The 57,671-nt window shown below is 35.4% G+C and carries 55 protein-coding genes and 3 tRNA genes (2 of these 58 cut by a window edge); 37 read left to right on the top strand and 21 right to left on the bottom strand.

Features of this window, described 5'->3' with window-relative positions:
- The 3 genes from H3U97_RS08730 to groL all read left to right on the top strand — a co-directional run.
- Nucleotides 1-53, top strand: partial view of an FxsA family protein gene (locus H3U97_RS08730; RefSeq protein ID WP_198198723.1) — the 3' portion only. Its footprint begins 385 nt before the window's first position; 53 of the gene's 438 nt are visible here — the last part of the coding sequence; its start codon lies off the left edge, out of view; the stop codon is at nucleotides 51-53.
- Nucleotides 54-198: 145 nt separating this feature from the next.
- Nucleotides 199-492, top strand: a complete 294-nt coding sequence (locus H3U97_RS08725) for a co-chaperone GroES (RefSeq protein WP_065602873.1) — start codon at nucleotides 199-201, stop codon at nucleotides 490-492.
- A gap of 47 nt (nucleotides 493-539) precedes the next feature.
- The gene (groL, locus tag H3U97_RS08720; RefSeq protein ID WP_198198722.1) at nucleotides 540-2,186 is read left to right on the top strand and encodes a chaperonin GroEL; all 1,647 of its coding nucleotides are present in this window, start codon (nucleotides 540-542) and stop codon (nucleotides 2,184-2,186) included.
- An 87-nt stretch (nucleotides 2,187-2,273) separates the two neighbouring features.
- Here the strand turns inward: groL and H3U97_RS08715 are convergent, their stop codons facing one another.
- From H3U97_RS08715 to H3U97_RS08705, 3 genes are read right to left on the bottom strand one after another with little or no spacing between them, the layout of a single operon-like run.
- Nucleotides 2,274-2,852, bottom strand: a complete 579-nt coding sequence (locus tag H3U97_RS08715) for a manganese efflux pump MntP family protein (RefSeq protein WP_198198721.1) — start codon at nucleotides 2,850-2,852, stop codon at nucleotides 2,274-2,276.
- A gap of 51 nt (nucleotides 2,853-2,903) precedes the next feature.
- Nucleotides 2,904-3,518 carry a hypothetical protein gene (locus tag H3U97_RS08710; RefSeq protein WP_198198720.1) on the bottom strand — a complete coding sequence of 205 codons (615 nt, stop codon included), beginning with the start codon at nucleotides 3,516-3,518 and terminating at the stop codon, nucleotides 2,904-2,906.
- Between the two features lie 19 nt (nucleotides 3,519-3,537).
- Nucleotides 3,538-4,728: a bifunctional tRNA (adenosine(37)-C2)-methyltransferase TrmG/ribosomal RNA large subunit methyltransferase RlmN gene (locus H3U97_RS08705; protein WP_065579081.1), complete on the bottom strand. Its 1,191-nt coding sequence runs from the start codon at nucleotides 4,726-4,728 to the stop codon at nucleotides 3,538-3,540.
- A 103-nt stretch (nucleotides 4,729-4,831) separates the two neighbouring features.
- Between H3U97_RS08705 and H3U97_RS08700 the strand changes: the two genes are divergently transcribed.
- Nucleotides 4,832-5,581: a M15 family metallopeptidase gene (locus tag H3U97_RS08700; RefSeq protein WP_065613636.1), complete on the top strand. Its 750-nt coding sequence runs from the start codon at nucleotides 4,832-4,834 to the stop codon at nucleotides 5,579-5,581.
- Here H3U97_RS08700 and H3U97_RS08695 read toward each other — a convergent pair.
- Nucleotides 5,578-6,882, bottom strand: coding sequence for an ATP-binding protein (locus H3U97_RS08695; RefSeq protein ID WP_198198719.1), 1,305 nt, complete (start codon nucleotides 6,880-6,882; stop codon nucleotides 5,578-5,580). The two genes, H3U97_RS08700 and H3U97_RS08695, sit on opposite strands and share 4 nt — an antisense overlap.
- 18 nt (nucleotides 6,883-6,900) lie before the next feature.
- Nucleotides 6,901-7,581 carry a response regulator transcription factor gene (locus H3U97_RS08690; protein ID WP_034901087.1) on the bottom strand — a complete coding sequence of 227 codons (681 nt, stop codon included), beginning with the start codon at nucleotides 7,579-7,581 and terminating at the stop codon, nucleotides 6,901-6,903.
- 381 nt (nucleotides 7,582-7,962) lie between these two features.
- Here H3U97_RS08690 and H3U97_RS08685 point away from each other — a divergent pair, with 381 nt between their 5' ends.
- The 13 genes from H3U97_RS08685 (at nucleotide 7,963) to asd (ending at nucleotide 19,684) form a co-directional block, all read left to right on the top strand.
- Nucleotides 7,963-9,258 carry a serine dehydratase subunit alpha family protein gene (locus H3U97_RS08685; protein WP_086361465.1) on the top strand — a complete coding sequence of 432 codons (1,296 nt, stop codon included), beginning with the start codon at nucleotides 7,963-7,965 and terminating at the stop codon, nucleotides 9,256-9,258.
- Nucleotides 9,259-9,382: 124 nt separating this feature from the next.
- Nucleotides 9,383-9,458 (top strand) — tRNA-His (locus H3U97_RS08680).
- A gap of 31 nt (nucleotides 9,459-9,489) precedes the next feature.
- A tRNA-Pro gene (locus H3U97_RS08675) sits at nucleotides 9,490-9,566 on the top strand.
- 474 nt (nucleotides 9,567-10,040) lie between these two features.
- A complete protein-coding gene (locus H3U97_RS08670; RefSeq protein ID WP_198198718.1) occupies nucleotides 10,041-10,763 on the top strand; it encodes a GntR family transcriptional regulator in 723 nt (240 codons plus the stop codon).
- Nucleotides 10,760-11,443 (top strand): GntR family transcriptional regulator, encoded by a 684-nt coding sequence (locus H3U97_RS08665; RefSeq protein ID WP_065613640.1) that lies wholly within the window; start codon nucleotides 10,760-10,762, stop codon nucleotides 11,441-11,443. Before H3U97_RS08670 ends, H3U97_RS08665 begins: the two co-directional genes overlap by 4 nt.
- A 14-nt stretch (nucleotides 11,444-11,457) precedes the next feature.
- Nucleotides 11,458-11,925: a PTS sugar transporter subunit IIB gene (locus tag H3U97_RS08660; protein WP_065613642.1), complete on the top strand. Its 468-nt coding sequence runs from the start codon at nucleotides 11,458-11,460 to the stop codon at nucleotides 11,923-11,925.
- A gap of 17 nt (nucleotides 11,926-11,942) precedes the next feature.
- Nucleotides 11,943-12,776: a PTS sugar transporter subunit IIC gene (locus H3U97_RS08655; RefSeq protein ID WP_086361466.1), complete on the top strand. Its 834-nt coding sequence runs from the start codon at nucleotides 11,943-11,945 to the stop codon at nucleotides 12,774-12,776.
- Nucleotides 12,757-13,578, top strand: coding sequence for a PTS system mannose/fructose/sorbose family transporter subunit IID (locus H3U97_RS08650; protein WP_034903235.1), 822 nt, complete (start codon nucleotides 12,757-12,759; stop codon nucleotides 13,576-13,578). Before H3U97_RS08655 ends, H3U97_RS08650 begins: the two co-directional genes overlap by 20 nt.
- Nucleotides 13,579-13,594: 16 nt before the next feature.
- Nucleotides 13,595-14,674: an SIS domain-containing protein gene (locus H3U97_RS08645; protein WP_065579088.1), complete on the top strand. Its 1,080-nt coding sequence runs from the start codon at nucleotides 13,595-13,597 to the stop codon at nucleotides 14,672-14,674.
- A gap of 2 nt (nucleotides 14,675-14,676) precedes the next feature.
- Nucleotides 14,677-15,675, top strand: coding sequence for an SIS domain-containing protein (locus H3U97_RS08640; RefSeq protein ID WP_086361467.1), 999 nt, complete (start codon nucleotides 14,677-14,679; stop codon nucleotides 15,673-15,675).
- Between the two features lie 17 nt (nucleotides 15,676-15,692).
- Entirely contained in the window at nucleotides 15,693-16,124 is a 432-nt protein-coding gene (locus H3U97_RS08635; protein ID WP_065579090.1) for a PTS sugar transporter subunit IIA, read from the top strand.
- Between the two features lie 215 nt (nucleotides 16,125-16,339).
- Nucleotides 16,340-18,403 (top strand): prolyl oligopeptidase family serine peptidase, encoded by a 2,064-nt coding sequence (locus tag H3U97_RS08630; RefSeq protein ID WP_198198717.1) that lies wholly within the window; start codon nucleotides 16,340-16,342, stop codon nucleotides 18,401-18,403.
- 177 nt (nucleotides 18,404-18,580) lie between these two features.
- Nucleotides 18,581-19,684, top strand: a complete 1,104-nt coding sequence (asd, locus tag H3U97_RS08625; protein ID WP_065652024.1) for an aspartate-semialdehyde dehydrogenase — start codon at nucleotides 18,581-18,583, stop codon at nucleotides 19,682-19,684.
- 56 nt (nucleotides 19,685-19,740) lie between these two features.
- Here the strand turns inward: asd and H3U97_RS08620 are convergent, their stop codons facing one another.
- From H3U97_RS08620 to nagB, 3 genes are read right to left on the bottom strand one after another with little or no spacing between them, the layout of a single operon-like run.
- Nucleotides 19,741-20,964 (bottom strand): ROK family protein, encoded by a 1,224-nt coding sequence (locus tag H3U97_RS08620; RefSeq protein WP_086353963.1) that lies wholly within the window; start codon nucleotides 20,962-20,964, stop codon nucleotides 19,741-19,743.
- A 36-nt stretch (nucleotides 20,965-21,000) separates the two neighbouring features.
- Entirely contained in the window at nucleotides 21,001-22,143 is a 1,143-nt protein-coding gene (gene nagA, locus H3U97_RS08615) for an N-acetylglucosamine-6-phosphate deacetylase (protein ID WP_198198716.1), read from the bottom strand.
- An 11-nt stretch (nucleotides 22,144-22,154) separates the two neighbouring features.
- Nucleotides 22,155-22,961, bottom strand: coding sequence for a glucosamine-6-phosphate deaminase (gene nagB, locus H3U97_RS08610; protein ID WP_065579093.1), 807 nt, complete (start codon nucleotides 22,959-22,961; stop codon nucleotides 22,155-22,157).
- A 246-nt stretch (nucleotides 22,962-23,207) separates the two neighbouring features.
- Here nagB and nagE point away from each other — a divergent pair, with 246 nt between their 5' ends.
- Complete coding sequence (gene nagE / locus H3U97_RS08605) at nucleotides 23,208-24,713, top strand: N-acetylglucosamine-specific PTS transporter subunit IIBC (protein WP_086321074.1); 1,506 nt, start codon at nucleotides 23,208-23,210, stop codon at nucleotides 24,711-24,713.
- Nucleotides 24,714-24,885: 172 nt separating this feature from the next.
- Here the strand turns inward: nagE and tusC are convergent, their stop codons facing one another.
- Genes tusC through fkpA form a run of 3 tightly spaced genes read right to left on the bottom strand, consistent with a single transcriptional unit; the run spans nucleotide 24,886 to nucleotide 26,545 of the window.
- Nucleotides 24,886-25,239 carry a sulfurtransferase complex subunit TusC gene (tusC, locus tag H3U97_RS08600; protein WP_065613665.1) on the bottom strand — a complete coding sequence of 118 codons (354 nt, stop codon included), beginning with the start codon at nucleotides 25,237-25,239 and terminating at the stop codon, nucleotides 24,886-24,888.
- Between the two features lie 15 nt (nucleotides 25,240-25,254).
- Nucleotides 25,255-25,620: a sulfurtransferase complex subunit TusD gene (gene tusD, locus H3U97_RS08595; protein WP_065613667.1), complete on the bottom strand. Its 366-nt coding sequence runs from the start codon at nucleotides 25,618-25,620 to the stop codon at nucleotides 25,255-25,257.
- A gap of 4 nt (nucleotides 25,621-25,624) precedes the next feature.
- Nucleotides 25,625-26,545 (bottom strand): FKBP-type peptidyl-prolyl cis-trans isomerase, encoded by a 921-nt coding sequence (gene fkpA, locus H3U97_RS08590; RefSeq protein ID WP_065579097.1) that lies wholly within the window; start codon nucleotides 26,543-26,545, stop codon nucleotides 25,625-25,627.
- A gap of 231 nt (nucleotides 26,546-26,776) precedes the next feature.
- Here fkpA and fabZ point away from each other — a divergent pair, with 231 nt between their 5' ends.
- The 4 genes from fabZ to rnhB are packed head-to-tail and all read left to right on the top strand — an operon-like array spanning nucleotide 26,777 to nucleotide 29,782.
- Nucleotides 26,777-27,223: a 3-hydroxyacyl-ACP dehydratase FabZ gene (fabZ, locus tag H3U97_RS08585; protein WP_034903732.1), complete on the top strand. Its 447-nt coding sequence runs from the start codon at nucleotides 26,777-26,779 to the stop codon at nucleotides 27,221-27,223.
- A gap of 41 nt (nucleotides 27,224-27,264) precedes the next feature.
- Nucleotides 27,265-28,044, top strand: coding sequence for an acyl-ACP--UDP-N-acetylglucosamine O-acyltransferase (lpxA, locus tag H3U97_RS08580; protein WP_034903735.1), 780 nt, complete (start codon nucleotides 27,265-27,267; stop codon nucleotides 28,042-28,044).
- Nucleotides 28,044-29,198: a lipid-A-disaccharide synthase gene (gene lpxB / locus H3U97_RS08575; protein WP_198198715.1), complete on the top strand. Its 1,155-nt coding sequence runs from the start codon at nucleotides 28,044-28,046 to the stop codon at nucleotides 29,196-29,198. The genes lpxA and lpxB overlap by 1 nt, the downstream gene beginning before the upstream one ends.
- Complete coding sequence (gene rnhB, locus H3U97_RS08570) at nucleotides 29,189-29,782, top strand: ribonuclease HII (protein WP_034903148.1); 594 nt, start codon at nucleotides 29,189-29,191, stop codon at nucleotides 29,780-29,782. Before lpxB ends, rnhB begins: the two co-directional genes overlap by 10 nt.
- Here rnhB and H3U97_RS08565 read toward each other — a convergent pair.
- Together H3U97_RS08565 and H3U97_RS08560 are read right to left on the bottom strand one after the other, a co-directional pair.
- The gene (locus tag H3U97_RS08565) at nucleotides 29,779-30,378 is read right to left on the bottom strand and encodes a YiiX family permuted papain-like enzyme (RefSeq protein WP_370527384.1); all 600 of its coding nucleotides are present in this window, start codon (nucleotides 30,376-30,378) and stop codon (nucleotides 29,779-29,781) included. The genes rnhB and H3U97_RS08565 overlap by 4 nt on opposite strands.
- A gap of 95 nt (nucleotides 30,379-30,473) precedes the next feature.
- Entirely contained in the window at nucleotides 30,474-31,763 is a 1,290-nt protein-coding gene (locus tag H3U97_RS08560) for an NAD(P)/FAD-dependent oxidoreductase (RefSeq protein WP_065652034.1), read from the bottom strand.
- A 335-nt stretch (nucleotides 31,764-32,098) separates the two neighbouring features.
- On the opposite strand from H3U97_RS08560, the gene H3U97_RS08555 reads away from it, so the two are divergent.
- The 5 genes from H3U97_RS08555 to rraA all read left to right on the top strand — a co-directional run bounded on the left by H3U97_RS08555 (nucleotide 32,099) and on the right by rraA (nucleotide 36,950).
- Nucleotides 32,099-33,070 (top strand): HlyD family secretion protein, encoded by a 972-nt coding sequence (locus tag H3U97_RS08555; RefSeq protein ID WP_198198714.1) that lies wholly within the window; start codon nucleotides 32,099-32,101, stop codon nucleotides 33,068-33,070.
- Nucleotides 33,052-34,191, top strand: a complete 1,140-nt coding sequence (locus H3U97_RS08550; RefSeq protein WP_198198713.1) for an ABC transporter permease — start codon at nucleotides 33,052-33,054, stop codon at nucleotides 34,189-34,191. The genes H3U97_RS08555 and H3U97_RS08550 overlap by 19 nt, the downstream gene beginning before the upstream one ends.
- A gap of 14 nt (nucleotides 34,192-34,205) precedes the next feature.
- Complete coding sequence (locus tag H3U97_RS08545) at nucleotides 34,206-35,393, top strand: ABC transporter permease (RefSeq protein ID WP_065652037.1); 1,188 nt, start codon at nucleotides 34,206-34,208, stop codon at nucleotides 35,391-35,393.
- 71 nt (nucleotides 35,394-35,464) lie between these two features.
- On the top strand, nucleotides 35,465-36,367 hold the full coding sequence (locus H3U97_RS08540) for a 1,4-dihydroxy-2-naphthoate polyprenyltransferase (protein ID WP_065652038.1): 903 nt from the start codon (nucleotides 35,465-35,467) through the stop codon (nucleotides 36,365-36,367).
- 91 nt (nucleotides 36,368-36,458) lie between these two features.
- Nucleotides 36,459-36,950, top strand: a complete 492-nt coding sequence (gene rraA, locus H3U97_RS08535) for a ribonuclease E activity regulator RraA (protein WP_065579104.1) — start codon at nucleotides 36,459-36,461, stop codon at nucleotides 36,948-36,950.
- A 100-nt stretch (nucleotides 36,951-37,050) separates the two neighbouring features.
- On the opposite strand, the gene dprA is transcribed toward rraA, so the two are convergent.
- The gene (gene dprA, locus H3U97_RS08530) at nucleotides 37,051-38,151 is read right to left on the bottom strand and encodes a DNA-processing protein DprA (RefSeq protein ID WP_198198712.1); all 1,101 of its coding nucleotides are present in this window, start codon (nucleotides 38,149-38,151) and stop codon (nucleotides 37,051-37,053) included.
- A gap of 158 nt (nucleotides 38,152-38,309) precedes the next feature.
- Here dprA and def point away from each other — a divergent pair, with 158 nt between their 5' ends.
- The gene (gene def, locus H3U97_RS08525) at nucleotides 38,310-38,822 is read left to right on the top strand and encodes a peptide deformylase (protein WP_034903137.1); all 513 of its coding nucleotides are present in this window, start codon (nucleotides 38,310-38,312) and stop codon (nucleotides 38,820-38,822) included.
- 45 nt (nucleotides 38,823-38,867) lie between these two features.
- Here def and grpE read toward each other — a convergent pair whose 3' ends face one another.
- Nucleotides 38,868-39,452, bottom strand: a complete 585-nt coding sequence (gene grpE, locus H3U97_RS08520) for a nucleotide exchange factor GrpE (RefSeq protein ID WP_065579106.1) — start codon at nucleotides 39,450-39,452, stop codon at nucleotides 38,868-38,870.
- Nucleotides 39,453-39,606: 154 nt separating this feature from the next.
- On the opposite strand from grpE, the gene nadK reads away from it, so the two are divergent.
- Nucleotides 39,607-40,485, top strand: coding sequence for an NAD(+) kinase (nadK, locus tag H3U97_RS08515; protein WP_065652042.1), 879 nt, complete (start codon nucleotides 39,607-39,609; stop codon nucleotides 40,483-40,485).
- A gap of 64 nt (nucleotides 40,486-40,549) precedes the next feature.
- Here nadK and H3U97_RS08510 read toward each other — a convergent pair whose 3' ends face one another.
- Both H3U97_RS08510 and argF read right to left on the bottom strand, forming a co-directional pair.
- Entirely contained in the window at nucleotides 40,550-41,047 is a 498-nt protein-coding gene (locus H3U97_RS08510; protein ID WP_086361481.1) for a phosphatidylglycerophosphatase A, read from the bottom strand.
- Nucleotides 41,048-41,140: 93 nt separating this feature from the next.
- Nucleotides 41,141-42,148 (bottom strand): ornithine carbamoyltransferase, encoded by a 1,008-nt coding sequence (gene argF, locus H3U97_RS08505; RefSeq protein ID WP_198198711.1) that lies wholly within the window; start codon nucleotides 42,146-42,148, stop codon nucleotides 41,141-41,143.
- 269 nt (nucleotides 42,149-42,417) lie between these two features.
- On the opposite strand from argF, the gene carA reads away from it, so the two are divergent.
- Entirely contained in the window at nucleotides 42,418-43,578 is a 1,161-nt protein-coding gene (gene carA, locus H3U97_RS08500; protein WP_198198710.1) for a glutamine-hydrolyzing carbamoyl-phosphate synthase small subunit, read from the top strand.
- A 1-nt stretch (nucleotide 43,579) separates the two neighbouring features.
- Complete coding sequence (gene carB, locus H3U97_RS08495) at nucleotides 43,580-46,795, top strand: carbamoyl-phosphate synthase large subunit (RefSeq protein WP_198198709.1); 3,216 nt, start codon at nucleotides 43,580-43,582, stop codon at nucleotides 46,793-46,795.
- 63 nt (nucleotides 46,796-46,858) lie between these two features.
- Here the strand turns inward: carB and H3U97_RS08490 are convergent, their stop codons facing one another.
- Nucleotides 46,859-47,278 (bottom strand): GFA family protein, encoded by a 420-nt coding sequence (locus tag H3U97_RS08490; RefSeq protein ID WP_025316813.1) that lies wholly within the window; start codon nucleotides 47,276-47,278, stop codon nucleotides 46,859-46,861.
- Between the two features lie 219 nt (nucleotides 47,279-47,497).
- Between H3U97_RS08490 and H3U97_RS08485 the strand changes: the two genes are divergently transcribed.
- Nucleotides 47,498-47,574 (top strand) — tRNA-Met (locus tag H3U97_RS08485).
- A 43-nt stretch (nucleotides 47,575-47,617) separates the two neighbouring features.
- On the opposite strand, the gene metF is transcribed toward H3U97_RS08485, so the two are convergent.
- The 3 genes from metF to H3U97_RS08470 all read right to left on the bottom strand — a co-directional run bounded on the left by metF (nucleotide 47,618) and on the right by H3U97_RS08470 (nucleotide 52,075).
- Nucleotides 47,618-48,493 (bottom strand): methylenetetrahydrofolate reductase [NAD(P)H], encoded by an 876-nt coding sequence (metF, locus tag H3U97_RS08480; protein ID WP_198198708.1) that lies wholly within the window; start codon nucleotides 48,491-48,493, stop codon nucleotides 47,618-47,620.
- Between the two features lie 109 nt (nucleotides 48,494-48,602).
- Nucleotides 48,603-50,876, bottom strand: a complete 2,274-nt coding sequence (gene metE, locus H3U97_RS08475; protein WP_198198707.1) for a 5-methyltetrahydropteroyltriglutamate--homocysteine S-methyltransferase — start codon at nucleotides 50,874-50,876, stop codon at nucleotides 48,603-48,605.
- 647 nt (nucleotides 50,877-51,523) lie between these two features.
- Nucleotides 51,524-52,075 (bottom strand): DUF1440 domain-containing protein, encoded by a 552-nt coding sequence (locus H3U97_RS08470; RefSeq protein WP_198198706.1) that lies wholly within the window; start codon nucleotides 52,073-52,075, stop codon nucleotides 51,524-51,526.
- A gap of 366 nt (nucleotides 52,076-52,441) precedes the next feature.
- Here H3U97_RS08470 and H3U97_RS08465 point away from each other — a divergent pair, with 366 nt between their 5' ends.
- From H3U97_RS08465 to slmA, 5 genes are all read left to right on the top strand, one after another.
- A complete protein-coding gene (locus tag H3U97_RS08465; RefSeq protein WP_065579116.1) occupies nucleotides 52,442-53,794 on the top strand; it encodes an Nramp family divalent metal transporter in 1,353 nt (450 codons plus the stop codon).
- Between the two features lie 294 nt (nucleotides 53,795-54,088).
- A complete protein-coding gene (gene recN / locus H3U97_RS08460) occupies nucleotides 54,089-55,750 on the top strand; it encodes a DNA repair protein RecN (RefSeq protein ID WP_065652050.1) in 1,662 nt (553 codons plus the stop codon).
- Between the two features lie 50 nt (nucleotides 55,751-55,800).
- On the top strand, nucleotides 55,801-57,030 hold the full coding sequence (gene coaBC / locus H3U97_RS08455) for a bifunctional phosphopantothenoylcysteine decarboxylase/phosphopantothenate--cysteine ligase CoaBC (RefSeq protein ID WP_370545683.1): 1,230 nt from the start codon (nucleotides 55,801-55,803) through the stop codon (nucleotides 57,028-57,030).
- Nucleotides 57,014-57,472, top strand: coding sequence for a dUTP diphosphatase (dut, locus tag H3U97_RS08450; RefSeq protein WP_065579119.1), 459 nt, complete (start codon nucleotides 57,014-57,016; stop codon nucleotides 57,470-57,472). The genes coaBC and dut overlap by 17 nt, the downstream gene beginning before the upstream one ends.
- 2 nt (nucleotides 57,473-57,474) lie before the next feature.
- Nucleotides 57,475-57,671 carry the beginning of a nucleoid occlusion factor SlmA gene (slmA, locus tag H3U97_RS08445; RefSeq protein WP_242650638.1) on the top strand. The gene runs 391 nt beyond the window's last position, so only the first 197 of its 588 coding nucleotides appear in the window; its start codon is at nucleotides 57,475-57,477; the stop codon falls past the right edge of the window.

Below are 57,671 nucleotides of genomic sequence, written 5' to 3'. Positions count from 1 at the left end.
CACAAATGAATGATGTTATTGAAGGGGAATTCAAACGAAAGAGTGATGAATAAATAACCAATTGGATTTTTTTTTATTTTATTCTCTTGAAGAATTTAAAATAATCCCCATGTATTGTCCACTATATAATACATATCATAATTTTATGATTTATTGTTAATAATTGTTTAAATAAAAATTAGTGCTAGGAGATAACTAATGAAAATTCGTCCATTGCATGATCGTGTGATCATTAAACGCAAAGAAGTAGAATCAAAATCAGCTGGCGGTATTGTTTTAACGGGTTCAGCTGCTGGTAAATCAACACGTGGTGAAGTTTTAGCTGTTGGTAATGGTCGCATTTTAGAAAATGGTCAAGTTCAGCCATTAGATGTTAAAGTTGGTGATATCGTAATTTTCAATGAAGGATATGGCGTTAAAACAGAAAAAATTGATAACGAAGAAGTGATTATCCTCTCAGAAACCGATATTTTAGCCATTGTTGAAGCATAACTGGCAAATAATTTAATTTATATACAGAATTTAGGAGAAATACGAAAATGGCAGCTAAAGATGTGAAATTTGGAAATGACGCTCGTACTAAAATGCTTAAAGGTGTTAATGTATTAGCTGATGCAGTTAAAGTAACTTTAGGTCCAAAAGGGCGTAATGTGGTATTAGATAAATCATTTGGTGCACCAACTATTACTAAAGATGGTGTATCAGTTGCTCGTGAAATCGAATTAGAAGATAAATTCGAAAACATGGGTGCACAAATGGTTAAAGAAGTCGCTTCAAAAGCAAATGATGCAGCTGGTGACGGTACAACGACAGCAACAGTACTTGCTCAAGCTATCGTTAATGAAGGTTTAAAAGCTATTGCTGCGGGCATGAATCCTATGGATTTAAAACGTGGTATTGATAAAGCGGTGGTTGCTGCAGTTGAAGAGCTTAAAAAATTATCTTCACCATGTGCTGACTCTAAAGCAATTGCACAAGTTGGTACTATTTCAGCAAACTCTGATGAAACTGTTGGTACTTTAATTGCTCAAGCAATGGAAAAAGTTGGTAAAGAAGGTGTTATCACTGTTGAAGATGGTACTGGTTTACAAGACGAATTAGATGTTGTTGAAGGTATGCAGTTTGACCGTGGTTATTTATCACCATATTTCATCAACAAACCAGAAACTGCGACTGTTGAATTAGATAGCCCGTATATTTTATTAGCAGATAAAAAAATCTCTAATATCCGTGAATTATTACCAGTATTAGAAGCCGTTGCTAAAGCAGGTAAATCTTTATTAATCATCGCTGAAGATGTTGAAGGCGAAGCATTAGCAACATTAGTTGTGAATACTATGCGTGGTATTGTTAAAGTTGCAGCGGTTAAAGCTCCTGGTTTTGGTGATCGTCGTAAAGCAATGTTACAAGATATCGCAATCTTAACTGCTGGTACTGTAATTTCGGAAGAAATTGGTTTAGAGCTTGAGAAAGCAACACTTGAAGATTTAGGTCAAGCTAAACGTGTGGTTATCAATAAAGATAACACAACTATCATCGACGGTGTTGGTGAAGAATCATTAATTAATGCGCGTGTTGAACAAATTCGTAAACAAATCGAAGAATCAACTTCTGATTACGATAAAGAAAAACTTCAAGAGCGTGTGGCTAAATTAGCTGGCGGTGTTGCAGTAATTAAAGTTGGTGCAGCAACTGAAGTTGAAATGAAAGAGAAAAAAGCACGTGTTGAAGATGCATTACATGCGACTCGTGCAGCAGTTGAAGAAGGTGTTGTTGCTGGTGGTGGTGTTGCGTTAGTTCGTGCTGCTTCTGCAATTTTAGACCTTAAAGGTGCAAACGAAGATCAAAACGTTGGTATTAAAGTTGCTCTTCGTGCAATGGAAGCGCCATTACGTCAAATCGTTACTAACTGCGGTGAAGAAGCTTCTGTTGTGGTTAATGCGGTTAAAGGCGGTAAAGGTAACTATGGTTACAATGCCTCAACTGAAGAATATGGTGATATGATTGCCATGGGTATTTTAGATCCAACTAAAGTAACACGTAGTGCATTACAATATGCTGCATCAGTAGCAGGTCTTATGATCACAACTGAATGTATGGTTACTGATTTACCTAAAGATGATAAAGCTGACTTAGGTGCTGCTGGTGGTATGGGCGGCATGGGAGGAATGGGCGGAATGATGTAATTCCCCTATTTAGCCAGTCAAAATAAAAAACCACTTCAATATGTGAGTGGTTTTTTTATATCTAAATTTGTTTAATAAAGAATAAAATTATATAGCGAGATGTTGGTACAATGTGATTGAACCGATGACAATAAGAACGATGCCACCGATAAATGATGCTTGTTTACCAATTAAACAACCAATTTTTTTACCTAGCAATAAGCCCAACGTAACCATGATACAGGTTGCAAGCCCAATCATGGTGGCGGCAATATAAATATTAACGCTGGCAAGTGCTAATCCGACACCAACAGCAAATGCATCAATACTTGTTGAAATCGCAGTAAGAACTAATATTAGAAATGATTTTTTTGATGAAGGAAATGGTTTTGCATCACAGTTGTCATCGTTATCTTGTTTAAAACTATGATAGATCATGTTTAGACCTAACAATAGCATAACGGTAAAAACAATCCAATGATCCCATCTTTCAATATATTGTAAGGCAATATAACCAATTAACCAGCCTAATATCGGCGTGATGGCTTCAACAAAACCAAATAAGATCCCCACTTTTAATGCGCCTAAAAACGGCGTTGATTTTAGTGATACGCCACGACAAATCGCTACCGCAAAGGCATCTGTAGACATGGCTAATGCTAGCAGTAAAATAGCCAAAAAACTCATGATATATACTCTTGCTTCCAATGATGTTAATTTTAATTTTTTATTTATAATTTATTTTTTTGATACTAAAAATAGATAGTTAGCTATCTTGTTGTCGCCTTTATTTTTATAAAGTTCGGCCGTTTTTGCTACATTACTTCGACGACTTGCATCATATGCAAAAAGTTGTTTAAACATTAGATCTGCAGTTTTTTTATCGCCGTTTTGGATAGCACAATAACCATATTGCTCGTAGGTATCTGCTTTCCAGCGGTGTCGATCTAGTTCTAAACTTTTGGCAAATTGTTGTTTCGCGTCTTGGTAACGATCTCTACCACATAAAAAGGAACCATAGTGCACACGATATAAACCATTACCTGGTTGCATTAATGTGATTCGTTTATAAATCATCTCAGCTTCATTATATTCACCAACATGTTGATCAAACATTGCCATTGCTAGCATGATTTGAGGATTATTGGGTGAATACTGAGCGGCCAATTTTAGATTATAATGTGCCGCTTTAACGTTATCTTCAGATTCATTGGCTTTGGCTAAATAACCTAAACCTAATCGCATTCTTGCTAATGCAGCGGTTTCTGGATCAAAATCCTCATGACCATTCATTTGGCAACCTGTTAGCATTAGCATGGCCAAACTGCTTAATGCTATTAATACGTTTTTCATGTACAACTCCTTGGTTATTTTAGGCGGTTTGTTGAACAAGATTTTGCTTTTTATAAAGCGTTCGTTTGGTACGATCTACAACTTCGCCTGCAAGTTGACCACAAGCTGCATCAATATCATCGCCACGTGTTTTCCGAACGATAACTGTAAATCCGTAACCCATTAATGTTTTCATAAACCGATCAATTCGGGTGTTTGAACAACGCGCATAAGGCGCACCTGGGAAAGGATTCCATGGAATTAAATTGATTTTACTTGGTACATTTTTCAGGAATTTAGCTAGTTCATGGGCATGTTCGACACTATCATTGATCTGGTTGAGTAATACATATTCGATGGTCACTTTACCATGATTAGCATTCGAGGTTGAAAGATAACGTAAAATTGAATCACGTAACATTGCCATATTATATTTTTGGTTAATTGGCATAATCTCACTACGAATTTCATCATTTGGTGCATGTAATGAAATAGCTAATGCTACATCAATCATGCCAGCTAATTTATCTAAAGCGGGTACGACACCAGAAGTAGAAAGAGTCACGCGTCTTTTGGATAAACCATAACCAAAATCATCTAGCATAATTTCCATTGCTGGTGCAACATTGGATAAATTAAGTAAAGGTTCACCCATTCCCATCATAACAACGTTAGTGATAGGTCGATCGGCTAATTTACCTGTTACGCCAATGGCATTTGATGCGCGCCAAACTTGGCCAATAATTTCAGATACGGTTAAATTACGGTTAAAACCTTGTTGCGCTGTTGAACAGAATTTACACTCCAAAGCACAGCCCACTTGTGATGAAACACACAAGGTCGCACGATCTCGTTCAGGAATATAAACCGATTCAATCATTTGATTATTGCCTACATCTAAAGCCCATTTTATAGTGCCATCGGATGAACGTTGCTCGATGGCAATTTTAGGCGCTTTAATTTCAGCTAATTTTTTTAATTGCTCACGTAATTTTTTGTTAATGTCGGTCATAAGATCGAAATCATCTATCCCAAAATGATAGATCCATTTCATCACTTGATCCGCTCTAAATGGTTTTTCTCCTAACGAAATAAAAAATTCTCTTAACTGTTGTCGGGTAAAGTTAAGTAAGTTTATTTTTTCGTTAGTTGGATTGGTGGTGTTTTGATTAGTTGTATTTGTCACGTCCAAACAATTATCAGACGATTTGTGTGTAGCTGATGTTAACATATGGCCTCGTTTTTACACATTATGGCTATTTCAATTTTTAGGGAAAGGATTATACTGGTTTTCACCCTGTCTGGCTAATATAATATTAATTAGAATCTAAATGATGAAAAAAATAATAACATTGAAAACAGTTACTCATTTTAGCTCAACTTTAACTTTACTCTTATGTTCAACGTTTGCTATGGCACAATCTATTCCATTAAATAAACTTACTGGGCAATTTGATGAAAAAAAAGATAGTAATTATATTGCTCTCGATTCAACAATATTACCAGTAAACAAAAAAGGTATGTATTTACAGAAGGAACCAACTGAGCAGTTGATTAAGGCTTATAATGATTTTAAAAAATCTTATCCTAATATTCCTTTTATTGTAGTGAGTGCTACACGTAATTACACCTATCAAAATGGTATTTGGCAACGTAAGTGGGATGCATTATTACCTAAGTTGAATAATCCACAAAAAATTGCCGAACAAATTTTAAAATTATCTTCAATGCCTGGTACATCAAGACATCATTGGGGAACAGATATTGATATTACTAGTGTATCGTCTGAATATTTTAAAAATGATAAACAGGGAATTATTTTGTATAAATGGCTTCGTGAAAACTTACCGAAATATGGTTTTTGCCAACCATTCAATGAGGGGCGAAAAGGGGGCTATTTGCCAGAAGAGTGGCATTGGTCATATAAACCAATCGCCAAACAATATATTGCTGAATATAAAGCAATACTTGACAGCAATCCACAGATGATTATGCAAAATCTGAATTTTACTGGTTACGATAAAATTACCTTAGAAAGTCTGGTAAAAGAATATGTATTAACCGTTAATCCGGATTGTTATTAATTTTTTCGCCAATAAGGTAGTTTGATTGTTACCACTAAACCACCACCATCACGATTATTAGCTTGAATAGTACCGTTATGCATAATAACGGTCTTTCTGGCGATGGCTAGACCTAGTCCATAGCCTTTACCTAACTGTGCTGACTGAATACGGACAAAGGGTTCAAAAATACTCGATAATTTGCTGGCATCGACACCCGGACCACGATCTTTAACTTCAATTTGTAAATATTTTCCTGCTTCTTTTAATGATACATCAACCGTTTGGCCTGCATTAGAAAAGCGGATAGCATTACGAATAATATTTTCAATCGCGCGTCGTATCTGTTCAGAATTACCTTTAACAATAGAGTGATTAATTGATGATAAGTTAAACTCTACTTCAATAGATTGGTGATTGGCTTCGTAGTTGGCATCATTAACCACTACACCAATTAACTCTTTTAAGTCAAAGTATTCATCGGTTCGATTATTCATTTCAGCCCGTGAATAATTGAGAATCTCACCAATTAATTGATCTAATCGTTCCGACTCTAACTCAATTCTAGCTAAAGCTGTATCGATATTTTGTTTATTTTGTTGGGCAAGACCGATTGCCAATTGTAAGCGGGCCAGAGGGGTTCTGAGTTCATGAGAAACATCATGAAGTAGCGCTTGTCGATCAGATATTAAGATGTTGAGTTGCTCAACCATCATGTCAAAATCTTTACCTAATTCACTCAGTTCATCACGACGAGGTTTTAACTTTTTAAATAACCTAACCGACAGATCGCCTTGCGAGACGCGGAAAAATCCTTGTCTTAGTAATTTCATTGGTCTAGTTAAGTTCCATGCTAAAAATAGACTGAATACTAAACCAACACAGATCCCCATTAACAAAATAGGGGTCGGCATATTAAATAAAGTTTTATTTTTGCTATTGCTGTGATCTGTTTTATCGTCTTTAAATGATACCGAATAGAGGGTGCCATCAGGTGCTACTGCCATCCTTTGATATACATAAGCGCTAGGTTCTAATTCATCTGTGATGATATTAACTTGATCATATTGCGGAGACACCAATTTTATTGACAATAAAACTCGCTCACGTTCGGGTAGATGGGCAATAAAATTGAGTGTTTCATCTTCACCGGCAACATGCAATAATTGAGCAATCATATCCACTTTAGTTGGCATATGATTTAAGAATCGTTGATTTCTATTTTCTATATAATAAGAGAAAGCAATCCAAGTTAATTGGAAGGTAAGATAAAAAATTATCCAAAATATAACCAATATTTTCCAAAATAATCGACGATTCATAGCAAACCTATGGTTTGATTAACGGATACGATAGCCAACCGCTCTTATTGTTTCAATGGTCACATCATTTTGTGCTACTTGATGTAGTTTTTGGCGAATATTGCTGATATGAACATCGACGCTGCGATCATATAATTCTCGAGCACGACCTAGACCTATTTCAGACAATTCTTCTTTAGTTACTACCCGCTCACTATGTTTAACCAGTAAAACTAACAAGTTAAATTCAGTAGAGGTGAGATCTATTGGTTGACCATTCCAAGTACAAAGTCGTTGTGGAAGATCTAAAGTTAAGCCATTAAAATGATATTTTTTCTCATCGACTAATTCGACTGAACGTTCGTCAAATCGACGTAATACCGCTCTTAATCTCGCTAATAACTCACGAGGATAACATGGTTTTGGAATGTAATCATCAGCACCTAATTCTAACCCTAATACGCGATCAATATTATCGCCTTTGGCAGTTAGCATAATAACTGGCATATTACATTGTTGACGAATGCTTTTTAGGACATCAATGCCATTAATATCAGGTAACATAACATCTAAAATTGCTGCACGATATTTACCTGACAGCGCTTCATCAATACCATCCTTACCTAAATAAACACTTTTAATATTAAAACCTTCATTGGTTAAATATTCGCTAAGCATTTGTGATAATTCTACATCATCATCAATTAATAAAATATTTATCATATCTCGCCATTATTATTTAATTTTTGATAGTTACATTATTGCAATAATAAAAAAAAAGTCAGGTGGTTTTACTAAAATATTACATATTTTGAACTATTCCTGATTAATTTATTTACTATGCAGTTAAGTATAGATGTTTCAGATTTAGTATATTTTTGTCGTATATATTTTAAACAAAAAATGGTTGAATAAAAATCTGTTTATAGTGGTTTAACGTATTAATAAAATCAGTATAAAACTGATAAATTATGTTCACTTACTCTTTAATATGTGAGCTTAACATTTAGTTTTCAAGTTAAATAGAATAAAATAATCACTTAATTTTGTGGCTAAATGTTTCACTTTCTAACACTAATGTTAGTAATATGGAGATAAAAAATGGAACAACAAGTAATGTGGCAACAATTAATCAAATTGGTGAAACATGAAGTCTTGCCCGCACTTGGTTGCACTGAACCTATCTCACTTGCTTTAGCTGCTGCTACGGCAACTCAATATATTGATAAAAAAGAAATTAGCCACATTGATGCTTATGTCTCGCCCAATCTTATGAAAAACGGCATGGGGGTTACTGTTCCGGGTACTGGTATGGTGGGATTAGCTATTGCAGCGGCCATTGGTGCCATTGGTGGTGATGCTGAGGCTGGTCTTGAAGTCCTTAAAAATATTACTCAACAACAGATCGAACAAGCCAAAACGATGCTCAATGAGCATAAAGTTAATGTGCAAATTGCCAATAATAATACTGCTATTTATTCTGAAGCTAATATTTATACTAGTCACGATCATGTCCGCGTCTGTATTGAAAACTCACACACTAATGTGATTTTGATTGAAAAAAATGGTGAAATAATTTTTAAAGCCAATAATCAAAAGCAAGATGATTCGAAAGATGCGGCTATCATCCAATTGATGTCAGTAAAAAAGATATATGATTTTGCCTCGCAGGCTGATTTTGCTGATATCGAATTTATTTTACACTCAGCAGAATTAAATGATGCCTTATCTCAGGAAGGATTAAGACGAGATTATGGCCTAAGTATTGCGGCGACATTACATGAACAAACTAAAAATGGTTTATTAGCCGATGATCTATTGTCTAAAGTGATTATTCGTACTACTGCTGCATCAGATGCGCGTATGGGCGGTGCAACGTTACCTGCTATGAGTAATTCAGGTTCAGGCAATCAAGGTATTACTGCAACTATGCCGGTCGTTGTTGTTGCCAATTATTTAGATGCAACGCCGGAGCAATTAGCTAGAGCACTTATTTTATCACATACCATTGCCATTTATATTCATAGTAAATTTCCGCCATTATCTGCACTTTGTGCTGCCTCAACAGCAGCCATGGGATCGGCTGCCGGTATGGCGTGGTTACTTGGTAAAGGCCAATATGAGCCAGTTAATATGGCCATCTGTAACATGATTGGTGATTTGTCCGGAATAATTTGTGATGGTGCATCAAATAGTTGTGCAATGAAAGTTTCAACTTCGGTTTCATCCGGATTTAAAGCTGTATTAATGGCACTAAACCGAATTCGTGTTACAGGTAATGAAGGTATTGTTTGTGATAGTGTTGAAACTTCAATTAATAATTTAGGGGCGATTGTTAGTAATAGTATGAAAGCAACTGACACTCAGATAATTGATATTATGTCGCATAAAGCCTAATTTTTTTGGGAAACGCTAAAAGAATAGCCTTTTAACGCTTTTAATATAACCAATTGGTATTATTTTTAAAAAATATGCTGGACAATATTATTTTTTATGCGTAATATTTCGTCCTGCTTCTATGGTGGCTATAGCTCAGTTGGTAGAGCCCTGGATTGTGATTCCAGTTGTCGTGGGTTCGAGTCCCATTAGCCACCCCATTTTATATTTAGAATGTGAAGCAATTTCTGACGGCGAGTAGCGCAGCTTGGTAGCGCAACTGGTTTGGGACCAGTGGGTCGGAGGTTCGAATCCTCTCTCGCCGACCAATTTAATAGAAAAGCCTACTCATTTGAGTGGGCTTTTTTATTATTACAACAATGCATTTGATTCGAACCGATAAGAGGTTTGAGCCAAGTAGCACGAGACAGCGTTGCTTTAGCAACGACTAGACATTTTTATCCTTCTAAATTATCTAAGCTGTAACTATGCATGTTTACCATGCCCTTTATAATTAACTCTATAAAGGCTTTATACTCCGCTCCTTCTTATGACTTGATAAAATTGCGTTTTTACATTGAGTTTTCTTCAAGTCTTACTTTATTGCAAATCAAATAAACACATACATATTTTAAATATAAAATATTGATTTAATTATAAATAATAATAAAAACTGTGATCTGTACAACAAATTTGGTACTTAAAATTGACAACATGTATTTTTTTGTTTATTTTTTAACAATATTTACGTTATCTTAACGTATATCTATTTTATAAAAAAGTCCATCAATGGAGTGTGTTTTTTGGAATATCGTGAAATAGCTTCAAAAACTTATGTTGAAGAACTGATTAAAGCTAATCCGACTATTGTCAGTAAGAAATTGACAGAACGAGCACTAGCAGAACATTTTGGTGTAAGTCGTACAACAATAAGAAACGCTTTAAGTGACTTAGCTATGGAAGGTTATGTATTCCAAAACGATACTGATATGGAACCGCATAAAATTTTTGAGATTAATATGTTAAAAATGTCTTCTTTCAGTGAAGAAGTTAAAAAAGAAGACGATATTGACCTTAATATTAAAGTTCTCACCAATCAAATTATTAATATGCCAGCTGAATTGAGATCTTTTTTTGGTTCGAATGAAAAATTGATTAGAATTGTTCGGCAAAGGATATTAAACAAAACTCCGCTTTCCTACGAAGTAACATATTTACCTTCTAATAGATTTAAAGGTTTAGAACAAGTCGATTTAAATAATGTTTCTCTTTATCAATTTTTGAAAGAGAATTATCCATTCAAGCCAAGTCACGGTCGTGAAGAAATTACTTATGAGTCAGCAACCGAAGATAAAGCCAAATATTTAGAGGTTATTGAAGGAACACCCATTTATAAAGTATCGAGTAATAGCTTTGATATTAACTTTCAACCATTTGAACATACCGAGCAATATCTATCAGGAAAACGATTTAAATATCATCTATCGGCGAAAAATATCTTCAATTATGGAGAAAAACAATTATGAAATTGTTTGAAAAAATTGCCGATCATTTAATGGGGCAGATCAACTCGGGTCAATATGGTGTGGGTGCGGAGCTCTCCCCAGAAGTTCAATTACAAAAAGATTTTGATGTCAGTCGTACTACTGTTCGTAAAGCCATTGACCTATTAGTAGAAAAAAATTTGGTTGTACGAAAAAAAGGGGTTGGTTTATTTGTTGCCCCAATGCTGTCTACCCAAAATATTCTTGAGATGACTGGTATTATTAAACCGGGCACTTATCAACATCATAAAAAAATTCTTAAAGAGAATTATTTAAGAAAAGCTGGCCCTTACTATAGCCAATTATTAAAGATAAAACCGTCAGCACTAATTTATTATATTAGTTTTTTAGAAGTTGCTAAAACTAGTGTAGTAAAAGAGATTTTTCTTTTACCCCTTCACTATTTTCCTGATTTTCAAGTTTCAATAATAAAAGTGCTATCAGCGCTTGAAATTACTAATTCGGGTAAGAAAAAAGTCGATAAATTAGAACAAGATTTACAGTTAATTGTTGCCAATGCTGAATTGGCTAAGCAATTACGCTGCCAAATTGATGAACCATTATTTAAAGTGTCTAATCACTATTTTGATATAAATAGCGAACCGATTGCTATTGAATACAAATTCGCTAGTAATACCAAATATGTGGTGGATTTCACCTAGGAGGAAGAAAACCAATGATTAAATTGTTACGTGTCGATCACCGCTTATTGCATGGTCAGGTTGTTGTTTCATGGTTCGATAATGTTGGAGCTAATACTATTTTAGTTGCCAACGATGCTGTTGCTAATGATGAATTTCGTAAATCAGCGATTCGATTAGCTAAACCTGAAAATGCCAAACTAGTCATGAAGTCAATTGATGACAGTATTGGTGCTATTAATTCTGGTGTAACAGATAAATATCAGATGTTAATTGTGGTGGAATCGGTAGAAGATGCAGAAAAACTCATCCGCGGAACTCAGGGACAAATAACTAGTCTTAATTTAGGAGGAACTAAACCTCGTGAAGGAACCAAAAATTATTCTAAAACAATTAATTTGACCGAGTTAGAAGCGGACTTATTAGCTGGATTACAACAAGATGGTGTTGAAGTGTATATACAACAGATCCCAAGTGAATCTAAGCAAAAATTTGAAAAATAGACAAAAAGGAATACAAAATGAGTATTGTTATTACAGCAATTATTTTGGCCTTGATTGCTATGTTAGCCAATGGTGAATACTTTTTAGGTTCATCTATGTTATCAAGACCTTTAGTTACTTGTACCTTAGCTGGGCTAGTAATGGGAGATGTTACACAAGGAATTATCATCGGTGCGACATTAGAGTTGGCGTTTGTTGGTTCTTTTTCTATTGGTGCATCTATCCCTCCAGAAATTATTTCAGGTAGTGTATTAGGAACCGCGTTTGCGATTGGTGCCGGTAAAAGTACGGCAGTTGCCTTAACCTTAGGGATTCCAATTGCTTCTTTGGTTTTAGTGGTTAAAAACTTATGTTTCTTGTTCATTTTACCTTACTTTGTGCATAAAGCAGATAAGTATGCTCGTGAAGGTAATGGTAAAGGCGTTGATCGCATGAATATTTTCGGCGGTTTCTTTTCTATCAACCTACCAATTGGCTTAGTCGTTGGTTTTTCTTACTTATTTGGAAGTGAAGCAATAAAAGGCTTACTTGATGTGATCCCTGAGTTTGTCATTAACGGTTTAGGAATTGCAACAGGCTTATTACCTGCATTTGGTTTTGCTATGTTAATGAAGATTATGATCAAAAAAACCAATGCAACATTCTTTATTCTTGGTTTTGCTGTAGCAGTATATATGAAAGTACCTGTCACTGGTGTTGCCGTTTTTGGCGCTTGTATGGCGTTAATTCTTACCGGTTACTCTTCATTTACCGGCAAAAAACTTACCACCTCAGACAATCAAGAAGTTAATAATCAATCAGGCAATGCTTTAGTAGGACAGGAGATCAATTATGAAGATGAAGAATTCTAATTTAATTACTAAAAAGGATTTAATGCGAACATTTTGGCGCTCTTTCACTGCTGAGTGGTCATGGAACTATGAACGACAAATGAATCTAGGTTATTCTTTTGCGATTCGTCCTGCTTTAGAAAAAATTTATAGCCAAAAACCAGAACAATTAACTACTGCTTATCAACGACATTTAGAGTTTTATAATGTTACGCCATGGTTAATTACTTTCCCATTAGGTATTTCTATTGCTATGGAAGAGCAAAATGCCGTAAATGAAAATTTTGATGAAAGTTCAATAAATGACGTCAAAATTGCATTAATGGGACCACTAAGTGGTTTGGGAGATTCATTCTTCTGGGGAACATTACGGGTTATTGCAACAGGTATTGGTACTTCACTGGCGATGCAAGGTAATATCTTAGGGCCACTACTATTTTTATTAATTTTCAATATTCCAGCCATTATTGCTCGTTATTTTGGTCTATTTATTGGTTATAACATTGGTGCATCTTTTATTGAAAAAGTACAAAAAACTGGCTTGATGGATAAATTGTCTTATGGCGCATCTATCTTGGGGCTCTCGGTGGTAGGGGCCATGGTGGCGACGATGGTAACATTAAATATGCCACTAACCATTGGCTCAGGCTCTGATGCTACGTCATTACAGGATATTTTCGATGGTATTGTTCCGCAAATATTGCCGTTATTATTTACTTTATTTATCTTTTTATTAGACAGAAAAGGACTAAAAGCACATTGGATCTTATTAATGATTGCAGGTATTGGTGTCTTTGGTGCTTGGAGTGGATTACTAGGTTAATAAAAAGGAAGATGTAATGAAAAGTATTGCTGATTATGTAGCATTAGAACCTGAATACTATCAAAGTATTTTAGACAATTATCAAACATTGTTTGTTGATACTATTGATTCAAGTAAAGTTAAACAATTTAACTCAATTGTTATCTTTGCTACAGGTTCAAGTTCTAACGCAGCTTATGGAGCGAGACCTTTAATGAGTAAAATCTTAAAGGTTCCCGTTTATATTGAAGATCCTTCAATCGCTGCTAATTATTTACATTACAGCGATCCTAATACCCTCTATTTTGCTATTTCACAAGGGGGTGAAAGCTATTCAACGATTCATTTAGTTGAAGAGTTTATCAAGAATAATCAAATTATCTATACGCTTACCAGCAATCCTGATAGTCCATTATATAAAATTAGTAATAATGTGTTATCTATGGGCATTCCTATTGAGGAAATGCCTTATGTCAGTGCTGGTTATAGCGTTACGATTCTTGATTTGATAATTATTGCTTTAGTCATTGCACAAAAAAATGGCAGCATGGATGATCAACAATTTGCTAGTTATTTCGATCAACTTAGAAAAGTTGCAGGTTTGCTACCTAAAGTTATTGAACAATCGCAAGCTTGGGTAAATCAATATCAACACAAATTTTATCATTCTCAACGAGTCATATTTATTGGCTACGGTGCAACCTATGGTATTGCTCGAGAAGGTGAAACAAAGTTTACCGAAACTATACGTAATAGTGCTTTTGGTAAAGAGCTCGAGGAGTATATGCATGGCCCATATTTAGGTTTACATGAGAATGATAATATCGTTTTTCTTGAACCACATGGCGTGTTATCTAGCCGTGCTGAATTGTTAAAAGTATTTTTAACTAAACATGTTAAAAATATTTCTACGATTTACGCCAATAACAGTAGCAACGTTAAACAAGACGATTTGTGTCTTAATATTGATATAGATGAACTGTACGCATCACTATTTATGACAATACCAATTCATCTATTAAGTTACCAAGTTTCACGATTAAAAGGTCATAACCTTGAAAAATCAACCTATCCAGAATTTGATGAAATAACTAGCTCGAAAATTAAGAGGATTTAAAAATGAGAAAATATGACGAAAAGAAAGAATTAGACAGCATGAATGGTGCATTAGCATTAAGACCACAAATCAATGAATTTATTGATAAAATCCATGCGCGTGGTTATAGCAACGTTTGTTGGTTAGGTATTGGTGGTACTTATGCATCATCAATGCAAGCAGTTGTACATATGAAAGAAAAAACAGCGATTGAGACCTTTGTGCAACACGCTGCTGAATATTTAGTAACTGGTAACAAACGTATTACTAAAGATACGCTTATCATTATTTCATCAGTAACTGGCACAACACAAGAAGTGGTTGCTGCTATTGAAAAAATCCAAAAAGAAGTTGGTTCAACTGTATTTGCTTTCATGGATAAAGCCGATACTCCATTAGGAAATATGGCCGATCATGTAGTTGTTTATCCAATGAATGAACAATTAAAATTCTTTATGACTGCTGATCGTTTAATGTTTTTAGCTGGAGAATTCCCTGATTATGAAGAGTTCTACCAACAAATGGATCAACATTTTGCTAAAAATATTGTTGCCGTTGCGAAAAAAGCCGATAAATTTGGTCAAGAAGTTGCTGAAAAACATCATAATGATCCAATGCACTATTTTGTTGGCGCGGGTAATCAATGGGGGGCAACTTATTCTCATGCTATGTGTTATTGGGAAGAACAACATTGGTTACGTTCAAAATCAATTGAGTCAGCAGAATTTTTCCATGGTACATTAGAAGTTATTGATCGTGATACTGCAGTAACCGTTTATGTCGGTGAAGATACTCAACGCCCATTAAGTGAAAGAGTCGCTAAGTTCTTACCGCAAATTTGTGGTAATTATACTATTATTGATACCAAAGATTATGAATTACCAGGTATATCAGAAAAATATCGTGGAAATCTTTCACCATTTGTTTTCCGTGCTATCAATAATCGTATCGATGCTTATGTTGAACATTTAAATCGTCATCCAATGTCAATCCGTCGTTATTATCGTTGTTTAGATTACTAAAATAGGAACTTAAATCGATGATTTCTGTATTAGTCAGTACACATGGTTCAACAGCGAAAAGCTTAATTGAAACGACTGAAATGATTTGTGGTAAACAATCTCAGTGTGAAGCGGTTTCGTTTGCAATGGGGCAATCAACAGATGATTTTCAACAACAACTGCAACAAAAGCTAGAAGAGTTACAGCATTTTGGCTCCGAAATTGTCTGTTTTGTTGATTTAAAAGGTGGCACACCATTTAATACTTTAGTTAGGTTGATGGCTGATTTTCCTACTATAGAAATAGTCACTGGTGTAAATGTCCCTATGTTGTTAGAAACCTTTATGCAACGCACTGACGCAAATCTAGTAACATTGTTACCAGATATTATACAAGCCGGAACTCAAGGGATTGAGCGGTATAATATGGCAGCAATGGCAGTAGATGAACCAAGTGATGAAGATTTCTAAAATTGCCAACGCACAAAACTAAAATAAGCCCGATAATTCGGGCTTTGTTTTATCAAAAACCAATTATTTAAATTGCAATAATAATCTATATGTTAGACGAAGAGTTAGCCAAAACGAATGAATAATAATCATTTGATACATTAAGATATAAATGATAGAACTAGATAATTATTCTAGTTTTATTTTTTATAGAGCATGATAAAAGGAGATCAATAATGTTCTGGTTAAAAAAATTTTTTTTTATCATTATTGTCTTTTTATCATTAGTAAACTGTATTAGTTGTGTATCGAATAATTCTTATTCCTCAGTTGACAGTTATGGTTGGATGGAAACAGAAAAGGATCTAACTAATAATTGGTTATTATCTGAATCAAATCGTTCAATGAAAATTCTTGAAAAACTCGATTTGTTCTCATCGATTGAAAAACGATTCAGTGAATTAACAGATTATGGAACTGAACCAATAATTCATAATATTAGACTAAAGGGTGATAATACTTTTTACTTGAAACGAACAAATAAGCATCCTTATAACCGTTTGTTTGTTAAAGATCGATTCGGCAAAGAAAGATTATTAGTCGACCCACCAGTTGGTTATATATATAATTTGTACCCTTCAAATGATGGTAAGTATGTTGCTTATGCTATTTCTGAAAATGATTCTGAAATTTCATCAATCAAAGTGATTAATGTAAAAACTAGAGCACATCTAGCCGATAGCTTATCCGGCATAACTTTCTCAAATTTAGTATGGGCGAATGATAATTTATCTTTTTTCTATCATCGTAATAATTTTGCTGATTCCGGTAATCGAAAGTCAGGAACGGAGGAACTTTATCTTCATCGTTTAGGCTCCAATAGTGACAAGGATTTGGCTATTTTTGGTAAAGCTAATATTGAGAATTATCAAGCTAATATTGACCAATATACCTACTTATCGCTATCAGCCAATTGGGCAGTTGTCTCAGTAGAATCTTCGATATCCGGTGATGCCATAGATTTATATTTATCCGACTCTAACTCTCTTTATCTGGAAAACAAACATTGGAAAAAGATCATCGATAGAAAACAAAATGTAGAGGATTTTTTTGTACGAGATAATTGGCTTTATTTGGCTAAATATAATAACTTTTCAGGTTATACCATTTCTCGACTAAACCTTAATCATATCCATTCTCCAGAAGAAAAAATAATTGAATGGAAAAAAGGCGAATTGACTCGGTTTACAGTCAGTAAAGATGCTATTTATCTTGCTTATTATGATTATGGAAAGTATAAATTTGTTACTATTCCTTTTGCTGATCTGCATAACATCAAATCGATTCCTGTTAGTGATGGTAATGAGGTAACGGCTATTTTTTCTAGTTTAGACAATAAAGAGATTTTATTTACCCAACAAAATTGGAATATACCACCAAAAATATGGCAATATGACCCTGATAGTCAGTTAATAGAAGATTCTAAAATAATAAAGACTGACGCATCACTATTTGCAGATTATGAATCAGAGCAAAAATGGGTTAAATCCAATGATGGCGAACTTATTCCTCTTACACTTATTCATCGAAAAGGAATTAAACTTGATGGCAATAATCCAACTTGGTTAACGGCTTATGGCGCTTATGGCGAAAATAGTTATCCTAATTATTATGATACCACTCGTTTAATTTGGCTTGAGAAAGGTGGTATTATTGCCATTGCCCATATTCGTGGTGGTGGAGAACTAGGACCTAAATGGCATCATGATGGAAAAGGAAAAAATAAGATAAATTCAGTCAATGATTTTATTAAATGCGCAAAATATCTTATTGATCATCGTTACACCAATTCATCCAAGCTAGTCATAAGTGGCGCCAGTGCAGGTGGTATTGTAATTGGCTCTGCATTAGCCAGACATCCAGAACTTTTTGCCGCCGCATCAATTACCTCAGGTATGTTGAATATGAGCCGCTTAGATCAAATACCAATTGGTAGTGTGAATTTTGCGGAATTTGGTTCGCCTTTCAATAAACAGGAATTTAAAAATCTGCAAACTATCGATGCTTATCTTAATCTACGTGAAGGTGTTAACTACCCACCTGTGATGCTTTCAGTTGGCTTACAAGATGCACGTGTATCTCCTTGGCAGAGTGCCAAATTTGCAGCCCGACTCGGTGAGATAAATCGTTCTCAAAATGAAAACGTCTTTATTATAGCTAACCAAGAAGATGGCCATTTTATTAATTATTTTATCGATATGATGGTGTTTTTTATGTGGAAAACAAATATTAGTGACTAGTTTATGATGTACTAGTTTTGTGTCACCTTCAGTTTTGTCGATAAAATTATATATAACACCACGTTATCATATCCGCGACTACAAAAATAATTCTTATCTGACTTGTTTTATGGTGATTTTTTGCTTTAATAGTAAATGAATATTTCTTTATATAACATCTACTTTTGGAAATAAAATATGAAAAATGTTGGTTTTGTCGGTTGGCGAGGAATGGTGGGCTCTGTTCTTATGCAACGTATGGTTGAAGAACATGATTTTGATTATATCAATCCTGTTTTCTTTTCTACTTCTCAAGCTGGTCAAGCAGCTCCTTCGTTTGGTGGAAAAACAGGAATATTACAAAGCGCCAATGATATTGATGCTTTAAAAGCATTAGATATTATTGTTACCTGCCAAGGAGGTGATTATACCTCTGAAATTTATGCAAAATTGCGAGCAACCGGTTGGCAAGGCTATTGGATTGATGCTGCGTCAACTTTACGTATGGAAGATGATGCAATTATTGTTCTTGATCCAGTGAACAAAGCTAACATTCAATCAGCTTTAGATAGAGGCATTAAAACTTTTGTTGGTGGTAACTGTACAGTAAGTTTAATGTTGATGTCTCTTGGTGGATTATTTGCCGAAAACTTAATCGATTGGGTTTCGGTTTCAACTTATCAAGCGGCTTCTGGTGGTGGTGCACGTCATATGCGTGAATTACTTACTCAAATGGGAATGTTAAATGCAGAAGTTGCTAAACAACTCCAAGATCCTAACTCTTCTATTTTAGATATTGAACGCAAAGTGACGCAAAAAATGCGTGATGGTAGTTTACCAACTGATAATTTTGGCGTGCCTTTAGCGGGCAGTTTAATCCCTTGGATTGATAAAGCTCTTGATAACGGTCAAAGTCGTGAAGAGTGGAAAGGCCAAGCGGAAACCAATAAAATTCTAGGAACAAGTCAGATTATCCCTGTTGATGGACTTTGTGTACGAGTTGGGGCATTACGTTGCCATAGTCAATCATTCACAATTAAATTGAAGAAAGATATCAGCATTCCTGAGATTGAAAAACTACTTGCTGCTCATAATGATTGGGTTAAAGTTGTACCAAATGATCGTGAACTTTCTATGCGAGAACTGACTCCAGCTGCGGTTACAGGTACCTTAAGTACACCAGTTGGACGTTTACGTAAATTGAATATGGGTAAAGAGTATCTATCAGCCTTTACTGTCGGCGATCAGTTATTATGGGGTGCTGCTGAACCATTACGAAGAATGCTACGCATCTTAGCTTAATGATGAATAACAAAAGCCCTATTTATGGGCTTTTATTTTTATTGTAAAGCAATTTATTAGATTGTTTCTAACAAGGTCATTAACAGCGAACCGTTAAATAACGCTTGTTGTACTAAGGCAAATGCACCAATTGCTGAACGGTCATTAAGTGTTGAACAATTGATAGTTAGATTGTTTCTTAACTCTTCTAAACTTTGAGCATTTAACGCACTAGTTACTGCATTTAATAATACATCGGGTGATTTTGTTAATTCGCCAGCTAATACAATCCGTTGTGGGTTAAAAATATTCACCATTATCGCGACAGCTCTACCCAGATTTTCACCGGCATCTTTAACTAACTTAAGTGCTAACTCATCTCCTTGATTGGCATATTTGCAAATATTGCTGATATTCATGTTATCTAAACTTAATTTAGTCGGATAACCTTGCTCTATCATCTGTTTTGCTCGTGCCTCGATGGCCTTGTGAACTACACGATTTTCTAAACAGCCAAAATTTCCACAATGGCAACGTTCACCTAATGCATCAATTTGGATGTGTCCAACTTCACAAGCTGTTTGGTTATGGTTAGTAAGTAATTGTTGATTAATAATTACTCCTGAACCAACACCACGATGTACACGAATTAAAATTGAATCATCAACATCTTGAGTTGAACCGAAATAGCTCTCAGCTAATGCCAAACTTTGAATATCATTACCAATAAAAATCGAAACATTAAACTGATCACGTAATACATCCGCTAAAGGCCATGCCTTAACTTGAATATGTGGGGTATAACGAATGATCCCTCGCACTGAATCAATTAAACCGGGTAAAACCACTGAGATCGCAACAAGGTGTTTAACTTTTTTATTATTTTTTTCGATGAACTGTTTAATTAGTGCAATTAAATATTCTTGTGCTAACTGTTCGGTAAAAGTAGTCAGTGGATAAACTTCGGATATTAAGCAATTGGCTCCTAGATCATAAAGTTCAATTGTGACATGTGAACGACTCAACTGAATAGCAATTGTCTGGTAATAGCTAAATTTTGCTTGTATTGAAACCGCAGGTCTTCCCCCTGTTGATTGTTGGGCATCAACTTCTTTGATCATATTTTTTTTGAGAAGTTGGCGAGTTATTTTGGTGATACTAGCGGGTGCTAATTGACTAATTTCGGCGAGTTGAATACGTGAAATGGGCGCTTGCTGAACAATCAAACGATAAATCATTGCATAATTTAATTGCTTGATTAGTTCAGCATTGCCGACTAGGTGTAGATAATTAAAGGTCATATTTTATCTCAATATTTTCATTAACTATCCGACATTCTAACGGCTCATCTCTCCATTAACAATAGTTTTCACATTTGAAAAATCACGATTAAAAATAACTAAGTTGGCAATTTTACTTTCACTAATTGTACCAAGTTGTTTATCTACACCAATCGCTTTGGCTGGATAAAGTGTTGCCATTCTTAATGCTTCATCTAAAGCAATACCAACATACTCTACTGCATTTTTTACTGCTTCAATCATGGTTAATGCAGATCCACCTAGCGTGCCATTTTCATCAACACAACGGCCATCTTTATAATAGATAGTTTTGTCAGCAAATACTCCTGAAGTTAAATTAGAACCAGCTAATAACATCGCATCAGTAATCAAAATTAAATGATCTTGTTTAATTTTGTGGCTATTACGGATATTCGCCCAACTTACATGCTGACCATCAGCAATGATACCAACATACACTTCAGGTTCATCATAAATTGCGCCAACAACACCTGGTTCGCGACCACTAATATAAGGCATAGCATTAAATAGATGTGTACCTAGGCGGATACCAGCATTGAAACCACGACGGCAATCTTCATAGTGTCCGTTAGAATGTCCTACTGAAACGTGAATTCCGGCATCGCATAATTGTTTAATATGTTTAGCATCAACTTTTTCTGGGGCTAGAGTAATAATTTTAATTACATCGGCGTTTGCACAAAGAAAGTCAATCATCTCTTGTGAAGGCTGACGAATGTAATTTACATTATGAATACCTTTCTTCTCAGGATTAATATAAGGTCCTTCAAGATGTAAACCTAATGCTTGGTTAGGGTGCTTAGCTAAATATTCACGCATCACGTTTACTGCTTTGATCATAAATTCGTCAGTTGAGGTGATTAAGGTTGGTAAATAGCTAGTACAACCATACATAAGGTTAGTTGCTTGCATAGCTTCTAAGGTTTCAATACTTAGTGCATCAAGTGTTTCATTAAATTGCACACCACCACAGCCATTGACTTGGATATCAATCAAGCCTGGTGCAACATTTGCACCTTGTAAATCTTTAATGGTGATGTCGGCTGGTAATTGTTCTTGTTTACAAATTTTTGCAATTTTATCACCGTCAATAATAACAGCGTGATTATCAAGAATTTCATAACCGGTGTAAATACGACAATTGGTTAATGCGTACATTGAGTTATCCTTTATAAAATGGTTACTTGAAGATTATCTGCTTCCATTTGTTTAAAATATTTTAGTGTTTTTACTTTAAGATCATCAGTGCTTGTCTCATCACAAACAATAATTGATTTTGGATGCATTTGTAATGCGGAAACAGTCCATAAATGGTTAACACTTCCTTCTACCGCTGCTTGCAATGCCAAACTTTTGTTGTGTCCACAAACTAATAAAATTACCTCTTCGGCATCCATTAATGTTGCAACACCAATGGTTAATGCATGTTTTGGCACTTGTTTGATATCATTATCAAAAAAGCGTGAATTAGCAATAATTGTATCTTCAGTTAAGGTTTTGATACGAGTTCGTGAACAAAGTGAAGAACCTGGCTCATTAAATGCTATATGACCATCTTGGCCCACGCCACCAAGGAAAATATTGATTTTGCCATAGGATTTGATTTTTTCTTCATATTCTTGGCATTCTTGTTCTATATCAGCTGCATTACCATTTAATATATGGATGTTGTTTTTATCAATATCAATATGGTTGAAGAAATTTTCATACATAAAAGTGTGATAACTTTGTGGATGATCTTCAGGAATACCGACATACTCGTCCATATTAAATGTCACGACATGTTTAAAACTTACTTTACCCGCTTGGTACTGTTTAATTAGTTGTTGATACATTACTAATGGTGAACTTCCCGTTGGTAAACCTAGTAAAAAAGGACGATCTGCAGTTGGATTAAATTGATTAATTTTGTTTACGATGCGCTGAGCAACCCACGCGCCAACTTCTTGCGCATTTTTTAAAGGAATAAGTCTCATAAAATATAATCTCTTCTGATATAATTGAATAAATCTTTTTTTTTAAAGTAAAAAATGTTGTAGTTATTTTACTATATTAAACTAATTAAGCAAAAAAAAAGCGTGATATAAATCACAAAAAGCAAACATTTAATTTGCGAAGTAAAATAATATAATGTCAAATATATTTGACTTACTTCTTTTACTTAACGATGTGAGATTTTATTATTTTTAAGTAACTCCCTAATGATAATATGAGGCAAAACTATGGGAATTTTAGCTTATTTACAACGAATTGGGCGCTCTTTAATGGTGCCCGTGGCAGTATTACCTGCTGCAGCAATACTTTTAGGTATTGGTTATTGGATTGATTCAGATGGTTGGGGTGCCAACAATATTGCTGCGGCATTTTTGATTAAATCCGGCAGTGCTATTATCGATAATATGCCAATTCTTTTCGCAATCGGTGTTGCGTATGGTATGTCTAAAGATAAAGATGGCGCAGCAGCATTATCTGGATTGGTAGGCTTTTTAATCATTACTACACTATTATCACCAAATACTATTGCCCTATTTGAAGGTGTTGATACCAGTGTAAAAGGTTGGGAGGCACAGATATCCCCCTCTTTTTTCAAGATAAATAACCAATTTATCGGTATTTTAGTTGGGATTATGTCTGCTGAACTATATAACCGCTTTAGTTCTGTTGAACTACATAAAACATTAGCTTTTTTCAGTGGTAAGCGTTTGGTTCCAATCATTGTATCTATTGTGATGTTACTTGTTTCTGTAGTGCTATATTTTATTTGGCCTATGGTCTTTAGCGCATTAGTATCTTTTGGTGAATGGATTAAGAATTTAGGTTCAGTAGGTGCAGGTATTTATGGCTTCTTTAACCGTTTATTAATTCCTGTTGGCCTACACCATGCTTTAAACTCAGTATTTTGGTTTGACGTTGCTGGTGTTAATGATATTCCTAACTTCTTAGGCGGACAAGGTTCTATTGAATCTGGTAAAGCGATTGCAGGTATAACTGGTCGTTATCAAGCAGGTTTCTTCCCTATTATGATGTTTGGTTTACCTGGCGCTGCACTGGCAATTTATCATACTGCTAAAAAAGGTAATAAAGATAAAACAGCTTCAATCATGTTAGCGGCATCTTTTGCGGCCTTCTTTACTGGTATTACTGAACCATTAGAGTTTGCGTTTATGTTTGTTGCGCCTGTGTTATATGTAATCCATGCTGTTTTAACGGGGATCTCTCTATTTATTGCTGCAACAATGCAATGGATATCTGGATTTGCATTCAGTGCAGGTTTAATCGATATGTTGTTACAATCTCGTAACCCATTAGCTGTACATTGGTATATGTTAATTCTACAAGGTATCGTATTCTTCTTTGTTTACTATATCGTATTCCGCTTTGTAATTGTGAAATTCAATCTTAAAACGCCGGGTCGTGAAGATGATGTTGCTAATGCAACTGAAATTACTGAAGAAACATCAGCACAAGAAAATGCACCAGTTGGTGGTGATTTATCTAAACTTGCTGAACAATATTTAGTAGTTATTGGTGGTAAAGAAAACTTAACTAATATTGATTCATGTATTACTCGTTTACGTTTGAATGTTCATGATACCGATCTAATTGATGAACAAGCAGCTAAAGCACTAGGTGCAATGGCAGTTATAAAATTAGGTAAAACAGGCGTACAAATCGTAGTTGGTCAACAAGCTGAAAAGATTGCAGATCAAATGAAAAAACTTGTTTAATCGAAATTTTATCTAACAAATTTTAGTAAAATTATCCCTGTGACTTAATCAGTAATGATAAAAGTCATGGGGATTTTTATATTGTTTTAAAAACGATTGCTCTATTTTTTGGTAACTAAAATATTGATAAGATTATATAAAAATTTTGAGGAAACGGTTTTTTTAGCAGGCTTTAGAAGCGTAAAATCACATCTTGATTGGCTAATAGTTGAGTTAACTGATTCTTATCAATTACTTGGTTTGCAATATTGAGGGGAGTCTGGCTTAATTTACGTTCATCTAATGATGCTTTACAGACATAAACATCTTCAATGTCATAAAGTTCCAACATATTAAAAGTGGCAATATAATCACGCATTAATATCAACTCTGGATGTTGATTAGCTAATAGATGAAATACACCATCGCCGATAAAAAAGACAGATATATGATTGAATGTTGAAAGGGCTAAAGCGGTATCTAATGCTTCTCGACCTTTGGCAGTGCTATGTGGTGCTGAGCTAATAATGATTGCTACTTTTTTCATGTTATCTGCCTATATTTAAAATTGTAGAACTCGATCTGAACTTGCTACTGCTTCACTCAACTCGCCAAGACCGGTTAGTTCAAAATATTCGGCAAGATTATTTTCACTGATACCACGTCTTTGCGCGGCTGCTACGCAAACAGTCAGTTTTAACGAATACTGTTTTGCTAAGCGTTGCCAAGCTTTGACTAGATCAAATTCATCATTGGCTGGATCACTATAACAATTAGCATTATAAACGCCGTCAGCATAGAAAAATATGTTAGCAATTGAATGGTTACTATTTGCAAGCAGTGTTTGAGCAAATTGATAGGCACAATAAGCAGATTGGGTCCCATAAGCGGGACCCATAATAACCAATGTATAACTTAATGGTTTCATCAAATTAGTTAGCTGCTGGTTGATTTTGCTCTTGCGTTTGTTCTGGCTCAGTTGATGATGCTGGATTATTTTCCTTATCATCATCAATACCAAGTAGTTCAACTTCAAAAACTAGCGTTGATGCTGGTGTAATACTTGCTTTGTCACCTTGACTCGGGAAGCTTTGGTCACCATATCCTAATTCAGGTGGCACAACTAATTTAATTTTACCACCAACACCAACTAATTGGATCCCTTCTGTCCAACCTTTAATTACTCCATTAAGTGGGAAAGTTGCAGGTTCGTTACGATCATAAGAACTATCAAATGTACGGCCATCTGTTAATGTACCAACATAATGAACAATAACGGTATCTTCTGCTGACGGATGACGACCGGTTCCTTCATTAAGAATTTTATACATTAAACCAGATTTAGTTTTAATTACACCTTCTTGCTTAGCAAAATCCTCGCGATATTTTTCACCAGCAGCAGTATTTTCAGTTTTTTGTTTTTCAAAACGAGCTTGGCTTTCTTCTTGAATTCGTTTACCAAATGCATCTAATACATTTTTAACTTCATCTTGGCTAAGTTGTGAGGCACCACGCATGGTTTCATTAAAGCCACTGATTAGGTATTCTTGATCGGCAGTTACTTCATTTTGTTCTAAATTTGATTTCATATAGTTAGCAAATGAAGAACCTAATGCGTAAGCTTCTTTTTGCGCATCAGTTGATATTGTCACTTTATCCGCTGAGTTTTGCGCAGTCGTTGCTTCAGTTTTACTTTCTGTCGCATTGGTATTAGCATTTTCAGTGCTATTTGCCGGTGCAGTGGTTGTTGTTGCTGGTGCTTTGTTTTCTTCAGTGGTTTTTTTGTCATCACAGCCAGCCAATGCTAATACGATAGCACTACTTACTAATGTCATTTTTATAAATGATTTCATTCTACTCTCCAAGTTAAATATCTTTTTAGCTAAATATTGAACATATTATATATGATCTAATATAGTATAAAATAGTATTTACATATCATTTAGATAATTTATTGCATTTATTTGATTTTTTAGTCATTAGGAATTTTAAAATTTGTGGCTTAAATCACTCCTTGAGTGAAAGTGGTATCCTCAGTTATAATACAAATAATTTATAGCAAATAATGTATAAGGATAGCTATTTTGACTACCGAACTTAATACCCTTGATATTGAAGAAATTATTAGTTTACTTCCACACCGTTATCCGTTTTTGATGGTTGATCGTGTACTTAGTTATGAGAAAGGTAAAACATTAAAAGCCATTAAAAATGTAACTGTAAATGAACCATTCTTCCAAGGTCACTTCCCGAATAAACCTATTTTCCCAGGCGTTTTAATTTTAGAAGCGATGGCGCAAGCAACTGGAATTTTAGCCTTTAAAAGTATTGAAGAATTGTCACCAGGACAACTTTATTATTTTGCTTCAATAGATAAAGCTCGTTTTAAACGACCAGTGGTGCCAGGTGATCAAATTATGCTTGATGTTGAATATATTAAAGAGCGTCGAGGCATTGCATTGTTCCATGGTGTTGCAACTGTCGATGGCAAATTAGTTTGCGAAGCTGAAATGATGTGTGCTCGTAAATAATAATGATTTTTGAAATATCCCAAAAGTATTAAGGAATTGCTATGGCAACGGAAATACACCCAAGTTCAGTAATAGAAAAGGGGGCAAAGATTGGTGATAATGTCAAAATCGGGCCTTTTTGTTATATTGGTGAAAATGTTGAAATAGGTGATGGTACCTTTTTAAAATCACATGTTGTCGTTAATGGACACACCAAAATTGGTCAAAATAATCAAATTTATCAATTTGCTTCAATTGGTGAAGTTAACCAAGATCTGAAATATCGTGGTGAACCAACTCGCACCGAAATTGGTGATCGCAATATGATTCGTGAAAGTGTGACGATTCATCGTGGCACAGTTCAAGGTGGTGAGTTAACCCGTATTGGTAGTGATAATTTATTGATGATTAATGCCCATGTTGCGCATGATTGTATCATTGGTGATCGTTGTATTTTGGCTAATAATGCCACGCTCGGTGGTCATGTTCAGTTAGATGATCATGTGATTATTGGCGGTATGACCGCAGTACACCAATTTTGTGTAATCGGTTCTCACGTTATGGTTGGCGGTTGTTCTGGCGTTGCTCAAGATGTACCTCCTTATGTTATTGCTCAAGGAAATCACGCAACACCACATGGCGTCAATTATGAAGGCTTGAAACGTCGTGGCTTCAGTAAAGAAGCACTACAAGCCATCCGTAACACGTACAAAATTCTATATCGAAATGGATTAACGCTTGACGATGCAAAAGTTGAAATTGCAATGCTAGCTAAACAGTATCCAGAAGTACAGCTGTTTAACGACTTTTTTGCTCGTTCAACCCGAGGCATTATCCGTTAATGACAGATAAGCAGTTAACTATTGCTCTGGTCGCTGGTGAAACATCTGGCGATATTCTTGGTGCTGGTTTAATTCGCACTCTTAAAAAACACCATCCTAATATTAAATTTGTCGGTATTGCTGGTCCACTAATGCAAACTGAAGGTTGCCAAGCTTGGTATGAAATGGATGAGCTATCAGTGATGGGGATTGTTGAGGTATTAGGTCGGCTACGGCGTATTTTAGCTATTCGTCGTGATATTACTAAACGTTTGATTGATCTCAAACCCGATGTTTTTATTGGTATTGATGCGCCGGATTTTAATCTCTCGTTAGAAGGTAAACTTAAGCAAGCTGGTATTAAAACGATTCATTATGTCAGTCCTTCTGTTTGGGCTTGGAAGCAAAAGCGGGTGTTTAAGATTAAACGCAATACAAATTTAATTTTAGCTTTTCTGCCTTTCGAGAAAGCCTTTTATGATAAATTTGATGTACCTTGTCGATTTATTGGTCATAAAATGGCTGATGATATTCCCCTCGAACCCAATCAAACAGCTATGCGTCAACAGTTAGGTATTCCTGTTGATTGCCAATGCTTAGCCTTATTGCCTGGCAGTCGCCATGCCGAAGTGACATTATTATCTGAGCCTTTTTTAAAAGCAGCGCAATTGTTACGTGATAAATTCCCTGATTTACATATTGTAGTTCCATTAGTGAATAGCAAAAGAAGAGCAGAATTTGAACAAATAAAGGCAGAGATTGCACCAGAGCTTAAGCTGCAATTATTAGATGGTCGTGCTCGGGAAGCGATGATTGCCAGTAATGCTGCAATTTTAGCTTCAGGGACGGTGGCACTTCAGTGTATGCTGGCTAAATGCCCAATGGTTGTTGGCTATAAAATGAAAGCTTTCACCTTTTGGTTGGCGAAAAAACTTATCAAAACCGCTTATGTTTCTCTACCCAATATTCTAGCGGGTAAAGAAATCGTCCCTGAATTATTACAGCACGACTGTACACCAGAAAATATCGCTAATCATGTTCTTCCTTTTTTAGAAGGTGACAACACCGAACTAAAAGCAACATTTTTAGCTTTGCATAAACAAATTCGCTGTAATGCTGATGAACAAGCTGCCCAGGCGGTATTAGATGTATTAGAGGATTCCCCTTGTTATTAGAGTTTACTTACCCTGATGCGACATTAATTGCCGGTGTTGATGAAGTTGGTCGCGGACCACTTTGTGGCGATGTCGTAACTGCTGCGGTGATTTTAGATCCGAATAAACCGATTGAGGGATTAACTGATTCTAAAAAATTATCAGAAAAAAAACGTGAAGCACTCTTTGATATTATTAAACAAGATGCATTAGCATGGTGTGTCGCTAGAGCATCGGTTGATGAAATTGATGAACTCAATATCCTACATGCTACCATGCTGGCAATGCAACGAGCGGTGGCTGGCTTAAACATTAAACCAAATTATGTGTTAGTTGACGGTAATCGTTGCCCTAATTTTGGTATTCGAACCCAAGCAGTGGTTAAAGGTGATCTGTTAGTGGCTGAAATTAGTGCTGCATCGATCTTAGCCAAAGTGACCCGTGATCGTGAAATGGTTGAGCTTGATAAGTTATACCCTCAATATGGTTTAGCCAAACATAAAGGCTATCCAACCAAAGATCATTTAAACGCCATTGAACAACATGGCGTGAATCATCTATATCGTAAAAGCTTTGCACCAATAAAAAGATTATTACTAATTTAATCGCGCTTATCAACTGTGCTAAGTAGTGGTGAATTAAATATCGCAACCGGTGATATCACCGTTTCTTGATATGGAATGTTATTACCATAACGTTCTTTTAGTTTTTGTTTAACCGCTGGCGATGATAAATTAAAATCTTTAATTGTTTGTAATTGACCAATTTTTAATTTAAGCGCTCGATTATAAATTTTCCACACTAATTCTGAACAATAAATATATTTGTCATCCCAACCAAACCAAATATCGTAAGGTTTGTTTTCAAATTTATGGGCAACTTGTTTTAAACTGGTAATTTCTTGCTGAGATAAAGGATGATTTTTTAACCGTTTAATCACATATGTTTTATTTTTACCACGATTTATCCATTTATCTAACGGGGTATAAATAACTTTACTTGCTGCTTCAAAAACATAAGGTTTGCCATTTTTAATAAAAATGATTCCTACATGACTATAAGGTGAATTTGTTGCTTGCTCAATGGCTTTACTTTGGTTTGATTGAGAAGATTGGAAAATAATATCGCCATCGTGTGGCTGATAATTTGCTATAGCTGTGTAACTAGCGAAAAGTAAACTAAAAATGAAAATAAAACGCATCATCTATTATCTAAAAATTGTAATTAAGATAATAGTATAAGCGAAAACAGCTACTTAACAAAATTTTTCAGTAGCTGTTAAATATTTTTTAACAATTAATCACGATTACTAAAAATCGAAGTTGATTTGGTTTTATACATAAATTTGCTAGCACTGGCGAAACGAATAGTTTTGAAAATACCAAGTAAGCTTGCTTGATGCATACGATAGAGTAGTTTGTGGATCATTAAAGCGAAAAATCCTTTCACTCCCATTTGACTATTACCAATTAATTTGACTACACCTTCAGCGGTATCATGTAATGAAATCACAGTACCTTTATCAGTGTATTTAAATGTTTTTAATGATTGGTTGTTTAATAATCTAACGATATTTTCATAGCAAATTTTTGCCATTTGATGAGCTGCTTGAGCGGTAGGTGGTGAAGCATGACCATTGTCTTGCATTGCGTATGCACAATCACCAATAACAAAAATACTGTCATCACGAGATGTTTGTAATGTTGGTTTTACCACTAATTGATTTGATCGGCTTGATTCTAGACCAGCGATCTCTTTTAAATAATCAGGCGCTTTAACGCCAGCAGTCCAAATCATCATATCGGCTTTAATGGTTTCGCCTTCTTTCGGATAAAATCCATCACTTTCCGCTTTAGTGATCATGGTATTAGTTAATACATGAATTCCTTGTTTTTTTAGTGTGTTAGTAATACTAGCTGCGGTTTTTTCTGGTAAAGCCGGTAAAATACGATCGGTTGCTTCAATAACTGAAACATCTAACAGATCGGAACACATTTTATTTCGACCGCAAGCACCAAACGTTTCCACCATATGAGGTAGTTCAGAAGCTAATTCAACTCCTGTCGCACCACCGCCAACGATAGCAATATGAATTTTATCTTCTTTTTTGGATTGATCGTCATCAATGATCGAACAAAAACCAGTAAATTTATTAATTAAAGTTTCACGTAGGCGAATAGCGGCATTTTGGTCATCTAAAAAGATACAATGTTCTTTCACACCAGGGGTACCAAAGTCATTAGAAGTGCTACCAATAGCAATAACTAAAATATCATAATCAACAAGAACAGTTTCATCGTTATGATTGATAATGCTAATTTGCTTTTGGTTGCGATCAAGGTTTGTGAAAGTTCCTTGGGTAAATTCGAAATTATGCTGTTGTCCTTGCGATGCATAATAAATATTATCAACTTGCTCATCAAGTACACCAGTTGCTACTTCATGTAATAGTGGTTTCCATAAATGATAACTGTTTTTATCAATTAAGGTAATTTGAGCTTTATCAGTTTTGCCTAATTTATCTCCTAAGTCGGTAGCAAGCTCTAAACCGCCAGCACCTCCGCCAATAATAATTATTTTTTGCATATTTTAAGCCTTATTATTTCAATTAAAAAATATCATACTAAATAAGTAGGTTTTTATCTATTTCTTTTGACTGATAACATTTATAAATAAAATCTATTAAAATGATGGTTTACAATTATTGAAATTTATTTAAGGCTAAAATAGAATAATCTGTAATATAGTTGTAAATAATTCCTTCTAATTGTTATTTGAGCATAAAATATAGCTTTGATTGTTTAAATTCAGCACGATATCCCATGATATAATATTTGTAATTGAAGTATGCTAATTCTTTATTACATACAATTATCCTAGTTGTTTAGGTCTTATCTGATACTTATTAATCTAAAAAATATATGAATAAAAAAATTTTTATTGTAATTGCATTGATTGTTATTTTAATTTCAATGACGATTTTAATTCGTGCTCATAGTAGCCAGCTAATTTTGCAAGGTGAAGTGGATGCACCTAATGTTAGCATTTCCTCAAAAGCAAAGGGGCGAGTGCAGACTATTCATGTCAATCGAGGTGATGATGTTAAGCAAAATGATATCTTAATTACACTCGATAGTCCTGAATTGTTAGCGCAAGTTAAAGCCGCTGAAGCAGCCAGAGAGCAAGCACAAGCACAAGTGCAACTTTCTCAAAATGGTACTCGAGAAGAGAGTATTCGTTATTATGAAGCATTACTTGAACAAGCTAAAGTTGCTTACGATAACGCCTCTAAAGAATACAATCGTAACAAAGCGATTTCGGCCAAAGGTTTTGTCTCTCAATCAATATTAGATAGTACGCTAAAAACTCGCGATGCGGCTTACCAACAAGTATTGTCAGCTCAAGCTAATTTAGATCAAGCCAAAAATGGCGATCGGGTTGAACAACGTGAAATCTATAATGCTAAATTAAAAGAAGCCGAAGAACAGCTTAAACAATTGCAGATCCAATACGATGATTTGCAAGTTAAAGCGCCAGTAGACGGTGAAGTAGGTTCAATTCCTGCTGAAGTTGGCGAGCTATTTAATCCTAATAGTCCACTATTAACGGTTATTCGCTTACCGCAAGCTTATTTTGTGTTTAATCTGCGTGAAAATATTATGCCTAATATTCACAAAGGTGATCATGTTAAGCTGGAAGTTCCTGCGCTTAGTAATAAAGAAATTGAAGCTGAAATTCGTTTTATTGCGCCAATGGGAGATTATGCTACTAAACGGGCAACCCGAGCGACTGGTGATTTTGATTTAAAAACGTTTGAAATTAGACTTTATCCAACTAAACCTGTAGAGGGCTTACGTGCAGGTATGAGTACATTATGGAAAATCGACGACTAATTTTAGACTTCTGGCATCGCTTTAAAGACGCATTTAACGATGAAATCCCAGATATATTTAAGCGCTTTACTTTCCACTGGTTAATGTGGATTTTACCGCTGATTATCTTTGTGATCATCAGTAGTATCTTTTACCGAGGAGTGTTATTTGATCTGCCAGTAGGCTATGTCGATCAAGATAAAAGTATTTTATCTCGTGAAATTGTTCGCGATCTTAATGCTGGTGCGCATGCAAATTTATTCAATTATGATAATCAGCTTGAGAGCGCAGAACGCGATTTAGAAAAAGCAAAAATCTACGCTATTTTGTATATTCCACCTAATTTTGAAGCTGATGTGTTAGCCGGTCGTCAACCAACGCCGATGCTCTATTATAATGCTTTATACTATAGTGCTGGCCTCTATTCTATAATGGATTATTCAGGTTTAATAGCCTCATTAAATACTCAATATCGTACTACAATGGCGACGAGTATTGGTTTGCCGGTACCGAAACTTGCACAAGTTAATTTCAATTATGATGGGCTATTTAATGCCAGTGGTAACTCAATGTACTTTCAGCAGTTTTCTGCAGTAGTACATTTATTACAACTATTTGTTGTAACGACAACTATTTATATTTTATCTCGCTTGCCTAAGCGAACTCGGCCTAATTATCCGTTTGTTTTGGGTAAATTAGCACCTTATACCATTTGGTATACTATGTTATTAATGTTTGAAATAGCAATGCTGGTGTTATTTTCTGATGCTCGAGTATCAGGTTCGCCATTCGCTATGATGCTAGTAGTGTTTTTTTATGTGATTGCAGCACAAAGTATCGGTATTTTACTTTATTCGTTTACCAAAAATGTATTAGATGCTTATACCTATATTGGGGTGTTAGTTGGATTGGCATTAACTTATTCGGGGGTGGTTGTGCCAGAATTGTCAATGCCGTGGATAGCGAGATTTATTTCGTCCCTTGAACCTTTAACCTATGCGCTTAATAAATTATTCGATCTATTTTTACGGCATTCTAGTTATCTATCCGTATTGAAAACCTGCGCTATTTTAATGATCTATCCAATAATTATTACAGTATTAGTAAGAAAACGTTTAGTCAAACGTTTACATTCACAGTAAGAGGCAATGTTGGCATGCTTAAGCTATTTCTATCTTCAGCAGTAAAAATGTTTTTTTATATGCTAATGCGACCAATGTGGCTGTTGCTGTTAGTGTCTGTTTCGTTAATGAGTTTAGTATATGTAAATGGTACCATCACCAATTTGCCGGTTGCGATTGTTGATCAAGATCATACTACCACCAGTCGAAGTCTGATTCGTTCTTTAAATACCAGTTCCAAAATTGATGTGCTTACTTATGAAAATTCATTGCAAGCCTACGATGATATTAACAGCCGTAAATTATTTGCGGTGTTCACCATTCCACGGGATTTTGAAAAGCGACTATTGAATGGTGAGGATGTGACAATCCCTGCTTATGGCGATGCATCTAGCCGTTTAGCAAATGGTTTGATACAGGTGGATATTAGAGGAATATATCAACAAATATTGACCGAATATAATACGCGGGTGATGCGGAATAGTGGTTTTTCTGATCCACAGATTAATATCATCTTATCACCAATTAAAGGGCAAACAATGCCGCTTTATAATGCTGGTATCAGTTTTGCGGCGATAACTTTCCCTGGTTTGTTAGTTATGTTATTGCAACATACCTTTTTAATAGCTTCAACACGAACTAATCTAACTTTGCATTCACTACCACAAGGCAAACCGCCAAAAATTGTCATATTTGGTAGTTTGTGTGGCCTTATTCCGATATGGTTATTTTTGTCTTTAGTCCTGTTTGGATTATGGCCATGGGTGCTTGGTTATCGGCAATTAGCTAGCATACCAGCGATTTTGGTGATGACATTTCCGCTATTATTAGGCGTATTAGGTTTAAGTAAATTACTGACTGAATGTTTACATCGAACCGAGATGATTTACTTAACTTTAGCTTTTTTGACAACACCGGTATTTTATCTATCCGGTACCATATGGCCACTTGATGCCATGCCGTTATGGGTACAAACGGTATCACGGATGTTACCATCAACTTGGGCAACCAATATGATTGCTGGCGTAAATCAGATGGGATTAGGTTTGTCAGATAATTTATTTAATATCTTTATGATTCTATTTCTTGGTGCAATTTATGGTTCGTTAGGTTTTTTTATTGCTGCATTACGAGAGGGTAAAATCAGAGGATACATCAGAAAAATAAAGAAATTTATGCATTCCAATAATAAAAAAATTGATAATAAACCATCAATTAGTTAGTGCTAATGGATGAATATACTATCAATTACTGATATGATGAATGATTGATTTTTTCGCAAAAAAACAGTTATATGGCCAATAAATGTTATCCATGGATTATTAGTTTACGTCCGAAAACATTAGCTTTATCGTTTTCTGCTATTTTGTTGGGCAATGCGCTTGCCTATTGGCAACACTCTTTTGATCTAATAATTATGTTATTAGCAATGATTACTGCAGCGTTGTTACAAATTTTATCAAATTTAGCCAACGATTATGGTGATGCGGTTAAAGGTGGCGATAAACACAATTTAATCGGCCATCAACGTGGTTTACAGCTAGGTCTAATCACTCTTAATCAGTTAAAAATAGCTATTTGGATCACCATTATATTGTCTGTTTGCTCAGGATTGACTCTACTTTGGTTAGCCTGTAATAACGCTTATCAATTATTAATTTTTATCTTATTAGGTTTATCTTCAATCATCGCAGCAATTACTTATACTGTTGGTAAAAAACCTTATGGCTATATTGGCTTAGGTGATCTATCGGTGTTAATCTTCTTTGGCTTAGTTGGTGTGATGGGCAGTTATTATTTACAGACTAAAACTTTATCAGCATCAATCGTTTTTCCTGCAATAGCTAGTGGTTTGTTGGCTGTGGGAGTGCTAAATATTAATAATTTGCGTGATTATGAAAGTGATAAACAACATCATAAACGGACTTTGATTGTGCTGATTGGCAAAACTTATGGTTGTTGTTATCAGTTAGTTTTATTAATTGTATCATTATGTTTTTTTAGTTTATTTGCTTATCAACAGTTACATACTTATTGCAGTGGTATCTTTTTATTAACATTGCCGTTGTATCTCAAACATATGTACATGGTGTTTAAATTTAATACGAATAAAGACGCTGTACCACTATTAGTACAAATGGTCAAACTTGCTTTATTGACTAATTTACTTTATTGTTTAGGTATTATTTTGAGCTAGCTCACGTTTATTCCAAATTTATATCGTTTTACTTCATGTTAGCGTTATACTAGAACCGAATAGATATTATACAGTATAAGGAGACTCGACCATGGAATTTGATACATCAATTCTTTGCGATTACTATCCAGAAGATGTGAACGTTGTCGAACCGATATTTAGTAACTTTGGTGGTGTGGCTTCATTTTCTGGCCAAGCTGTCACCGTGAAATGTTTTGAAGATAACGGCATTTTGTACGAAGTGTTACAATCCAATGGTGCAGGGAAAGTATTGGTTATTGATGGCGGTGGTTCGGTGCGTCGAGCATTGATAGATGCCGAATTAATCGATATAGCCCTGCAAAACCAATGGGAAGGTATCATTGTTTATGGAGCGGTGCGCCAAGTTGATTATATCGCCGATGCTGAAATTGGAGTGCAAGCACTAGCGGCAATTCCTGTCGGCTCTGATGATCAAGGTGTTGGTGAAATAGATATTCGCGTTAACTTTGGTGGCGTGACGTTCTTCTCTGGCGACTTTATCTATGCTGATAATACTGGCATTATCTTATCTGAAATTGCACTTGAAGTAGACGATAAATAACTTGGTTATTCTTTTTAGTTATTCTTTTTAAGGAACCGCAGTATCTTTACAGCGGTTTTTTATGTTGAAAAACCCCGTTCCTCAATTTTTTCTGATAATTTTATATCGTGCGGTTACGAATATAGCCTCCGGTGACGGTGATAATTAAGCCAGCTATTTCCATATCTAATAATTTAATGGTTAACTCAGGAATGGGTAAATCAACTAGCGTAGCGATTGTATCAACAGCAATAGGCTGATGATGAATAACAGCAAAAATTTCTGGATATAAAACGGTATTACTCTCTTTGTTTTCATGATTATTCTGTCGATTAAGTGATGATAAAAAGCCACTATAATGTTCTAAAATATCGGTTGGTTTGGTAACCAGATAAGCGCCTTGTTGGATTAAATAATGGCTTCCATGGCTATTTGGATTATCAATATCACCCGGCAAAGCAAAAACATCACGATTTTGTTCAAGCGCATAACGAGCAGTAATAAGTGATCCACTTTTTTCCGATGCCTCAACCACAAATGTCCCTAAACTTAATCCACTAATAATACGATTGCGGCGCGGAAAGTATTCGGATCTTGCTTTTTCAAATGGATAAAATTCTGAAATGATAGCCCCATTTTGTGACAAAATATCATTGGCTAATCTAACATTTGAACGAGGTGTGATTTGTGCTAAACCGCTACCCAAAACGGCAATAGTATTTCCTGATACATCGAGTGCACCACGATGACAGATCGCATCTAAACCCAGTGCCAGTCCGCTAGTTACCGTCAAACCATTAATGGCTAATTCATTAGCAAAATATCTTCCCCATTGTGCACCATACTCACTAAATTCACGACTACCTACCATCGCAATTTGTGGTGAATGTAATAGTTGTTTATTTCCCATAACAAATAGCAATAACGGTGGTGAACTGATTTGTTTAAGTAATGTTGGATAATCTGAATCACAATAAGCAATCAAATGTTTAGGCGGGTTAGTGGTAGCTAACCAATCAAGGATGGGTTCAAAATGAAGATAGGAAATCGCAAAAAAATGATTTTGAAGTGTTTTACAAATACCTATCTTTTCCAATAATAATGGAACATTATTTATTTTATTAGGTAGACCGGCGCTAAAATATAGCTCTATTTTCTCAAAATATCTCATTCTTTTATGGCCAAGCATTGAAATTCGCAATAAAAATTCATATTTACTCATTACAGCCCTTTTATATACATCGTTAGCTTGAACCATATCTAGAATTGATTAGATATATTTTACCAATAGCCAACTAAGGCTATTCATGGGCATAATAAATGTTTACAATGTATACGAAATTGAGAAAACACCAAATTGAGGAGTAGATCGAAGAATTTATGGCTATTTTACCGGTATTACGTTTCCCAGACGAACGACTTCGCAAAGTTGCTAAGCCTGTCTCTAATTTTACACCTGAGCTACAAGAAATTATCGATAATATGGTTGAAACCATGTACGCTGAACATGGCATTGGGCTTGCTGCAACGCAAGTTGATGTGCATGAGCAAATTATTGTGATTGACGTGTCAGAAGATAAAAGCCAACTTTATGTGATTATTAATCCTGAAGTGATTAGTCAAGAAGGTGAAACAGGCATTGAAGAAGGATGTTTATCGATACCTGACTGCCGTGGATTTGTGCCAAGATCAGAAAAAATCAAGATTAAAGCGTTAGATCGTAATGGTAATCCTTACGAAATCGATGCTGATGAACTATTAGCCATCTGTATTCAGCATGAAATGGATCATTTAAAAGGTAAACTGTTTGTTGATTATCTCTCACCATTAAAGCGGCAACGTATTGAACAAAAGATGAAAAAACTAGCTCGTGAAGAGCAAAAGAATCGATAGTAAAAACCGCCACTAATTTGGCGGTTTTTACTATATAGCCTAACGTTATTTAGCTACAATCACCATTGCTGGTCGAATTAATCGGCCATTAAGTGTATAGCCTTTTTGAATAGTATTAACAATTTGTCCTGATTGATGTTCTGGTGATTCAACCATACTAATTGCTTGATGCAGATCAGGGTTTAGCTGTGAATCAGCTGTATTGATAACTTCAATACCAAATTTTTTGACCGTATCTAAAAATGATTTAAGTGTTAGCTCTAATCCTTCTACCGTTGCTTTATGTTCAGGATTATTTTTATCGGTAGATTCTAATGCCCGCTCAAGATTATCAATCACCGGTAAAAGTTCATTTGAGAATTTTTCAAGAGCAAATTTACGTGCTTTATCAACATCTTGTTCAACACGTTTGCGTACATTATCAATTTCAGCACGAGCACGAATCATTGCTTCACTCTCGTTTTTCTTAGCAAGTTGCAGTGCTTGTTCAAGTTCGCTAATGCGAGCATCTTTAGCCTTTAACTGATCTTCAACACTTGGTTGTGATGGGGTTTGCTCTTCAGTACTTTGCTCAGCAGCGGTTTCAATGTTTGTTTCATTTTCTGACATTTTGTTCTCTTGTTCTGTCATACGGTACTCCAAATTTAGTCGAAAACTTAGTGAATAACAGTTATTATGGGGACAAATTTTATTATTACAAGTTTAACGATAAGATGATATCGTGTTTTTTAATTGATAACTAAAAAATAATGATACTAAAGTTAAAAATGAACAAGGATATTTTATGGGTAGACCATTTAAATGTATTGGTTTGGTTGGGATTCCACGTAAATTAGAGGCGATAGAAACTCATCAGGTACTTTATGATTGGCTAGTTAACTTAGGTATTGATGTTTTAGTAGAAGATCGATTAGCGCAATATATTAAATTACCTAGCAATGTCTATGCGTCTCTCGATACTATTGGTGAACAAGCAGATTTAGCCATTGTGGTGGGTGGTGACGGCAATATGTTACGTTCCGCTCGTCACTTATCACACTATAAAATCAAAGTAATTGGGGTGAATCGAGGTAATTTAGGTTTTTTAACCGATATTTCTCACGATCATGTCATCGAACAATTAACCCCAGTTATCAAAGGTGAATATGATGATGATCCTCGATTTTTGCTGGAAGTATCAATCTATAGTGATGGTCAGTTAATTAATTCTGGTTTTGCGGTAAATGAAATAGTGGTTACCCCCAATACGGTTGCTCATATGATCGATTATGATGTGTATATCAATGAGCGTAATGCATTTTCGCAGCGTGCTGATGGTTTAATTATTGCCACACCGACTGGTTCTACCGCGTACTCACTATCGGCCGGTGGTCCAATTCTTGCACCACATTTAGATGCGTTAATTATTACACCAATGTTTCCACACTCTTTGGCAGTTAGACCTTTAGTGATTAAGAGTGATGATCCGATTCATCTTAAATTTCCAACTACCGCTTTGGATCTTAATATTGCTTGTGATAGCCAAATTATTTTACCGGTTAGGCCAACCCAAGATGTGATAATCCGTCGCTCCAATTATGAATTTAATCTAATCCATACTAAAGACTATGATTATTTTAATAATTTATCGAGTAAGTTAGGTTGGTCACAAAAAATGTTTTAAGGGTTGCTATGCTAAGTAACTCTTATTTTCATATTGAAATTATCATTTAAAGATAGATTTATCTTTAAATGATAAAGGTTAACAGATAAACCGATAATGATGAGAAGATTGCGGCGATCACATCATCAACCATAATGCCAAATCCCCCTGGTACGCGTTTATCAAACCAACGGATTGGCCAAGGTTTGGCCATATCAAAGATTCTAAATGCGACAAACGCAATCGTTACCCATAAAATCGAAATCTGTGGAATAAAAAATAAAGTTATCCACATACCGACAAATTCATCCCATACTATATGCCCTGAATCATGGGTGTGGGTATCATCCGAGGTTTTTTGACATAAAAAACAACCAAAAATAAAGGCGACAACTATTAACACCCAATATAAATACGGTTGCAAACCATCAAATAGTAACCAAAGTGGAATAGCCATTGCTGATCCCATTGTGCCGGGCATAATAGGTGACATTCCCGATCCTAACCCCACCGCAAGTAAATGGATAGGATTTGTTAATTGCACATATTTTTTAAAGTCTCTATTTCGCTCTTGTTTTGTCATTATGATAAAAATCTTTTGATAAAATTATGCCGACATTAGGTCGGCAAAAAGTTGCTTAGCCAAGCCAAGCAATGATGATAATCAAATATATTATTAGTCTTTAGCTAACGTTGCAACCATTACCGCTTTAATCGTATGGAGACGGTTTTCTGCTTCATCAAATACGATACTGTGTTTCGATTCAAAGACTTCGTCTGTCACTTCTAAACCATTTTTTAAACCATACTGAGCTGCCATTTGTTTACCAACAGTGGTATTCATATCATGAAATGCCGGTAAACAGTGCATAAATTTGACTTCTGGATTACCAGTTAAATTGATGACATCCTGATTTACTTGATATGGAGTTAATAATTTGACTCTTTCGTCCCAAACTTCTTTTGGTTCGCCCATCGATACCCATACATCGGTATATAGAAAATCCACATCTTTAACACCATCAGCAACGTCTTGCGTTAAAATGATTTTCGCGCCAGTAGTTTTGGCTATTTCTTGGCATTTTTGTACTAATTCTGCTTCTGGCTGACAAGCTTTAGGGGCCACTAAACGAATTTCCATGCCCATTAATGCCGCACCTTCCATTAACGAATTTCCCATATTATTACGGGCATCACCTAAATAAGCAAATTTAACACCGCTTAATGCTCGCTCACCGATATGTTCTTGCATGGTCATAAAATCAGCTAAAATTTGAGTTGGATGTGCTTCAGTGGTTAAACCATTCCAAACCGGAACACCAGAATATTTAGCTAAGGTTTCAACAATTTCTTGCCCATAGCCACGGTATTCAATGCCATCATACATTCTGCCTAATACTCGAGCTGTATCCGCAATTGATTCTTTGTGTCCGATTTGGCTACCACTCGGCCCTAAATAGGTAACTTGTGCTCCTTGATCAAATGCACCGACTTCAAATGCACAGCGAGTGCGAGTTGAGTCTTTTTCAAAAATAAGCGCAATATTTTTACCAACTAAATGTTGTTTTTCAGTACTTTGTTTTTTGGCTTTTTTTAATTCAATAGCTAGATTAATTAATTGATTAATTTCTGCTGGAGTAAAGTCAAGTAAACGTAAAAAATGACGTTGATAAAAACCGTGCATACAGAGCTCCTAATAGCCATAAAAAATTATTAAGATTCTATTTGAATAATTATGCAATTTCAAGTTAAACATTTCATATTTATGTGATATTAGTTTTAAATTATGAAATAGTCTAAAAAATTAGACTTTATTGTTTAATTATTTTTTATAATATCGCTTTTTTTGTTTAAAAAATTGTAATAAAATGGCCAAATATTGTCTGTTTAGAAAACAATTAATTGAATTTTTATTCATAATTATTGATTATTTAATCAAAAGGTCGTTTAATCATGCAAACTTATGCCCTCCTTATTTTACAAGATGGTTCGCAATTTATTGGTAAATCAATTGGTGCTGATGGTCAGACTGTTGGTGAAGTTGTGTTTAATACTTCTATGACAGGGTATCAAGAAATTCTTACTGATCCTTCATATTGTGAACAAATAGTGACATTAACTTATCCGCATATTGGTAATGTTGGTACCAATAGTGCTGATGATGAATCAACACAAGTTTATGCAAAAGGATTGATTATTCGAGATTTACCATTAATCGCAAGTAATTATCGTAGCGAAATGGATCTTTCAAGTTATTTAAAAAAACATAATGTGATTGCGATTGCTGATATTGATACACGTTGTTTAACACGTATTTTACGTGAAAAAGGGGCACAACATGGCGTGATTATTACCGCAAATGATAAACAGACCTTACTTGATAAAGCAGAAAATGCCAAACAGCAGGCAGTAGAATATAAGGGTTTAAGTGGTTTAGATTTGGCTCAAGATGTGACGTGCAGTAAAAGTTATACATGGACCAGCAGTATATGGACAATTCAACAAGAGCATCCAATCCCAAAAGCAGAAAGTGAACTACCTTATCATGTTGTTGCTTATGACTTTGGTGTTAAACAAAATATTTTACGGATGTTAGTTGCGCGTGGATGTAAGTTAACTGTTGTACCCGCAAAAACACCTGCAAATGAAGTATTGTCATTAAACCCAGATGGAATATTCCTATCAAATGGTCCTGGTGATCCCGCCCCTTGCACTTATGCCGTTGACGCGATTAAGCAGTTTCTGACTACCGATATTCCTGTTTTTGGTATCTGTTTGGGGCACCAATTGTTAGCGCTAGCCTGTGGTGCTAAAACGATCAAAATGAAATTTGGTCATCATGGTGGTAATCATCCTGTTAAGGATCTAGAAAATAATCGTGTCATGATTACAGCGCAAAATCATGGCTTTGCTGTCGATGAGAACACCTTGCCAGCACATTTACGCGCCACACACAAATCGTTATTCGATGGTTCATTACAAGGGATTCATCATAATCAAAAACCTGCATTTAGTTTTCAAGGACACCCTGAAGCCAGTCCAGGTCCACACGATGCTGCGCCACTTTTTGATCACTTTATTGAATTAATTAAAATTTATAAGCAGGAGCAATAACATGGCTAAGCGAACAGATATTAAAAGTATTCTAATTATTGGCGCAGGGCCAATCGTTATCGGTCAAGCTTGTGAATTTGATTATTCCGGTGCTCAGGCATGTAAAGCATTACGTGAAGAGGGCTATCGAGTTATTTTAGTTAACTCGAATCCGGCAACCATTATGACCGATTCAGAAATGGCTGATGCTACCTATATTGAGCCTATCCACTGGACATGTGTGCGTAAAATTATTGAGAAAGAGCGACCTGATGCCATTTTACCGACAATGGGGGGGCAAACGGCATTAAATTGTGCATTAGAACTTGAAAAACGGGGTGTATTAAAAGAGTTTAATGTTGAAATGATCGGTGCTACTGCCGATGCGATTGATAAAGCGGAAGATCGCAAACGCTTTGATCAGGCGATGAAAAAAATTGGTCTTGATACAGCTCGTTCTGGTATTGCTCACTCATTAACAGAAGCTTATACGGTATTAGAACAAGTCGGATTTCCTTGTATTATTCGTCCTTCTTTTACAATGGGGGGAACCGGTGGCGGTATAGCATACAATCAAGAAGAATTTGAGGAAATATGTACTCGAGGCCTTGATTTATCGCCGACTAATGAATTACTTATTGATGAATCATTGATTGGATGGAAAGAGTATGAAATGGAGGTCGTGCGGGATAAAAACGATAATTGTATTATTGTTTGTTCGATTGAAAATTTCGATCCTATGGGGATCCATACTGGCGATTCAATCACGGTTGCACCGGCACAAACCTTAACAGATAAAGAGTATCAAATTATGCGTAATGCTTCAATTGCGGTATTACGTGAGATTGGCGTTGAAACTGGTGGTTCAAATGTACAATTTTCGGTTGATCCAAAAACAGGTCGATTAATTGTGATTGAAATGAATCCTCGGGTATCTCGTTCTTCAGCGTTAGCATCTAAAGCAACTGGTTTTCCTATTGCTAAAATCGCGGCTAAATTAGCGGTTGGCTATACACTTGATGAACTGTGCAATGATATTACTGGTGGAAAAACACCTGCTTCTTTCGAACCGTCTATTGATTATGTCGTTACTAAGATTCCACGGTTTAATTTTGAAAAATTTGCTGGTTGTAATGATCGCTTAACCACGCAAATGAAATCGGTGGGTGAAGTGATGGCAATTGGCCGAACATTCCAAGAATCGATGCAAAAAGCACTACGAGGGCTAGAGGTTGGCGCCAGTGGGTTGGACGAAAAAATCGATGATTATAGTGATGAAAAGAATCTAACTAAAATTCGTTATGAATTGCAGGAAGCTGGTAGTGAGCGTATTTGGTATCTAGCTGATGCGTTTCGTGCTGGTTTCACGCTGGATGAAATCTTTTTATTAACCCATATTGATCGTTGGTTCTTAGTACAAATTGAAGAGTTAGTGCAAATAGAAAATCGCTTAAAGCAACAAACCATTAATGATCTTGATCAAGAGGCATTATGGCAACTTAAACGTAAAGGCTTTTCGGATCTTCGTATTGCTAAACTGCTTAATACTCAAGAACAAGCCGTGCGAGATCTGCGCGTACAATATGATATTCACCCAGTTTATAAACGTGTGGATACCTGTGCAGCCGAGTTTTCAACCGATACAGCCTATCTTTACTCAACATATGAACAAGAGTGTGAGGCCAACCCACAATTTAATCGTAAAAAGATTATGATTTTGGGCGGTGGGCCTAATCGAATTGGTCAAGGCATTGAATTTGATTACTGCTGTGTGCATGCAGCATTGGCTTTACGTGAAGATGGTTTTGAAACCATTATGGTAAATTGTAATCCCGAAACGGTTTCAACCGATTACGATACTTCCGATAGACTCTATTTTGAGCCGGTTACCCTTGAAGATGTGCTTGAAATTGCCCACGTTGAAAAACCTAATGGCGTGATAGTACAGTATGGTGGACAAACTCCGCTGAAATTGGCGCGAGCTCTTGAAGCAGCCGGAATTCCAATTATTGGTACTTCTCCTGATGCCATAGACAGAGCCGAAGATCGCAAACGCTTTCAAGAAGTAGTCGATAAATTAAAGTTAAAACAGCCAGTTAATGCCACCGTAACCGATATTGATGAAGCGGTAATCAAAGCAGAACAAATCGGTTATCCACTCGTGGTGCGTCCATCTTATGTATTAGGCGGACGAGCAATGGAAATTGTTTACAATGAACAAGATTTACGCCGTTATTTTAAAACTGCGGTGAGTGAGTCAAATAATGCGCCTGTACTACTTGATCACTTTTTAGATGATGCAATCGAGGTGGATATTGATGTGATTGCCGATGGCGAGCAAATCGTTATTGGTGGCATTATGGAACATATTGAACAAGCTGGTATTCACTCTGGCGATTCCGCTTGTTCGCTACCAACGTATACATTAAGTCCTGAAATTCTAGCTGAACTGCGTAAACAAGCTAAACAGTTAGCATTCGAGCTAAACGTAAAAGGTTTAATGAATGGGCAATTTGCTGTAAAAGATAATCAAGTTTATCTAATTGAAATTAATCCACGTGCAGCCCGTACGGTGCCGTTTGTCTCGAAAGCGACTGGCTTACCACTGGCTAAAATTGCTGCCCGCGTCATGACAGGGCAATCGCTGACTAAGCAAAATGTCACTCAAGAAGTCATTCCGCCTTATTATTCCGTTAAAGAGGTGGTATTACCATTTAATAAATTTAGCGGTGTCGATCCTATTTTAGGTCCTGAAATGCGTTCAACCGGTGAAGTCATGGGAATTGGTAAAACATTTGCAGAAGCCTTTGCCAAAGCACAGCTTGGCAGCTTGTCGAATATGAAAAAATCTGGCAAAGCATTACTTTCTATTCGTGAACAAGATAAACCACGTCTATTAGAAGTTGCTAAACGATTAATCGCTCATGGATTTAGCATTGATGCCACACTTGGCACGGCAAAAGCATTGCAACAAGCAGGAATTGCCTGCCAAATTGTCAAAAAAGAGAATGAAGGTCGGCCAAATATTCATGATCATATTAAAAATGGCGAGTACAGTTATATTCTTAACACAACCTCAGGTCGAGCAGCTATTGAAGCATCTAAAATCCTACGCCGTAGTGCTATCCAATATAAGGTTCATTATGATACAACTATGAATGCAGCTTATGCTACGACAGCAGCTCTGGATTACAATCCTGCTGATAGCGTGATACCGTTACAGGCACTTTATCAATAAGCAAAAAGACGAGCTATAGCTCGTCTTTTTTTATAAATAATACATCAAGTTATAATTTATTTTTTAAGCCTTTCCTTCAGCCATCGCTAAAATATCTGCTTCGGTTAATTTGTGAGTCTGATTAGCAAACGCATAGCAAGTTGGTTTTTTATCAATAAAGACTTCAGCCGTGAATTTTAAATCCTTAATATCGTCAAAGATCCAAGCAGCAATATAATAATTTTGCGTACCTTTTAAATGATAATAAAGATGAGAGCCACACTCTTTACAAAATGCTCTTTCCGCCCATTGTGATGAGTTAAAATGGGTAACGTTCTCTTGTCCTTCTATCGTTAAATCACCACTGTGCGCTAAGGTCATTAAAGGCCCAGCACTCCATTTACGACAAGTTTGGCAATGGCATGCACTAAAATCCGTATTGGCAAATGGCACAGACAATTTAACTTTTCCACACAAACAAGATCCATGATATTGAGTTGACATATTTTTTCCTTTTTCCAATTAATGATTTTGCTAATTGGTTAAATATTAGCATAATGGATAATCAACTAGAATAAGTTTAGTTGTAAAAAATATTGAGGAGTGTATACCGTTTACTATATAAATTGTCTTTATTTGTTAAGGAATGTGTAAAAAAAGGACAGTTAGACTAGTAAGGTATTGCTTTATTATTTTATTGATATAATATAGCCACCTCTTTGACGCGGGGTGGAGCAGCTTGGTAGCTCGTCGGGCTCATAACCCGAAGGTCGTTGGTTCAAATCCAGCCCCCGCAACCAATTCTACCAAACCTTTCTCATATTCTTACAAACAACTAAATAATTACGCTGATTTTGGCACAGCAAGTAATGTTGATACCGCTTCGCTAATGCGTCTAGCAATGTAACTATTGTTCATTGTATATAAATGGATACCATCAACATTTTGTGAGACTAAATCAACAATCTGATCGATAGCATAAGCAATACCAGCATCACGAAATGCATCCGGATGATGTTCATATTTTTCCATTATTTGCTTAAATTTCTTAGGTAGATTAACACCACACATTGAAACCATTCGTTCAATCTGATTTTTATTGGTAACGGGCATAATGCCTGCTTCAATTGGTACATTAATATCCATGTCATGTGCTTTATCTAAAAAAGCATAAAAATAGTCATTATCAAAAAATAGTTGTGAAATTAGCTGATCGGTACCGGCATTTACTTTTTCTTTTAGATGGATTAAATCTTGTTTAAGCGTCGTTGCTTCAAGATGCCCTTCTGGATAGCATGCGCCAATAACATTAAAATCGCCGTTTTCTTTAATAAAGGTGACTAATTCGCTAGCAAAACGAAAATCATCTTTTGGTGGTACATTGGGGCTGATATCACCACGTAATGCTAATACATTATCAATTCCGGCACATTTGAGGTCGTGAAGAATTTTTAGCATTTCGGCTTTGTCGAAGTTGATCCCCGGTAAATGGGCGACACTTTCAATACCATAAGTATGTTTAACCGAATGTGCAATATCAATTGTAGTTTGGCCATTTAAGCTACCACCAGCACCATAAGTGACACTAATAAAGTCAGGTTTAAAATAACCTAATTCGCGTAATGTGCTATAAATTGTCTCTAATGGTGACGTTTTTTTAGGTGGAAAAACCTCAAAGGAAAATACTGTTTTTTGGTTAAATAATAAATTTGTTTTCATTGGTACCATCCATTCTTGCTATCTTTTTTACTCTACTGACATTACCGCCGCCTATAAAGGCGGCGGTAATTAAGACAGACAAAGCTAATTAACTTTATAAAAAACAGTGTTAATTAAGAGTCTTTCTCACTTCTAAGGTTGCTTGAACTAGGTGTTCTAAGCTTTCAACTACTTCTTTTTCACCGCGAGTTTTTAAACCACAATCTGGATTAATCCACAATTTTTGCTTATCAATTTTAGCCACTAATTTTTCAATAGTTGCTTTGATTTCCGCAACTGGTGGTACACGTGGTGAGTGGATGTCATATACGCCAGGTCCAACTTCTGTTTTAAAGTTATTTGCTTTAAGCACATCAATTAATTGTAGATTTGAGCGTGATGCTTCAAATGAAATAACATCGGCATCCATCGCATCAATATCTTTGATGATGTCAGCAAATTCGCTATAACACATATGAGTATGAATTTGGGTATCAGCTTGTACTTTGCTGTGAACCAATCTAAATGCTGGAATTGCCCAATCTAGATATTCACTATTCCAATCCGCTTTACGTAATGGTAATTTTTCTTTTAATGCCGCTTCGTCAATTTGGATGACTTTAATGCCAGCTGCTTCAAGATCTAATACTTCATCACTGATCGCTAACCCAATTTGGAATACCGATTCTTTTTGTGAGATATCTTCACGTGGGAATGACCAGTTTAAGATAGTCACAGGGCCGGTTAACATGCCTTTAACTGGTTTATCAGTTAAACTTTGCGCATATTTTGAATATTCAACCGTAATTGGTTTAGAACGGGAAATATCACCCCAAACAATTGGTGGCTTAACGCAACGTGTACCATAAGATTGTACCCAGGCTTTTTCAGTAAATACGAATCCGTTTAAGCTTTCACCGAAGTATTCCACCATGTCATTACGTTCAAATTCACCGTGAACTAATACATCAATACCGATCTCTTCTTGCAGTTTGATACATTCAGCAATTTTTTGTTTATTAAATTCAGTGTATTCATTTAGGCAAATTTCGCCTTTTTTGAATTTTGCACGATTTAAACGTACATCTGGTGTTTGTGGGAATGAACCAATAGTTGTAGTAGGTAATAATGGCAGATTAAAGGCTTTTTTCTGAGCAGCTTCACGCACCGAAAATTCAGGTAAACGAGTAAAATCAGACTCTTTCAGTGCCGCCACTTTTTGACGAACTGTTTGGTTAGCCCCTTCACGTTCACGGGTAAACAGAGTTTGGTTAGCTTTGTAAGCGGCATTATTATCTGGATTTGCTTCATTAAGTAATTGGCCTAATTCAGCAAGCTCTTGTAGTTTTTCTTGAGCGAAAGCAAAATAAGCACGTTGTTGAATAGTTAATTTAGTCTCATTTTGTAATGTATAAGGTACATGCAATAATGAGCATGAAGTATTCACCACAACGTTTGCAGCTTTTTGTTTAATTTTAGCTAATAATGTTAAGGTTTTTTTGTAATCATTTTTCCAAATATTTTTACCATTAACGACACCTGCAAATAATACTTTTTCAGCAGGGAAGCCATTATTTTCAAGTAAGGCTAAAGTTTGTTTACCTTCAACAAAATCAAGACCAACACCATCAAAAGGTAATGCAACAAGTTCTTTATAACAGTCACGTACATCACCAAAATAAGTTTGTAATACGACTTTCGTTTTACCTTTAACAGATAAAATAGCTTGATAAATTTCGTTAAATAACTCGATATCTTGTTGAGTAAGATCAGTCACTAAAATTGGCTCGTCAATTTGAATCCAATCAGCGCCAAGAGCAGTGAATTTTTGAATGATTTCTTGATAAGCTTTAATAATATCAGCTTTAAAATCAACTAATTGCTTTCTACCTAAGTATTGAGCTAATTTGAAAAAGGTTAAAGCACCAATGATCACCGGTTTCGTTTGAATGCCGAGTTCTTTGGCTTCTTGGTATTCATCAAATGGTTTGCTACTGGCAATTTTTATTTCTAGTGAATCTTCGATTTCAGGAACAAGATAGTGATAATTGGTATTGAACCATTTTTTCATAGCTAATGCACGAACATCACCTTTATCGCCTTGATAACCACGAGCCATAGCAAAATAACGATCGAGTTCAGGTAAACCTAAATCTTGATAACGTTTTGGTACAACATTTAGTAAACATGCTGTGTCTAGAACTGCATCATAAAATGAGAAGTCATTTGATGATATAAATGCTATTTTTTGAGCAGCTTGTTGATTTAAATGTTCTGCACGTAGCGCTTTTGCTTCACTTAATAGCTCCGCTTGAGTTTTATTTCCTTTAAAATAAGCTTCGGTAGCAAATTTTAATTCACGAAGCTTACCAACACGTGGATATCCAATAACAGCAGTATTCATTTTATTTTCCTTTCATTTCATCGCAGTTCTTTTAGTAACTAAAAAGATAACAAAAAAAATCGCTATTGAATAATTCTAGTTTTTTATGGATTGATATAGTTTTTAACTATATCAAAATAATTTACCATTTCCAGTTAACCCAAAATTAAGTATATTTATTTACTAAATGGATATAGGATAAGAAGAAATTCTAGATCATGATCAGTAATAGTTTCTATGTGTATTATTCTTTATTTAATTTACTTTCTTGAGCTTACTTTGATCTATCCATCATTAGGTAATGACCATAGCGGTGTTATGACGGTTCAGTCGATTTTGAACTTTTTTATTATGGTTTTTTTCTTGTTTAACTGCATTGTCAATATTCTGTATTGCCTATTTAAGTCACGTAAACATTGGTTTGATTATACTGCGGTTGGACTATTGTTTGCGGTTATTATTTTTATTCCGGTAAATAATTTTATGGTGGAAAAGACAAAGGAAGCTCGTCGATCGCACCGGGTTGAGCGACAACTTAATGATATAAATGCGGAGAGAGTAGAGAAGATTAATCTAAATATTTTACAAAAATGATTAATAATTAATTTATATAGTTAAGATTCAAAACCCTCCTATCTTGATTGGGACAGAAGGGTAGTAAACAATATTTATTTTCGCCATTCACCATGAATCGGTCTAGAAAAGTGAGCGAGTACGGCAATCATACAGATCTCGATAGAAACACCCCAATAAATATGACCTAAAATTTCACTCCATAATTCATAACCGTTTAAATTCCACAACCAACCAATTGTTCCTTCAGGTGCATAAGCGGGATGGCGGAATCCTAACAATGGAATTAAAAATCCGTGCATGACGACAGTAATAATTAATCCATAAAATGCCCCATACCAAAGTCGGATTTTATTCCAAAAATAAGCAATAAATACATAAACAAAAGCAAAAGCGAAACTAAATAACCAGTGATAAAGAGTGACTGCACCCAAAACATTGGTTCCTTGATAAATATAATCAAGCGAGTGGGAATTGATGCCTAACCAACCAAGCCAAGCATCAATATGTGCCGCTGGTGGCGAAATTTCACCGGGAACTCGAGGAGGCATATTAACTTCAGATCCCCATTTGACTAATGAACTGATAAAACCACCAATAATTGTTGTCCAGATGATAATTTGACGATTTGTTTTATTTCCAAACATTGAAGTTATTCCTTACTATATTTAATAGAATTGAAATTAAATAGCCAATAATATAAATAAATTGTGTTCTATCTAAGTTCTACCTAAATTGGGTAGGACGTTTTATTGTATATTCGTTTAAAACAAAATTTGTTTGCTCAGCATTACTTTTGGGGTGGACTAATATAGCTTTAATCAGTCATAATGGATAGATGCCGACATACCGATTTATAGACTAATTACGGTTAAATAATATACGCTTTTAAATCTAAATAATACACATTATCCCGATCATAATTTTTAAAAACACCTAAAATGATTATTTTAATTGATAATGATTCTCATTATCATGTATAATGGCAATATATCAATTTTGAGGTTTTGATTATGTTGAAAATATCCACAGTAAGTTTAGAAGAGATCAATAATACTGTTCATATTCCCGATCCGAATGCGAGTTTTTTTCGAAAACTGTGGGCTTTTTCTGGTCCGGGGGCTTTAGTAGCGGTTGGTTATATGGATCCCGGTAATTGGATCACCTCAATTCAAGGCGGTGCGCTTTATAGTTATTTGTTGCTATCAGTGATATTAATTTCTAGCTTGATAGCCATGTTATTACAGGCCATGTGTGTCAAGATTGGCGTAGTCACCGGCATGGATCTTGCACAAGCAACTAAATCAATGGTGGGTAGAAAGGTAGCATTTTGCTTATGGATATCAACTGAATTAGCGATTATTGCCACAGAAATTGCCGAGGTGATTGGTAGTGCCGTTGCCTTGAATCTTTTGTTTGATATTCCATTATTAATTGGTGTTTTATTAACGGTATTTGATGTGGTTATTTTGTTAATTCTAATGCGTTTTGGTTTTAGAAAAATAGAAGCTATCGTTTTTTGTTTAATTGCGACAATATTTATTATCTTCACTTATGAAGTGTTAAGAGCTTCACCGGCATTGAGTGACATTATTAATGGCTTTATTCCTCGAACAGATATTTTTACTGCCTCAATTAAAGGGCATGATTCAGCATTAGTTATAGCATTAGGTATTGTTGGTGCGACTGTTATGCCACATAATTTATATCTACACTCTTCAATCGTTCAAACCAGAAAATATGACAGAAAGAATCGAACCAGCCTAAAAGATGCAATTAAATATGCCACCATTGATTCCAATATACAGTTATCCTTTTCGTTCATCATCAATTGTCTCTTATTGATTCTTGGTGCCGCCCTTTTTTACGGCAATAATCCCGATGATCTTGGTCGATTTACACAGCTATATGATGCTTTGAAAGATCCACATATGGTTGGCCCGGTAGCCAGTTCGATTATGGCAACATTATTTGCTGTGGCATTACTGGCATCCGGTCAAAATGCAACAATTACTGGTACATTGACGGGGCAAATCGTTATGGAGGGATTTATCAATTTATCAATTCCTCTTTGGGCAAGACGAATAATTAGTCGTGGATTGGCGGTGACTCCGGTTATTTTATGTATTTATATTTGGGGAGATAAAGAAAATATTGTCGAAAATTTATTAATTTATACTCAAGTATTTTTGAGCATCGCTTTACCGATATCCATGGTGCCTTTAATTTGGGTCACTTCAAATAAAAAAATTATGCAGGAGTTTGTTAACAGTAAGTTAACTATTATTTTAGGCTGGATAGCAACTATTTCGTTAGTGATATTAAATTTACAACTAATTTATGAAGTGATTAGTTCATTATATTAACTAACTATATATCAGCTTATATATCAACTAATGATTGATCAAAACCATTGATTCAGTTGTTATCAATGGTTTATATTTTTCTAATCAATTGATGACACACCTTTATTGATTTGCTCAGTTATTAAGCAAAAGGATCCGTTTTAAAAACTAGGTAAAATCTAGATAGCAACGTAATTCTAGTTAAAATAATAAAATTAAATCGTAATTTTATTTAAAAAGCTGTATTTATTTACAGTGTTTTTGTTGATATACTCGTACTAATTTTAATCAGTTGCATGTGTTTATTTAATTATTATGATAACTCAACTTACTATTAATAATTTTGCTATTGTCGATCAGTTGTTAGTTGATTTTACAACAGGGATGACCGCAATTACAGGGGAAACTGGGGCCGGTAAATCGATTGCGATTGATGCCTTAGGATTATGTTTAGGTAATCGTTCAGATGCCTCTGCTATTCGTAATGGTGCGGAACGAGTAGATATTTCAGCTAGTTTTGTCCTTGATGACACACCAGCGGCATATGTATGGTTAACTGAAAATCAACTTGATGAAGGTAATGACTGTATTTTACGACGAGTCATCAATCAAGATGGGCGTTCTAAAGCATTTATTAATGGGCGAGCTGTACCAATTTCACAATTAAAAGATTTAGGACAAATGCTAATTCAAATTCATGGCCAACATGAACATCAGCGTTTGTTAAAAAGTGATTATCAACAAATATTACTTAATCACTATATGCATGAACCAAATTTATTATCGCAAATGCAACAGGCCTATAAGCAATGGAAAACGGCTAGCCAAGCTTATCAACAATATCAATCCTCAAAACAAGAGCGCGATGCACATGTTCAGTTATTGCAATATCAGTTAAAAGAGTTAAATGAATTTTCGCCGATTGAAGGGGAATATCAACAAATTGATGAAGAATATAAAAAGTTAGCCAATAGTGAACAGCTAATTAGTCTTAGCCAACAATCGATAATGTTACTCGACGAAGCTGATGAGTACAATGTGAGTAATATGCTTAATAGTGTTAAACATATTATTAATGATTTAGCCGGATTAGATCCATCTTTAAATAATGTTTCAGCAATGCTAGAAGAAGCTACTATTCAAATTAAAGAAGCTTGCTATGAATTACGTCATTATAGTGAAAGTTTAGAGTTGGATCCGGCAAGAGTGATGCAACTTGAACAACGCATATCAAAACAGATCGCTTTAGCTCGTAAGCACCATGTGTCACCAGAAGCATTACCTGAATTACATCAGAGTTTACTTAATGAATTTAAACAGATTAATCAGCAAGATGAACAGGGTGAACAGTTAAAAGAGCAGATCAAAAAATATCAACAAATTGCCGTAGAATTAGCAACTAAATTACACCAAAAACGCTTAGCAGCTAGCAAAACATTAGCTAAAAAAGTATCGGCTACTATGCATGAATTATCTATGCCAAATGGTGATTTCAGTATTGATATAACATTCGATGAAAACCGCTTGAGTGAAGATGGTGCAGATCAGGTATCTTTTTTAGTTAGTACCAATGCTGGGCAAATTGCACAACCTTTAGCTAAAGTCGCATCTGGTGGTGAATTATCTCGTATAGCGTTAGCTATACAAGTTTTAACTGCACAAAAAATGGACACGCCGGCACTGATTTTTGATGAAATTGATGTTGGTATTAGCGGGCCTACTGCCGCTAAGGTGGGACAGTTATTAAGACAACTTGGTGAATCAACTCAAGTTATTACTGTGACACATTTGCCACAAGTTGCTGGTCAAGCTAATCAACACTATTTTGTAAGTAAACAAACCAATGGCAAACAGACCGCTACTGATATGCAAAGATTAGATAAAAATGGTCGTTTAAATGAACTAGCTAGGTTATTGGGCGGTGATAAAATCACAGATGCAACATTAGCCAATGCGAAAGAGTTACTTATTATCTAATTTAATTATGGTAAAATAACGACTTTAATTTTGGACTGAGGATAGCTAGAATCATGAGCTTATCTGGTAAAAATATTTTATTAGGCATAACGGGTGGCATTGCTGCTTATAAATGTCCAGATCTTGTCCGCCATTTAAAAAAGGCTGGTGCGCAAGTACGAGTTGTATTGACCGAGTCCGCTAGTCATTTTGTCGCACCGATGACGTTACAAGCGGTATCTGGTAATGCAGTATCAAAAGAGTTATTCGATCCTACAGCTGAACTCTCAATGAGCCATATTGAATTAGCTAAATGGGCTGATTTAGTATTAATTGCCCCGGCTACAGCGAATATTATTGCTAAGATGGCAAATGGTATTGCCGATGATCTGTTATCGACGATGTGCCTTGCGACGCCAGCCAAAATTGTTATCGCACCAGCAATGAATCAACAGATGTATAAAGCTGCCGCAATGCAGCAAAATTTAGCGACATTAGAATCACGCAATACGTTAATTTTAGGTCCAGATGAGGGTTTTCAAGCGTGTGGTGATATTGGTCCTGGTCGCATGGTTGAACCGACAACTATCGTTGAAAGTATTAATAACTATTTTCAAGCTAATTCCGAACTTGCTGGAACCACCATTACTATCACTGCCGGCCCTACCATTGAAGAGCTTGATCCAGTCCGTTATATCAGTAATTATAGTTCTGGTAAAATGGGCTTTGCCATTGCAAAAGCGGCGGCCGAAATGGGAGCAACAGTGAACTTAATTAGCGGTCCAGTTAATTTAACAACACCTGATAATGTTAATCGCATTAATGTAAAAAGTGCTAAACAGATGTATGATGAGGCATTGGTTTTGGCGAAGAAATCTACGATTTTTATTTCTTGTGCCGCTGTTGCTGATTATCGGGCTGAGACTATTGCTAAGAATAAAATTAAAAAAACTGATGATAGCAATGAGCTTGTGATTAAATTAGTTAAAAATCCAGATATTGTTGCCAGTATTGCTGGATTAAAAGAATACCGTCCATTTGTCGTTGGTTTTGCCGCTGAAACGAATGATGTAAAGGCCTATGCCCTTAAAAAATTGACCACAAAAAATTTAGATTTAATTTGTGCTAACGATGTGTCAGACCAGAATATAGGTTTTAACTCTGATCAAAATGCATTAACCCTTTATTGGCAAAATGGCGAACAAACGTTACCATTAAGCAGTAAACAACAATTAGCAAAACAGTTACTTCAAGCAGTTATAACACGATATAAAGCGAGTCATGATGAAAAGAAAAATTGATATTAAAGTATTAGATAAACGTTTAGGTAATGAGTTTCCACTACCAACTTATGCAACCGAAGGTTCAGCTGGTATCGATTTAAGAGCAATGTTTGATAAAACTACCGAAATTAAACCTGGTGAAACGATTTTAACTCCAACTGGTTTATCTATGCATATTGCTGATCCTAGCTTAGCTGCATTAGTGTTACCTCGTTCAGGACTTGGTTCAAAAAATGGTATTGTTCTTGGTAATTTAGTTGGTTTAATTGATTCTGATTATCAAGGTCAATTATTTGTGCCAGTTTGGAATCGAAGCCAAACCCCATTTGTTATTGAACCGGGCGATAGAATTGCGCAATTAATTATTGTGCCAGTCGTGCAAGCTGAATTTAATATTGTTGATGATTTTGTTGAATCAACACGCGGTGAAGGTGGATTTGGGCATTCAGGTAAGAAATAATCGTGAGTAGCAAAAATAAAAATCGTAAAGAAGATATACTCCAAGCATTGGCAACTATGCTTGAATCTAATGAAGGTACGCAACGAATCACAACGGCTAAATTAGCTGCAACAGTTGGTGTTTCTGAAGCTGCTTTGTATCGACATTTTCCCAGCAAGACGAAAATGTTTGAGAGCTTAATTGTTTATATTGAAGATAT

The sequence above is a fragment of the Gilliamella sp. W8128 genome, assembly GCF_016100545.1.
Classification (GTDB): domain Bacteria; phylum Pseudomonadota; class Gammaproteobacteria; order Enterobacterales; family Orbaceae; genus Gilliamella; species Gilliamella apis.
Note: the sequence above shows the minus strand (reverse complement) of the source record. Positions and strands in the feature narration are given on the sequence as shown.

What these genes read in the sequence shown, in the direction of transcription:
- H3U97_RS08635 (WP_065579090.1), top strand. Translation starts at nt 15,693, where the DNA reads ATGATTTCTGTATTAGTCAGTACACATGGTTCAACAGCGAAAAGCTTA.
- H3U97_RS08655 (WP_086361466.1), top strand. Translation starts at nt 11,943, where the DNA reads ATGAGTATTGTTATTACAGCAATTATTTTGGCCTTGATTGCTATGTTA.
- tusD (WP_065613667.1), bottom strand. Translation starts at nt 25,620, where the DNA reads ATGAAACCATTAAGTTATACATTGGTTATTATGGGTCCCGCTTATGGG.
- H3U97_RS08630 (WP_198198717.1), top strand. Translation starts at nt 16,340, where the DNA reads ATGTTCTGGTTAAAAAAATTTTTTTTTATCATTATTGTCTTTTTATCA.
- H3U97_RS08470 (WP_198198706.1), bottom strand. Translation starts at nt 52,075, where the DNA reads ATGTTTGGAAATAAAACAAATCGTCAAATTATCATCTGGACAACAATT.
- H3U97_RS08490 (WP_025316813.1), bottom strand. Translation starts at nt 47,278, where the DNA reads ATGTCAACTCAATATCATGGATCTTGTTTGTGTGGAAAAGTTAAATTG.
- H3U97_RS08550 (WP_198198713.1), top strand. Translation starts at nt 33,052, where the DNA reads ATGGAAAATCGACGACTAATTTTAGACTTCTGGCATCGCTTTAAAGAC.
- rraA (WP_065579104.1), top strand. Translation starts at nt 36,459, where the DNA reads ATGGAATTTGATACATCAATTCTTTGCGATTACTATCCAGAAGATGTG.
- asd (WP_065652024.1), top strand. Translation starts at nt 18,581, where the DNA reads ATGAAAAATGTTGGTTTTGTCGGTTGGCGAGGAATGGTGGGCTCTGTT.
- H3U97_RS08555 (WP_198198714.1), top strand. Translation starts at nt 32,099, where the DNA reads ATGAATAAAAAAATTTTTATTGTAATTGCATTGATTGTTATTTTAATT.
- H3U97_RS08540 (WP_065652038.1), top strand. Translation starts at nt 35,465, where the DNA reads ATGGCCAATAAATGTTATCCATGGATTATTAGTTTACGTCCGAAAACA.
- H3U97_RS08725 (WP_065602873.1), top strand. Translation starts at nt 199, where the DNA reads ATGAAAATTCGTCCATTGCATGATCGTGTGATCATTAAACGCAAAGAA.
- H3U97_RS08465 (WP_065579116.1), top strand. Translation starts at nt 52,442, where the DNA reads ATGTTGAAAATATCCACAGTAAGTTTAGAAGAGATCAATAATACTGTT.
- H3U97_RS08640 (WP_086361467.1), top strand. Translation starts at nt 14,677, where the DNA reads ATGAGAAAATATGACGAAAAGAAAGAATTAGACAGCATGAATGGTGCA.
- groL (WP_198198722.1), top strand. Translation starts at nt 540, where the DNA reads ATGGCAGCTAAAGATGTGAAATTTGGAAATGACGCTCGTACTAAAATG.
- H3U97_RS08715 (WP_198198721.1), bottom strand. Translation starts at nt 2,852, where the DNA reads ATGAGTTTTTTGGCTATTTTACTGCTAGCATTAGCCATGTCTACAGAT.
- H3U97_RS08695 (WP_198198719.1), bottom strand. Translation starts at nt 6,882, where the DNA reads ATGAATCGTCGATTATTTTGGAAAATATTGGTTATATTTTGGATAATT.
- lpxB (WP_198198715.1), top strand. Translation starts at nt 28,044, where the DNA reads ATGACAGATAAGCAGTTAACTATTGCTCTGGTCGCTGGTGAAACATCT.
- recN (WP_065652050.1), top strand. Translation starts at nt 54,089, where the DNA reads ATGATAACTCAACTTACTATTAATAATTTTGCTATTGTCGATCAGTTG.
- H3U97_RS08685 (WP_086361465.1), top strand. Translation starts at nt 7,963, where the DNA reads ATGGAACAACAAGTAATGTGGCAACAATTAATCAAATTGGTGAAACAT.
- H3U97_RS08620 (WP_086353963.1), bottom strand. Translation starts at nt 20,964, where the DNA reads ATGACCTTTAATTATCTACACCTAGTCGGCAATGCTGAACTAATCAAG.
- nagB (WP_065579093.1), bottom strand. Translation starts at nt 22,961, where the DNA reads ATGAGACTTATTCCTTTAAAAAATGCGCAAGAAGTTGGCGCGTGGGTT.
- nagE (WP_086321074.1), top strand. Translation starts at nt 23,208, where the DNA reads ATGGGAATTTTAGCTTATTTACAACGAATTGGGCGCTCTTTAATGGTG.
- metE (WP_198198707.1), bottom strand. Translation starts at nt 50,876, where the DNA reads ATGAATACTGCTGTTATTGGATATCCACGTGTTGGTAAGCTTCGTGAA.
- H3U97_RS08710 (WP_198198720.1), bottom strand. Translation starts at nt 3,518, where the DNA reads ATGAAAAACGTATTAATAGCATTAAGCAGTTTGGCCATGCTAATGCTA.
- H3U97_RS08665 (WP_065613640.1), top strand. Translation starts at nt 10,760, where the DNA reads ATGAAATTGTTTGAAAAAATTGCCGATCATTTAATGGGGCAGATCAAC.
- H3U97_RS08565 (WP_370527384.1), bottom strand. Translation starts at nt 30,378, where the DNA reads ATGCGTTTTATTTTCATTTTTAGTTTACTTTTCGCTAGTTACACAGCT.
- carB (WP_198198709.1), top strand. Translation starts at nt 43,580, where the DNA reads ATGGCTAAGCGAACAGATATTAAAAGTATTCTAATTATTGGCGCAGGG.
- tusC (WP_065613665.1), bottom strand. Translation starts at nt 25,239, where the DNA reads ATGAAAAAAGTAGCAATCATTATTAGCTCAGCACCACATAGCACTGCC.
- nadK (WP_065652042.1), top strand. Translation starts at nt 39,607, where the DNA reads ATGGGTAGACCATTTAAATGTATTGGTTTGGTTGGGATTCCACGTAAA.
- grpE (WP_065579106.1), bottom strand. Translation starts at nt 39,452, where the DNA reads ATGACAGAACAAGAGAACAAAATGTCAGAAAATGAAACAAACATTGAA.
- def (WP_034903137.1), top strand. Translation starts at nt 38,310, where the DNA reads ATGGCTATTTTACCGGTATTACGTTTCCCAGACGAACGACTTCGCAAA.
- H3U97_RS08560 (WP_065652034.1), bottom strand. Translation starts at nt 31,763, where the DNA reads ATGCAAAAAATAATTATTATTGGCGGAGGTGCTGGCGGTTTAGAGCTT.
- H3U97_RS08510 (WP_086361481.1), bottom strand. Translation starts at nt 41,047, where the DNA reads ATGACAAAACAAGAGCGAAATAGAGACTTTAAAAAATATGTGCAATTA.
- argF (WP_198198711.1), bottom strand. Translation starts at nt 42,148, where the DNA reads ATGCACGGTTTTTATCAACGTCATTTTTTACGTTTACTTGACTTTACT.
- fkpA (WP_065579097.1), bottom strand. Translation starts at nt 26,545, where the DNA reads ATGAAATCATTTATAAAAATGACATTAGTAAGTAGTGCTATCGTATTA.
- H3U97_RS08660 (WP_065613642.1), top strand. Translation starts at nt 11,458, where the DNA reads ATGATTAAATTGTTACGTGTCGATCACCGCTTATTGCATGGTCAGGTT.
- H3U97_RS08645 (WP_065579088.1), top strand. Translation starts at nt 13,595, where the DNA reads ATGAAAAGTATTGCTGATTATGTAGCATTAGAACCTGAATACTATCAA.
- dut (WP_065579119.1), top strand. Translation starts at nt 57,014, where the DNA reads ATGAAAAGAAAAATTGATATTAAAGTATTAGATAAACGTTTAGGTAAT.
- lpxA (WP_034903735.1), top strand. Translation starts at nt 27,265, where the DNA reads ATGGCAACGGAAATACACCCAAGTTCAGTAATAGAAAAGGGGGCAAAG.
- nagA (WP_198198716.1), bottom strand. Translation starts at nt 22,143, where the DNA reads ATGTACGCATTAACCAATTGTCGTATTTACACCGGTTATGAAATTCTT.
- H3U97_RS08705 (WP_065579081.1), bottom strand. Translation starts at nt 4,728, where the DNA reads ATGTTAACATCAGCTACACACAAATCGTCTGATAATTGTTTGGACGTG.
- H3U97_RS08545 (WP_065652037.1), top strand. Translation starts at nt 34,206, where the DNA reads ATGCTTAAGCTATTTCTATCTTCAGCAGTAAAAATGTTTTTTTATATG.
- H3U97_RS08650 (WP_034903235.1), top strand. Translation starts at nt 12,757, where the DNA reads ATGAAGATGAAGAATTCTAATTTAATTACTAAAAAGGATTTAATGCGA.
- carA (WP_198198710.1), top strand. Translation starts at nt 42,418, where the DNA reads ATGCAAACTTATGCCCTCCTTATTTTACAAGATGGTTCGCAATTTATT.
- H3U97_RS08700 (WP_065613636.1), top strand. Translation starts at nt 4,832, where the DNA reads ATGAAAAAAATAATAACATTGAAAACAGTTACTCATTTTAGCTCAACT.
- dprA (WP_198198712.1), bottom strand. Translation starts at nt 38,151, where the DNA reads ATGAGTAAATATGAATTTTTATTGCGAATTTCAATGCTTGGCCATAAA.
- metF (WP_198198708.1), bottom strand. Translation starts at nt 48,493, where the DNA reads ATGAAAACAAATTTATTATTTAACCAAAAAACAGTATTTTCCTTTGAG.